The sequence below is a fragment of the Psychrobacter immobilis genome (assembly GCF_904846065.1).
In the GTDB taxonomy this organism is placed as follows: Bacteria; Pseudomonadota; Gammaproteobacteria; order Pseudomonadales; family Moraxellaceae; genus Psychrobacter; species Psychrobacter immobilis_H.
In genome coordinates this window covers 2,998,915-3,046,423 of the sequence record NZ_CAJGZV010000001.1, presented here as the reverse complement: position 1 = coordinate 3,046,423, position 47,509 = coordinate 2,998,915, and the positions used below count along the sequence as shown (strand labels likewise).

The window sequence follows — 47,509 nt, the reverse complement described above, 5'->3', positions numbered from 1 at the left end:
GGGCTGTATCGATTTTATAAAGACTTAACTATATAACGTTATTCCAAAGCTTGATCACAAATGTGTCATCGTCATGGACAATGCCAGATTTCATAAGAACAAACGTATCAAAAAGCTATTAAACCGACACGGTCACCGTATACTCTGGCTACCGCCTTACAGTCCTGATCTAAATCCTATTGAACACAAATGGGCTGAGGTAAAAAAGCTCAGGCAGGGCTGGGGTGAGAATGATCTAAATCATTTATTCAGCAATGTCTGCTGTTACAACTTTAAGTTGGATTGACTATATCTTATTTAAGATCAGATAAAATAAATGACTATTTATTGAGGATATGAGTCTTTATGAATTGTTGATCGGGATTTTCTAAATCATCATTTTAAACCCCTATAACAAATCATAATTTGATCTTTTGATAACAAATAAGGTAAAGATTTTTTTAATTACATTGGGATTTCAGCCATTCGCTTAATTTAATAATATCATCCTGATTATTCTTTAATTCCTTGCAAACGAAGTAAAATTGGTCCCCTGTTAGAAATTCGTGCATTGGAATTCTAACGATATTTTGTTTATAAGCGTCATCCTGCATCATATAATTATTGGTAAGAGTAATGCCCAGATTGTACCTTGCGGCTTCTATCGCTAGTAGTACATGACTAAAATGATTTATCTTTATATCGCTTGGCAATTCAAATCCGCCTGCCTTACACCACCGCAGCCAATCCTCTGCTGTATTCACGCTTGTATCTGCATATCTCACAGACAATATTGGATGCCGCCACAATGCGTCAGGAAGGGGTTTATCTCTTATTTTCTCCCAAAGCTTTTGACCACACACAGGATATAAAGTTTCAGTAAATAAAAACTTACTGATGAAAGCATGTGGAGGAGGATCGACGGTGATATAACAATCGGCCCTTTGCTCATTATAATCAGAGGGATGATTAACCATATCTAAAGTGAGTTCTATTTCTGGATACTGTCTATAGAAGTCTTCTAGTCGAGGAATCAACCAATTCACTGCGACTGAACTGTACAGAGCTAAGCGTATATGCCCAGGTTTTCCATGTTTAATAATCTGACTACTATCTGAAAGTAGACCCAATGCGCCACTCACATCTGTGAAATAACGCTCACCAACCTCTGTCAACGAAAAGGTCCGGCCTTGCCTGTAAAACATTGCTTCCCCAAGATACTCTTCAAGGATGCGTATTTGGTGACTCACGGCACTTTGTGTCACATTGAGGCTTTCTGCTGCTTTTGAAAAGCTGTTAAGCCGTGCAACGGACTCGAAGCACTGTATTGCACGCAGCGGTGGTAAATCCATTATTACCTCAGGTAATACTAAATATGTTTTATATCATTATACATCATACCGTTACTTGAATATACTGCCTGACAGATCGTTAAATCAGCATGAACCCATTGGGGTTTTAACAGTTTCTGAATTCTGAATAGGGCGGGGAGGCTAAGAATGCCAAAGATGAGTGTTGCATTTGCCATGACGCTATTGGTACTAGGAAATATCATTGCGGTCTTCTCAGACGCCTTGATAAAGGCCTTGCCCTCTGAGACGGCGGTATATCAATTTATCCTGTTTCGTCAATGCACAGCGGTTTTAATGCTGTTGCCATTTTGCTTAATTAATAAAAAGAACAAGTTATTCAGTAATATAAAATGGCACTTTGTTCGTAGTCACGTGTGGTTATTGGGTGTGATATTCATGGTACTGTCTCTTCAAGCACTGCCTCTTGCGACTGCGAATGCTATTTTTTATGCCGCCCCTTTATTTGTATTACCACTGGGTTTTTTATTTTATAAAGACAGATTAAATTTTCCGACTATCGCAGCCTCTATATTAGGTTTTGCTGGTATCCTCGTTATTGTACAACCGAAACAGATCAATTTAGGGGCGGTGTTTGCCCTTATAGTGGCGGTAACCATGGCGCTAAACAATCTGTTAGTTCGTAAACTTCCACAACATCATACTGTCTATCAAACGCTACTTTTGACCAATTTATTAGGAATCCCATTCGCGCTTGGTTTGGCTATTTGGGAAGGACAGCCATTTGATTGGCGCTCATTGATTACGGCCGCCAGTTCAAATGTATTTATTTTGATTTATGCGGGTATATGCGTACAGGTGTACCGACACATTGAAGCGTACAAAGTCTCTAGTGCGGAATACTCAGGTTTACTAGGAGCGGTGGTGGTCGGAATCATATGGTTTAACGAAGTACCAAATATGACTTTGTTAATAGGTTCTGCGCTGATTATCCTACCTTTGATATGGCTTGCTACTCTTGAATCTATGAGGTTTAGACAAAAAACTGGGTAGGATAATAGCTTTTAAAACCTAATCAAGCTGATGTGCCATAAATAATAAGAAATAATAAAAGTTATGAATAAGACTAAAATGTTATTTAACGTTTACATCGGTTCATGCTTGACGAAACTGTAGATTACTTGTTAAACACTATAATAAGTCGGTTGCATGATTAAAAACTTCCAAGTTGGTTCTTATGTATCTAATAGTATCGTGTCTATAAAAAAGACAAACTGTTATTTAAAATACCTCAACTATTCAGCTGTTAGCCCTGCTTTAACACCCGATAAACCGTAGCCACCCCAACACCAACCGCCTTAGCAATCTCCTCTTTCGTCATATTGTTTTGACTGGCCAACTCTCTAATACGATTATGTTTCACTGTATTGGCTTTCTTACCTGTGGGCTTATAACCACTATTCGCTAACCCCTGCTTAATACGCTCTCTACGCTTATCGTTATCAAGCTTTGCCATCGTTGCTAACAAGTCGATCAGCATATGGTTAATCACTGCTAGGATCTCACCTGTCATGCCCTTACTTACCGTATGTGTGGTTGGTAGATCGGCCACCACCAATCGCAAGCCCTTGTCTTTGATGCGCTGCTTTAGAATTGCAAAATCATCTTGAGATAGCCTGCTTAATCTGTCCACGCTTTCAACCAGCAGAATATCGCCTTGATCAGCGTCCTTTAATAGCTTAGCTAATACTGGCCTATCGAGCTTTGTACCACTGAAATGCTCAACGTACTCAACATGGTTATCGTTATAGCTTTGGCTAAAGCTAATCAAGTCAGACAAGGCTCTCTTAGCGTCTTGATCCTTAGTGCTGGCTCTCACATAAATACGAACGGTCATAACGCCACCTATATTATTTAGACTTAATAACCAATGTTCATTGATAATAATAAGATATTACTATCATTTAAAATTAATAACAAGCCTAATGATAGATATATTATCGTTTAGAGGTTTTATTTTTTAGGTATAGTCTATTGATAGGTTATTGAGCCAGTGAGTCTTTACTAACAGGTTTGTACATTCAAGCCTTTAAACTTTATAATGTTCAATGAAATCACGAGGTAAAATGTATTGTGATCACAGGCCAATAAGAAATTACCTCATGAGAAAAGTATATAGTCCAATTAAGGTTATTGAATGAAACAATATCTAGATTTATGTCAACGTATAGTTGATGAAGGCGTATGGGTCGAAAACGAACGGACTGGAAAGCGTTGCTTAACTGTTATTAATGCTGATTTAGAATACAACGTAGGCGCTAATGAGTTTCCTTTAGTGACTACTCGAAAAAGCTATTGGAAAACGGCTATCGCAGAGTTATTGGGGTATCTACGTGGTTATGATAGCGCAGCTCAGTTTCGAGCTATTGGATGCAATACATGGAGTGCCAATGCCAATGAAAATGAAGCTTGGTTAGCTAATCCTTATCGTAAAGGTGAGGATGATATGGGCCGAGTATATGGTGTACAGGGACGCAGGTGGCGTAATTCAGTAGGAGAGGAGTTTGACCAGCTTCGTAAGATTTATGATAACTTGCGGAATGGTATTGATGATCGAGGTGAAATCCTAACTTTCTATAATCCAGGTGAGTTTCATATGGGATGTTTGCGTCCTTGTATGCATACCCATACATTTTCATTGTTAGGAGAAAAGCTTTATTTAACTTCATCCCAGCGTTCCTGTGATGTGCCATTAGGTCAAAATTTCAATCAAGTCCAGGTTTTTGCTTTGTTAGCTTTAATGGCTCAAATTACGGGGCATGAGGCTGGAAAAGCTTATCATAAGATTGTAAACGCACATATTTATGAAGACCAATTAGAGTTAATGCGCGATGTGCAATTAAAACGCGAACCGTATCCAGCACCTAAGCTTCACATCAACCCTGAAATTAAGTCGCTCGAAGATATTGAAACATGGGTAACATTGGACGATTTTGAAATTGAGGGATACCAGTATCATAAATCTATTGCGTATCCATTCTCAGTTTGATGTAAATATAAGGTGAAAGTTGAGAAAAATGATAGATTTTTTGTTAGGTATAAAGCATTAATATATGTGACTTGTTTTATGCGGTATATGCTTATTAGCTAAGCTCTCGTTAGCTTTTAAGTAAAGGGAATAAGTTTATACTTTTTATAGCACAGGTGGTTTTCGACAGACTAGTGCATAAGCTGTTTCGATCTAGCATCTTCTAAAGCTAACATTTTTCTCAATTTCTCAATTTCTTGTCTAGCTTCTGATAAGGATCTCTTATCTGTGTCAGATAGTGTTTTATAATAATCTCGTGATTCTCTCATGTTTTGCAACCGTTTATCTGAATGTTGAGCGACCCTTTTTATATCTTGATATTCATTAAACCAGTAGATAACCTCATTTTGTGCTCGACTGAGCTTTGCTTCAATCGCATTTTTTACATCGGTAGTATTCGCTCGTATTTTTTCTTTACGCGATTTCTCTTCAGCTTTTCGAGTATCTTTGATCTGATTTAGCTTTTGGACAGGCCAAACTCGGTTTGAGATAGTATTTCGATGAATACCAGTCATCTTCGAAAGTTGCGCTGTAGTGGGTTTTAATTTTTTGTCATTTTCAATATCTATCAAGGCATTATTTAGAATAGAAGTAACTGCTTCAAAGCTGCTACTATTTTTCTGGCCATAATCTCTATTACTCATAATTCGACCTCTTCACCAAGATTTTCCAAGACCATTTTGGCTTCGTTCATTGCTGCTAGAATTTGCTCACGATTGTGCGAATATTCTGGTTTATTGAGGTTGGATTTATTTAAGGTATAAACCTCACGCCATTTAGGGGCATGTTTAATAGTTACAACGGCTTGTTTGCATCGAGCTGGGTAACAACGTAGGGAACCAATACATGGTAGGCTTGAGTCATATTCTTCTGCTCTACCACCATAGCAAAGCCCCTGTCCCATATGGACAATGGCAACACCTTGATCTACCATTGCCTCATACACTTCCTCTTCCGTATAGCCTTCAGCCATATATCCACTAAACGTCTTGATCAGACCTTTTTTATGCTCATTCGCTTTCCCACCATAATATGTACCATTTGGATTATGGGCTGTTTTAATAGCATCTAATTCAGCTGCTCGGCGCAATGATTTCGTATCACCTTTTCGGTTCCCGTCTTTTGACAGCATCTCACCTATATCACCGTAGCCTAACGTAACTGACGAGGTGGCGCCAGCAGATGTGTACTTAGAGATACTCTCTACAAAATGTTTCAATTGAAACGATATAAGAGGCAACCCAACCTCAGCCTTAAACAATTGATATGTTAATGTGTGTCTTAGCATATACGGGTTAAATTTTAATTCATTCTCAATACTTTTACCTAGTAGTTGGCCTATAAAACTATTCATTTGATGTGTAATGCCGTTACTAGCCATTGCCTTAGGGGAACTACCTGGTTTAACAGTATCTACATTAGAAACTAAGTAAGGTGAAACTTTAATTTTTGAAATATATGATGCTGCTAATATTGCATCTTTAACAATCGGTATAGCTACCCATCTGTCGTCAAACAAGCCTGTACTAATTTCATCTTTATGTTTCTTGACGGTACTTTCAATAAGCCAAACGCCATCATCTTGAACTAAGCACGAACAATCTTGAACTCTTATTTCTGATAGTTCAGATGGTCTCATACCTGTATACTGACCTACTAAATATGTGCATGCATACGATACGAGGTTAAAGTATTCTCTAAGATCATCTAACTTGTAACCACGTTTTTTCAATTCTTTACGTAAAGTCAGTCCACCCATAACCTTAGAATCTTTATTGAGCATCCAATCATAAGGTTCGACTATATTTGTAACGAAACTCGGAGAATAACCTTTGGTTCCTAATCTAATAGCAATATAGGCATTTAAAATTTCGTGGGTTACTCTTTCTTTATTTGCCCACGATGCATGGTTGCTTGTATCAAATCTTTCTAAAGAGTTAGGATCTGATATCTTTGCTGAAGCTCCTATAGCACTTAAAAAGTCAACTATAATAAAAGAAGCCATTTTCGAGAGAGATTCAAATACTAGATCTGGCAGTACTTGTTCTTTTTTCGAACTATTAGTATTAGCGAGTTTTTTCCATTTCAGGCTATTTAACTCTACATAAGCGATAGGTTTTTCAAATACATACTGAACCGAAGCTGGACTGCGTAGATATTTGAAAAATTTATCTAGCTCTATATCTTTTACACGATCATAGTTTTCAGCGGCTTTGGAATACAGTTCGGGTGTTATATCGGAGAGTGTTCTGATTTTTTCCTGAACAAACTCATAGCCTAGCTCATGAGATGCTTGTTTAAATATTTCATTAATAAATGCTAAACCTCTTTCGAAAATTGCAATCAACGAGTTCGCTTTTAATGATTTTTTTATTCGGGTTTTCCCTTCTTTTCCCTGAGGTTTGAAAATCGAATTGTTTAGCAAGGCCAACTCGAATATAACTTTCATTTCTGTTAAAACGAATATTGGGATCTCTGTATGCTTTGAAAAATTAATGCGGAGCTTTGCACCTTGGACATTTTGTGCAGCATTAGGATAGTCGTTATTAAAATTCCAACACATGTCAGAAAACTTTGATAATTTCGATACAGGTTTGTCCATAAGGTACGTCACATACTCTATGTCATCTGTGTAATTATTTTGAAGGTGTTTCTTCTTTTGAACTGTAGCGTGGTCTAGAGCATCTAAAACATATAAACGATGTTCTGCAAAATCTGTTAATACATTCAGCTTTTTTTCATAGTCCATTAGATTACTCCATCAACTAGTGTGGTCGTTTCAATGTATTCTGCTAAACGCCGCCCATTTTCTAACTCTTCTAAGGAAAAATTAGATAGTTCTGGCTCTGTGATGCCTTTTATCAGCTCTAAATTCTCTGAAATGACATGCCCATAGGGTGTGTCCATGACACGGGAATGCTCTGTCAAAAGCGTATAGTCACGCTTCATTGCAAAGATTTCAGGGAGGTTTTTAGCTGTAATAATGACATTGTCACAGCTCAAGCACTTGTTATATTGTGAGCATGGAGTACCAGGTATGTAGGATGAAAGATTTTTTACAAAATCCGGCGGGTCAAAAATATTTCTGCACTCAGCTAATGGAGTATGAAAGCTCGTTACTAACTCATCATTGTTTTTGGACTTTATATCTTCTGGCAACTTCTCAACTTGTTTATCCAGAGTCGCTTGATGTATCTCTTTTAATTCATCATTTATCTTCATTCTACTCATGGAGTTAAAATCTAGAGAATCTATATAGCCAAGAGTCGTTTGGAGTGAGGAGTGGCCCAACATGAGCTGAATTTCACGTACAGTTACGCCATTTCTAAGCATCTCACTAACAAAGGTTGGTCTGAACCGACTTATTGTAAGAGTTAAGGGGTTTCCTGCATCATTTTTTAAATTATATTTCTCAACAAACCTAGACAAACTAGCTCCCAATGCTTTTGCATTTTTTTCTTTATTTCCTAATATTGGAGATACTCTGCCGTGCTTTTTTGTACTATCCGACTGATAGATGAACAATCTATCTTTAAAAGCATCATCTTTAATATCTTGTCGAAAACTACCAGTTAATTGGTCCAGTTCTTCAAAAATAACTTTTATTGACTCAGCTTGAGATGATGTAAGCCATGTCAGTTCTGCATTAAAAAGATCAAGGTGGTACTCTTTGTGACCATCAGATCGCTCTTTCCAATATCTAAGGCAAGGTCGTGATGTTGCTGGGTGGGAGTCTACGTAATCATTCATATTAAGAGAAAGTAAAGGGTCTGCATTTAAACCAGTGATTTGAGCAAGCCTTAAAATGTAAGGCGTTAGTGTATCCATATTTATCATTGGGGTAACGCCCCATTCATTGTATGTCTCTATTAAACCCGTACCTGAATTCTTAATAATTCTTAAGAAAGACTTCTCGATAGGTGAATTAGCTGTATTATGATGAATTGGTTTACACATTAAGGCATTTTCAAAGAGCCATCGCGCATTCTCTAGTGTCGAGAGACCTCTTATGATCGAACATTTCTTGTCCAAAGGATTCCTACCTACACCCGTCTTCTTGTAAGGTGTAAGGGCTGTTCTGGATTCACTCAATCCTTTTTCGATAGCATCTAATATTTGGAGCCGCTCGTTCATAGTAAATGGCTTTTTAACGTCTGTTTCTCTGCTTACAGAAAACCCCTCTATATCAAAAAAACTGTATTCCATATCGGGCACTTGTTCTAGTCTTTGTAATGCGTTGCGTGCAGCACTTAGATTCGTATTTGCGTAATGGCTTGAGGTTTCTTTTTTTATTATTTTTTGCTGCAAATATTTCCGATATCTAGGCAAGAGATGCGCGTCAAAAGTTACCTTGATTCTCAACGGTCCAGGTCCGTAATAATTAGTCAAGAATTCTATAAGCTGACTACAGGCATTTCTATAGTTTTCCTTACCTGAATCTGAAGTTACAGTCACACTTTGAGCAGCAAAAAGCTGCTCTACCTGAATGAAAGGTTCTAATTCTGAAGGAACGAGAAAATCTTCAGCAGCATTTAATTTTCTTGCTGCAAGTCTATTAAAACGGTCTATCTGACTTTCACTGGAACTTTTTCTATTGATATTCGCTTCGCTTGTTCTTTCAGCAACGCTTTTATAATTAGCATCAATAATTCCAAGTTTCTCTAGGTCTTGATGAATGAATTCCCAAGCATCTTTAACAACATTAAATTTCAAGGATCCTTTTTTTATAGGTAGTTGTTCTGAAGACATTTTTCCTATCGAAATCTTATTGCCGAAAATAGGTAAAGTGTGCTTTTCCTCTACAGATAGTTGTCTGTACCAATTCAATAGTTTCCTCGTGTTTTCGATGCCAGCCGCTTCGTAGCTTTCACTTGGTATTACTAGAATACCTTCTTCAATCATTTTTTCAATTAAAGGAGTCGTAATACCCCTATGTGTTTGTGCAACAGAGTATGAGACACCTACAGCACTTTGAATATGATTAACAGCTACACTGAAGCCTAAAGCATTATCAGCTTTACTAATTGGTATTTCCCATAGTGCTTCTGTATCTCCAACTGTTTTCGATACCCATTCTATAACAGCTGCTTTGGCGTCTTTAATAGGTTGCTTTTCTTCAACTTTCTTAAAGTCTGCACCTGAAATCCCTGGCTCAGAAAAACTCTCATAAACCTTATCAATGGTTATTCCATCGTTTTTCATTTGATGTCCTTAATGCCAATTCTTAATTGCGTCTGTTCAGACAAGCGCCTCATCTTCTCGGCTCTAGTTAGTAAGTCACCGTTCTCGTCACACATGCTGTTATAGATATCTTGGGGAATGCTTGTATATATCTGTGTAGTATGGAGATGGTTATGTCCTAAGTTTTTCTGCACAATAACAAGCCGATCTAAGTAATCGGCACCTAAATCATTTGACTGCAATATTGCATAAGCATTACCGTGCCTTAACTTGTGAGGAGAGATGCTTCGATCAAGGCAACCTTTCTTTATTGCACGTTCACTTATACGTTCAAGCAATTTGTTGATCGCACTAGGCGTATAGGGAGTACCTTTAGCATTAAAAAATGCTGGGGTTTCAGACGGGTCTACATATTTACGGGCGTGTTTTTTATACAGAGGAGATGCGTGATATTTCTGCACACGTTTGATAGTTGCTAAGCTCAGCAGAGTCCAGCGTGGCTTAATTTGATTACCACGGCCCTTACTTCCTTTGACTTTTAAAGGCGCATAATCAGCATGGATAGGCTGATCATTATCGCAGGAAATAAACTTTTCAGAATTGAAATTGTTAATATCTTTAAAGTCTTGAAGAGTAACTCTAGGTAGTTCTGAACGACGTAAGCCAGAGTCGTATAGAAACTGGAGTAAAGCTCTTTCTCGTTCTGAATCAGTAAACTTAATCAATATAAAAAGGTCATCAAGTGTGCAAGAACTAATGGGTGTTCGCTTTGGTGGTTTTGATAGCAAGCCATCGCTATATGGATTATCTTGTCTAAGCTTATCACGGTCTTCTGTAGGGCTACAAAGATATTCAATGAAAGCATGTATTGTCTCATCTCGACTTCTAACAGTAGATGAGCTCTTATCATCTTCACGAATTAAAAATGTCAGGTATTCTTGAATTACGTATTTTGGAACTGTAATAAATACTTCATCAGATTCACTGTCATCATAATCTGGACGACTACGAATATAACTTAAGAAGTAGCTTAGGTTTCTACCATAAGTAACTGCTGACTTATAAGAAATTATTTGATGTTTGGATTGATACGATAAATACTCAGAAATAATAGGAAGGATCTTGCCATCATCGTCAAATACTCCAACACCATTCACTTTTATAGTTTTGTTCGATGTTAAGTTTGGAATCTCATTAAGTAAACAAGACTGTGATAAATCTAGCTCTACATCAGAACAAACTTTAATATCCATAATACCCACTATCTCAATACATAGACTGAATTATGTATTGCATTATATACGATCCAGTACTCCATACTGTGCATTATTGTTATGGGGGTATAATAGGAATAAATCTGCTGAACGCTGATAGAGCTGGCATGACAGTTTATTATCCGCCACAAAGAACTGAAATAGCGTATGACAAGGCGGCAGCGCAACTTGATCTGCTTCACCGGGATTCCAACCAGACACAATCAAACGTCTTGAATTGGGATTGGTTTTTATTTGTTCAATGACTTGGGTGATTTGATCGACACCATCGTTATTGTAGCTCCCATCTTCACGCTGGCTTGCGCCATAATTGCGCCACTGATGACCATAGACAGGGCCTAAATCACCAGCAGGGCGATTAAAGCGTGCCGTCTGTTCAGCCGTTGACCACTCATTCCAAATACGTACGCCATTGGCTTGTAGATAATCAACATGCGTACTGCCACTTAAAAACCAAAATAGCTCATAGACGATAGATTTAAAGTGGACTTTTTTGGTGGTTAATAATGGAAAACCGTCGTCTAAATTAAAACGGAGCTGCGCGCCAAAGTGGCTCAGCGTACCAGTGCCAGTACGATCGCCTTTTTCAGTGCCTTCAGTGAGGACAAGATGCAGCAAATCTAGATAGGCTTGCTCATTTTTACACTGCTTGTTGTTACTAATAATGGAGTTACTCATGGTCATAAAATTGCTCTTCTACGCTATTAAAACGCATAGTTGTATTGTTTTTTAACAGGCTACTTGATGTGAATTAGTGCTTAATAAGCCGACTGCTTACCCCAGTCATAGATACCGCGTTTGTAAGCGTATACCAGCATGATGAAACCAATAATAATCATGGGAGCGCTGAGTATCTGCCCTTTGGTCATCCAGCCTAGTAATACAAATCCTTGGTCCGCATCGGGTTGGCGGAAAAACTCAATGATGAAGCGGCTGATGCCATAGCCCAATAAAAATACTGCCGATGCTGCCATACGTGGGCGCGGTTTTGATGAATACCACCATAGGAATAGGAATAATAATAACCCTTCGGCAAGTGCCTCATACAGCTGTGAGGGGTGGCGAGGTAGCAAATACTGCCCATTTACTTCAAGCATCAACTCTTGCAGCTCAGGGTTGGTTTGCAATTGCTGCATATCAGTAGCAGCCGCTTGCGGGAAGTAGGTAAGCCAGTTGTAGCCACCGTTAGAGACGCGGCCCCATAGCTCGCCATTGATATAATTGCCAATACGACCAAATAACAAGCCCGTTGGCACGCAAGGAACGATAAAGTCCAGTACTTGAAACGGAGTCTTTTTATACTTACGGGCAAAATATAACATGCCCAGTAAGACACCAATCATGCCGCCATGGAAAGACATACCACCTTCCCAGACTTTGAAAAGGTAAGCGGGGTTTTGTAAAAATTCACCGAATTGATAAAACAATACATAGCCGACACGACCGCCCAAAATGACGCCAAGTGCGCCAAAAAATACCAAGTCGGACACCATGTCAGTGTTCCAATTGTCACGTTTGGTACTGCGATACCAAGCCAGACCAAAGGCGGCGGCAAATGCTAATAAATACATTAGGCCATACCAGTGCACTTCTACTGGACCCAAAGACAGCGCTACAGGATCGTACTGAGGATGTATCATCATAAGGGCATCATAAATTTGGTAATAGAATGCTGCTCATAATAGCAAAAATAGCCAGTGAGGCATACCAAATTACGGTGAGGCTCATCTCATGGTAACAACTTATCTGCTACGGGTAACATCTAGAAAGAAAGCCAGAAAACCGCTAAGATATAAAAAAGTTGCTGAATATAAATGCCATCATAAATATTGCATCATTATATTTAATGAAGCGTTAGATACTGCGCGCTTGCGCTAATGCACCGTATTAATGGATTAACCGTATTTTTAAGGAATGATTATGCAAGCTAAGTTATCAAAAGTAGCAATATTACCTAAATTTTTACCCTCTAAAAAACAGTTGACGCCACTGGGTTTATTTAGCTTAGCGGCTTTAGCTTTGACTCCTGCTCAGGCAGCGAACAGTAGTATTGAGCAAGTGACCATTTATCAGGGCTTAGCTAGCGTGACTCGTGCGTTACCAATCAATGGTAGCGGTGAGCAGACACTGGTTTTTTCTTGTTTGTCCCCTTATATCGATAAAGACAGTGTGAGCGTACAAGCAGCAAAAGGCATCAATATTGGTGAAGTCAGTATCGAGACTTTAAGCGATGAGCAAGCAGCGCAGTGTCAGTATCAAGGTGAGGCGAGAGTGCAGACACAGCAAGATAATTTGGCAGTTATCAATGCTGAGTTAGAAGCGGCACGCTTAGCTAAAGCTTACTTGCAGAATTTAACCAAGGTCACGCAAATCAGTACAGATGGCACGCTTGCCAATAATGCGCGCGATCTGGAAACCCAAGCGGTCAGTATCAATAAACGCATACTAGAAATTCAGCAGCGCCAAGCCCGTGCACAAGATGCGCTCAACCAACTAATGGCGGGCAGCGCGACTTCCACTCAAAATAGTGTGACTCAAGTGAGTGTACGTACTGCCAGTCGAGTACCAAGCAGTGTGAAACTGCACTATCAAGTACGCGGCGCGGGTTGGGAGCCAACGTATCAAGCAAGGCTGAATACTGAAACCAAGCAATTAAATATCATTGCCTCTGCAGTTATTGCTCAGCAGACAGGAGAAAACTGGCTCAATGTCCCTTTGATGCTAAGCTCTGTCAATCCCAATCAAAACACGACCAGCCAATTGCCACGAGTTGAGCGTTTTTCTTTATATGAAGAAGATAGAGAAAACCAGACTATATCTGTACCACCTATGGCGGAAAATATGCCTGTTGTGGTAACTGCAAGAGACAGCTATGGCGGTGCCTCGACACCTAACATGGCGCCGCTGCCAAGCTTTACCGTTAGCAGTCAGAATAAAAACGGCATTACCGAATACCGTTTGCCGCAGCGTATTAGTATTCCAAGCGATGGCAGGCGCGTACGGACAGTCATTGATGAGCAGTCGGGCAGTAGCAAGCTATGGATTCGTAGTACGCCGAGCGTGGAGGCAGCTGGCTATTGGTATGCATCCGCACCGTTCTTGACACCAGCTTGGGTAGATGGTTCGCTACAATTATACCGTGATGATAATTATGTCGGGCAGGCGCGCTATAATTATCAAGCGCTCAAAGAGCAAGGTATCGGTTTTGGTATTGACCCTAATACCATCGTAAAGCAGATAGCTGATGAAGATAAGCAGGGTGATAAAGGCGCGTTTAATCGCACGCAAACCTTGACTAAAACACAAGCTTATCAATTTACCAATCAGCACAACCGATCTATGCATTTACAAGTATTGGGCAGTGAGCCAGTTAGTCGCGACGATAGTCTTAAAGTAACCGTCACTCATACACCGCCAGTGACTGAGCGTGACTGGAATGACAATAAAGGCATGGTTGCGTGGGAGTTTGATTTACCAAGCAAACAATCGAAAGTCATCCAGTCGACCTCTCAGATTAGTTATCCTGCTAGCAAAAACTTATCAGTAAACTAATTTGTCAGTGAACTAAGTTTAAACTTAAATCAAGCTTGGCTGTTCGCTAAGCAATGACATGTTATTAAGTATATTTTTAGTAAAATTAGGAGTCTTATGTGTATTGTCGCCATTGCTTGGCAACTCTTTGATGAGCTGCCTTTGGTGTTATTGTCCAATCGCGATGAATTTTTGCAGCGTCCGACAGAGCTGCTACATCAATGGGAAGATAAGCCTATTTTTGCAGGACGCGATGTACAAAGTGGCGGTACTTGGCTGGGTATTCATCAACAGCCCCATCAAGCCAATCATCAGGACGGTCATCAAGCGCCTCAAGAGTATTATCAGCAAAACGGACGTTGGGCTGCGGTATTGAATTTTCGCGATGGCGTGCAGGCAAGCTCTGATGAGTGCTCACGCGGGGCGCTAGTCACGGATTTCTTAACCAGTGATATCAGCCCGATGGAGTTTGCACGGCAGATTAGTTTGCAAAACTATGCTGGGTTCAATCTCATTATTGGTGATAGTGAGCAAGCCGTTATTGTCAATAACCGTGGTCATGCTCCTATGCCACTATATGCAGGACTGCATGTCATTTCCAATGGTCAGCCTGAGGACAGCTGGTTTAAAACTGAAAAACTGCGAGGCAGGCTGCGCCAAGAAGTATTGCCACTAATCGCTGAGAATAGTGAACCTGAGTACTGGCAAGAAGCTGCCTTTGCGGTATTGTCTGATAATACGCAAGCGCCAGTGAATAAGCTGCCGGAGACTGGAGTGGCTGTTGAGATTGAGCAGATTCTGTCTTCTATTTATATAGAGCCTGTCACTTTTAATCATACGCAAAATAATTTGCCCACTTATGCCACACGTACCCAAAGCATTTTAACCCTGAAATTTCATTCTCAGTTGGCAGATTCAGCAGTGGATGAGATTGCTAGATTAGTAAGCCGAGAGTGTCAGCATGATAATTATAAAGAATGTCAGCATGATAGTCATAAGTAGCCTATAGGTTTTAATCTATTAGCTTTTTCATCTACTCTTAATGAGGCTCACGTACAATTTTCATGAGAAGTTTGATACTACAGTTTTAATATCGAACAAGAGAAAATCACCAATCCCTTTATTAAAGAATGGATTTCACTTTAAATTACTACGTATATGGCGTAAGATAAATATAGATGTCACTAAAGTTCATACCAGTTGAGTAAATGTTTATAAAACAAGGAGTGTGAAATGAGCATGATGAAGTCACTGATATTTATTGAACCAGGTAAAATCGAAATTGTAGATAAAAAAATCCCTGATGTAGGCCCTAATGATGCCTTGATAAAAATTACGACCACGACCATTTGTGGTACTGACATTCACATCTTTAAAGGTGAGTATGCCGTTGCAAAAGGCTTAACCATTGGTCACGAGCCAGTAGGTATCATTGAAAAGCTAGGTAGCGCAGTCATGGGCTATGAAGAAGGGCAGCGAGTCATTGCTGGCGCCATTTGCCCAACGTTTACCTCCTATGCCAGTCAAGATGGTTTCCCTTCACAAGATGGTGGTTATCTTGATGCAGATGGTAGATGTTCTTGTCACGGTTATAAAGCCACAGGCGGCTGGCGTTTTGGTAATCACATTGATGGCACGCAAGCAGAGTATGTGCTAGTGCCAGATGCGCAGGCCAATCTATGTCCAGTGCCAGATGGACTGACGGATGAGCAAGTGTTGATGTGTCCTGACATTATGTCGACAGGCTTCAAAGGCGCAGAAAACGCCAATATTCAGATTGGTGATGTGGTTGCTATCTTTGCACAAGGACCTATTGGCTTGTGCGCGACTGCTGGTGCAAAAATTAAGGGCGCCTCGATGATTATCGCTGTCGATGGCAATAATGAACGTTTGGCCATGGCAAAGAAACTGGGAGCAGACATTACTCTAAACTTCACAGAAGTTGACGTGGTTGATGAGATCATGAAAATCACTGGTGGTCGTGGGGTGGATAGCAGTATCGAGGCGCTAGGTTTACAGTCTACGTTTGAGCAATGTCTCAAAATATTAAAACCAGGCGGTACACTCTCAAGCTTGGGTGTGTATTCTGAAGATTTAGTCATTCCAATGGCTCATTTCGCTTCTGGTCTTGGCGATCATACGATAAGAACGGCTCTCTGCCCAGGAGGTAAAGAGCGTATGCGCCGATTGATGAATGTCATCGAGTCTGGTCGAGTGGATTTATCAGAGATGGTGACGCATACCTATGCCTTGGATGATATTGTAGAGGCCTATGACTTGTTCATGCATCAGCGTGACGGCGTACTAAAAATTGCTATCAAGCCATAATTATTCCGCAAGATATAATCCCTATATAATAGAAGAGCCTGCATCTAAAGGATACAGGCTCTTCTATTACGTGTTACTTTTAATCAAAATGTCAGTTCATCCTATCAACAAGTGATTGTCTTGTTCAGGAATAATCAGCTCTTGTCTTAGAGGTAGCTCAGGCACTAGCTCTTGCAAGGCACGGCGATAAACGCCTCGTTTAAAATGAATCACTTGTCCAAGTGGATACCAGTAACTGACCCATTGCCAATGATCAAATTCTGGTTTGCCCTCATCAAAGCGGATATGTTGAGTGTTCGTCTCATCTAAGCGTAGCAAAAACCATTTCTGTTTTTGCCCAATACATAAAGGGTGCTGTCCATGCCGCACATAGCGTTTTGGCAGACGATAGCGCAACCAATCTTGCGTCACTGCCAATAAGTCTACATGACGCGGATGCAGGCCGACCTCTTCCCAGAGCTCGCGATACATCGCATCCATCGGCGTCTCCCCACGGTCGATACCGCCTTGTGGGAACTGCCAAGCGTTGTGACCAATACGTTTTGCCCACAGAACCTGCCCTTGTGTATTTGCCAAGATGATGCCGACATTGGCGCGAAAGCCGTCTGCATCTATCATGATTAAACCTTTTTAATTTATTTAAAATAGCTTATTTTGAGCTAGAACCGTGACAGCAATCATAATTATTATAAGGTGATGGTTGTCGATATTAGGTCAAAATAAGATTCATTACCGTTATTAAACCAAGAAACAAGCAAAATGTGTAACAGTATTTTGCTATAAAATGTTTCACGAGCTTAACTGTTTAAAATCAACCAGTTAAGATTAAACTTTTGTAATGTTTCTTGGGGAATCTTACTACAAAGATAGGTTCGAACTATAAGACGATAGGTTTGAATAATAAACAGTAGGCGCTATATGAATGTTAATTCACTGCTAAGAAAATTTTAGTAAAAAGGTTTAATTAAAAATAAGGCTGCAAAAGACAAATAGGTGAGCTATTCATAATGATAATGATTTTGGATGATAAGGGCTCGATAAAATGTGCCATTGGCTTATGCTACACTAGCCAAGTAAAACATATTGCCAGAAAATAAAAATCGGGCAACGAGCTAATTAAAATAAGGAATGGTCAAGATGTCAGAGTCAAAAGCAAGTGTAACGTGGCAAGAAAACAAAGCATTTATGGGTGTGTCACCATCAGGGCATAATGTACAGATCGATGCAGATAAAGAAAAAGGCGCAAGTCCGATGGAGCTGATTCTATTGGGGCTTGGTGGTTGTGCTAGCTACGATGTGGTAGCGATTTTACAAAAATCGCGCCAAGAGGTGACAGACGTGCGTTGTGAGCTGACCGCTCAGCGTGCTGAAACTGTACCAGCTGTCTATACTGACATTCATATGCATTTTGTGGTGACAGGTCAAGATGTCAAAGAAAGCCAAGTAGAGAAGGCAATAAAACTGTCCGCAGAAAAATACTGCTCGGCCAGTAGAATGTTGGTACAAGGTGGGGTGAACGTCACCCATGATTTCGAAGTGATTTCAGGGTAGGGGCAAGTATACTAATGAATGCACTTCTGGAATTAGTCTCTGATACCGCAGCGTCCGCAATTTGGGCGATGGTCGCAGCAAGTTTACTACCGCTTGCCATGGCATTGACAGCGAAAGCTATTGGCGGCTTTAATTTGGCTGACAATGCCCATCCACGTGATTTTTTACAAGGTACGACGGGCGCGGCCGCACGTGCTAACGCGGCCCAGCAAAACAGCTATGAGACGTTGCCAATATTTTTGGCAGCAGTACTGACGGCAATGCTGTTTTTCGTACCACAATCGATTATCAATATACTGGCGTGGTTGTACGTACTGATTCGTATCGGTTTTTGCGTGGCTTATATTACTAATTTGGCGACGTTTCGCTCCATACTTTGGGTGTTATCGATTGCCTGTTGTTTGATGTTATTCTATTTAGCGATTAGAGTGAGTATTTAATCTTATTCGTTAGACAGATTGGCTTTAAGATAATTCTGTTTTAAAACAGATTGGCTTTAAGATAAAAGCAGCTATTATTGGCGCACACTGGCTTGCAGTGCACTAATGATAGCTGCTTTATTTTTTTCTCTTTTAATACTGTCCCATAAAACTTTTGCTTCGCTATAGCCTTTGATGAGCATTGCTAACCACTGCTTGTAACGACCAACCAAGATAACTTCAGTTTTAGCCTGACCTTCCAAAAATCTTATCTGATGGGTGACCATTGCTTCCCATGACAACGTTGCCGCACTTAGCATGGCATCATCTGAACCGCAATCCACACGAGCAACCAAATCTGGACGAGTAACCGCGCCGCGACCTAACATCAAATGTTCTGTACCAGCTTGAGTCATACAGTTTTGCGCGTGCTCTGTATTCCATATCTCGCCATTGGCAATGACTGGAATATCTAGCCCATTAAAACTTTGAATCTTGTTCCAATAGGCTGGCGGCTTATAGCCTTGAGTTTTGGTCCGCGCATGAATGGTCAGCCAATCAGTACCACTGTCGCTAATCGCAGCTTTAATATCATCCATGCGGCTGGTATCGGTATAACCTAAACGAATTTTGGCTGATACTGGAATATGAACGGGAACAGCTTGCCGCACCGCGCTGATAATCTGATACATGGTTTCGGGCTCATCCAACAATACGGAACCACCACGGTGGCTATTGACAGTCTTGGCAGGGCAACCAAAGTTGATATCAATCGCCGGTGCACCAAGCGCGGCAGCATAAGCAGCATTTTCTGCCATGAGTTGCGCTTCACTACCGAGCAACTGGACATGAATAGGCGTGCCAGAGGCAGTTTTAGCATCATGACGCAGTTCTGGAACGTATTTATAAAATACATGCGCAGGCAATACGTGCTGAGTCACACGGATAAATTCGCTAACCGACCAATCATAAGGGCGACCCAAGTCCGATGCAATTTGCGTGAGAATTTGTCGCATTAATGGATCAGTCAAGCCTTCCATTGGAGCGAGCAGGCGGACGGGATTGGCGAATAACTGACGGATGGTATTTTGACGTATTTGAAGTTGCTGATTAGTATTCATGCTTGTTGTTCACTGCTAAAAGGGTGCTATTAAAGGATTGCCATAAAGACAGGTAGGCTAGAGGTTTAGAGTGGCAAATACAGAGAGTGACTAACTGAGAAAAATTAAGTATTACCAAAAATCACTTTTTTACCTGTCTGCAAACCAGATATCAAGTCTTTAATATTATGGATGTCCAAATTGCTCTGGGCACGTGTGCAAGCGACGTAGAGCAAACGCAACTCTTCAGGGCTGATCTTGACTGCATTGGTGGTCACATCATAATAGAAATCATCGTCCAGCTGTACCTTTCCCCATTCGAGCCCTTTCGCTTTGTGGGCAGTGGAGATAACATAGTCAGCATTTTCGATACTGGTGAGACTATTGACCGCTTGGCTCAGGACATTGGTGCCATGATCATCGACGAGTTTCACCAGTGTTTTTAGATCACTGCCTTCATTGGTTTCAGAATACTCTTGCACATCGCCCCAATTATAAAAATATGCCAGTTCGGGTACGCCATACGCCGATTTACCATTCTTTAAATTTTCAGCTGCCTGACAAAATTTAAGCATACGATCAGTATCGGCTTGTAGCGCTACCCTATGACCTAATTTTAAACCAGTTAATAATTGCGACATTGCGGCGGCATTAGTGCGGCAAAGGATGGCATCTTTTTTACTATGTACCATACCCTTATCAGTAGAAGACTGCTTATTAGGATTGCCTTTTAACGGGACGTCTTCTTGCAATGCTTTGAGCAAAGTATTGGCAATCTCAGCAATCGGTTCGCCAAAACGAAACGACTGGGTCAATAAGGTTTGTGGTAAGGGTAGTTTTTTCATCGCATTGACTGCGCCGCGCCATTCATAAATCTGCTGATGAGCATCACCCACATAAATGACCTGCCGTGGCTGCTGGGTCAAAATTCCCATCATCAAGGGATCGGCATCTTGGGCTTCATCAAACAAAATAAAATCAGCGGGAATACTAGGCTTCGATAATGCCCACAATTTAAGATAAATATCATGCCCGATACCAGCAGGATGGCGTGCATCAATTGACTGTAACCAGCGCTGCTCAACAGCAGGGTAGAGCATTTCACGCAGCTGCTCTGCGTCAGAATCATCGAGCCAGCTGGGAAACAATATATGTCTAGGTGCAGGATAACTGGCATGCGTACTACAAAAATTGCTGACGGCATCACTGACAAAACGCGATAGTCGGGCTGGAGTGAGGGTAATGTATTTGTTTATACCATCCATTTGCCGACGTACTTGCACGGGCTGCAAACCCAAATCATCACCCAGACGTTTGGGTGAAAAACGCGGTAACGACAGCTTAGCAGTGATATCACGGGCGACATGCCGATAAGCAAGCGAATGAAAGGTGCGACATTCCACATGCGGTGGAAACTTTGAGCGAGCATCATTAGCAATGGTTTTGTTAAAGGCTAAGTATAAGCCGCGTCCACGTAAACGCTCTCCAATCAGTTTTAAGGTCGTCGTCTTACCAGCACCCGCATAAGCCACCACTTTAAATGACTTGTGATCCATCGCCATGTTGAGCGCGCTCAGCTGCTCATCAGTGGGATCGCTCATATAAGCTGGCATAGATGCGGACATAAAAAATTACCTAAAAGAGTAAAACGGATCAAAAATGACGGGGGTAAAAAAAGCCACTGCATAGACAATGGCTGACTCATCATGTGCACTTGCAAAATGCTTGCAAGCGCATATGACAATAATACAAAAACTCATAGAAAATAAAGGTAGAAATAAGCAGGTTATAGTAACAGATTAGCGCGTTGGCTGTTTTTGGAATAAGTATCTGACAAGTGATGTTATTCTTTATTTAACCCTGTATCGCTTGCTAAAGTAGGACTGTGCTCTTCTTTAATTAATACTTTCGCTAAAAATACTCCTAGCTCAAACAACAACCACATCGGAATGGCGAGCATCAACATCGACACCCCATCAGGCGGTGTCACGACCGCAGCAACGGCGAAACAGCCGACAATAATATAACGGCGTTTATCTTCTAAGCTCTGAATGGAGACGACGCCCGTCAATATCAATAGCAAGGTGACGACTGGAATCTCAAAGGTTAAACCAAATACCATAAAGAGTTTGAGTGCAAAACTTAAATAACTGTCGATGTCGGTCATCGGCAAGACGTTCTGCGGCGCGAACATAATAAAGAATTTGAGAACGCCTTTGAGTACAATAAAATAAGAGAAAGCCACACCCGCATAAAATAAAAATATAGAGGACATTAAAACGGGAATGGCGATTTTTTTCTCTTTTTTATATAAACCGGGTGCGACAAACGACCAGATTTGATACAAAATGTAGGGCATTGCAAAAAATGCAGCGACAAAAACAGTCAGGCGTATCGGTGCCATAAAGTTGGAAGTGATATCCGTCGCGATCATCGTTGCGTTGGCAGGCAACTGGGCAACCAATGGGTTGGACAAAAAATCATAAAGCTCGCGTGAAAATCCGACCAAGGCCAAGAATATTACCAGTACGGCAACACATATCTTAATCAAATGACTACGCAGCTCAATCAAATGCTCGGTAATCGGCATATCGCCAAGTGAGCTTAAGATATCGCCAGAGTCCTCAGTATTGCTGTCGATATTACCATCAATGGTAGCTGTTGAGGTCTCGATATCTGAATCCGCGACTTTTTCTTGACGGCTTTTTTTACGTTTAAATAAGCCCACTAATGACTCTCCTGCTCATTAACAGAAGCCTGTTTAGGTAAAAGACTGTCTATATGGCTATTTAGTAAGATATCGGCTTTATAATTTGGTAAGTAGGGCGGTTGCGGCAAACGACGCGCTTTATCATAAGCTCCAAGACGAAACCACATATTTTCCCACGGTCTAGTTGTGATGGTTTGAGACACTGGATTGGCGTTATCACTGCAGTGAGTTTTTAGACTATCATTATCGCCTTGTGCCGATGACTGCTCAGGGCTTTCTGGTTTCTCAGCCTGTCTGTTACTGTCATAGGCGTAGTCAAACGCTTTTGGCTGCACTGGTCGATTATCATCATTCTCACTACTGGCTTGACTATTTTGTCTAGGCGTACTGTCATCGCCTGGATCACGCGATGCTTTTAAATGCTGGTTTTGCGAGGATTCAAACTCTTGCATACTGCCGCGCATCTCCGCCATCTCACGCCTCATATCTGCTTCAGTCTGGCGAATTTTGGCCAACTCTTTTTGCATAAGCTGGCGGGTCTCTGCCAAATCAAGCTCAGCTTCGATTTCAGATTGCAGGGTGGATACCGTGCGGCGAATTTTGGCATACCACTGCCCAGCGGTACGCGCTGCCTGTGGCAGTTTTTCTGGGCCCAAAACGATTAGGGCGATAACACCAAAAAGGAGTAGTTCAGAAAAGCCGATATCAAACATAATGTTCCGATGTCATTGTCTAAAAGGTCACTGTCTAGAGGCTATACATTATGCGTGTCATCAACCTTGGTGGTTGTTGGGCGCTCTTCAGTGTGTGCATTGCCATCATGATCGAGCACCACATGCTTTTTAGCATGCTCAGTATTTTCGTCTTTGACCGCTTCTTTGAAGCCTTTGACTGCGCCGCCCAAATCTTTGCCAGCATTTCTAAGCTTTGAGGTGCCAAATACGACCACCACTACCACCAATAAAATCAGCCAATGCGTAATAGAAAAACTACCCATAAAGGTATCCTTGAGTCTTGGTTTTCAGTCTTTGTATGCCTACTTTGGGTGTATCGAATATCGTTATACTCAATAAACAGCCTCGACATACAATGCGAAGTAAAACAGAGCTATATTATAACCTGCACTTGTGACAAAAAGGTGAAATCAACAATAATCAAACAGGGCAATGGTAAAGCTTATAGAAACTATCGCGCCGCCTTTTCATCGATACCTGATAGACCAAAACGTCGACCTAGCTCATTTAATACCGCATCCGACTCAATATCGAACCACGCCAGTCCTACTAATGTATGAAACCAGACATCGGCCACTTCATAGATGAGCTCATGACGAGCGTCATCGTATTGCGCTTTATTGCTATTTTCGTCGCAATTGGCAAAATCTTTGGCGGCAATGATACTTTCAGTACTCTCTTCGCCAACTTTCTCTAGTATTTTATTCAACCCCTTTGCATATAGGCTTGCCACATAAGAGCTGTCAGCATCAGCATGTTTTCGTTCTGCTAATACATCATCGAGTTGCTGAAGCACAGAACCTTTATGCGCGTGTGCTTGACGGTCATCAGCACCAGAGTTCGTCGCAGTATGTTCGGTATCAGACTGGGTGCTGGCAGGTTTAGGGGTGTCATAAATATCAGCAGGGTCTTTTAGTACCTTATCGACTGTGTGCCACTCAGGTGTCGCGCCAGACAGATCCAAACTCTGATAAAAACAAGATTCACGGCCAGTATGGCAGGCAATGCCACCTGCTTGGGTCACACTCAGTACGATCACATCGGCATCACAGTCTAAGCGAATATCATGTACCGTCTGCGTATGACCTGATGATTCGCCTTTGTGCCACAGCTTGCTACGCGAGCGCGAAAAATAAACTGCAGTTTGGGTTTGTGCGGTGAGTGCTAGCGCTTCTGCATTCATCCACGCCATCATCAAAATGCGCCCTGATTGGTAATCTTGTGCAATTGCAGGGATTAAACCATCAGTATTGAAATTTACGGCAGTCAGCCAAGCAGGTAAAGTCATAATGTATCAGTCATCTTATAAGTAGGAAGTAGAAAAGGGTAGTGAGTGGTGCAGCAAATGGATATATGATTTTGATAAATATAGGGTATGAGCGAGACAGTTATTTGGATAAGGCAATGATAAAAGCCATAGTGCTATTTGAGCTGAATGATTGGTAGAGAAAACCTTCAAACATATCAGATATCAGCAAGTATTCTAAATCCTAAATAAATGCGGATACAGTGCTTCTTTTGTCGCATTATCAATGATAGTCACTTTATTGAGATGAAAATCATAATTGACGAAGTGTTGTTTAGCTTTTGCGACCGTCTCACCCGTGTGCATGCGAGTGACTTTCATCACTATATTGCCGCCATTATCATACAACGGCTCAACGCCGACCTCAAACAAAAGCGCTTCACGTACTCGTATACGTGCAGTAATCTCCAACTGTAATGTATCAACGATCAGGCCTTGGTGATCTGCATTGACTTCTTTGATACCTTTGGCATATAAGAATCGCAGCCGCGCCTCAGACAGCAAAGCGGTGAGTGATTCGATAGTGACATATTGATTCATGTCCGTTTCGGTATGACGCACACGCATTACGGCTTCGAAAACAAATAGATCATCATTAAACACCAGCGCCTGTTTTGACACATTGCCTCCTAGGTTAATGGTCGGCAGACATACTCTGCTTCACATAATGTGTGCTGGTCGTATTAATCTGATTACGAGGTTGTTGCCAAACTTAATAGCCATCAAACTTAATAAAAGCTAAGCCCAATCACGGTAATTAAGCGCTTGGTTTTATCGGCACCCAAACCGTCTTATCGCTTAGTATCTACTTAATCACAGCTTAAGCATACATTCAATCTATTTGGTGGATTTTTGGCAAAAATGTCTTCATTTATGCAAAATTTGATCAGATAGGATAGGGCGGTATTGCGCGTGCTTATTTGCCTTTATTACCTAATGGCGTTGCACCGAAACTTTCCTTGGCAAAACAGCGTACTATCTGCTAAAATACGGCCTCCCACCTCGAGGCAAATAGAGGTTTAGTGCTTGTTTTTACAGCCACTATTCGTTAGGTACTATTTGACGACCAGGTTCTATCAAAGACAAAGAGGCAAATCATCATGAAAGTTAAGATGAAAACCAGAAGCGGTGCAGCTAAACGCTTCAAAAAAACAGCAAACGGCTTCAAGCGTAAGCAAGCAAACAAAAGCCATATCTTGACCAAGAAATCAGCTAAGCGTATTCGCCAGTTGCGCGGTCTTAAGATGGTGGACAAGTCTGACGAAGCAGCAGTTCGTCGTATGTGCCCATACATCTAGTAGCCTGTCGTCATATGCATTTAATCAAGCGCTATTTAATGAATAGTTACTGAGTTAAAAGTATTTGACTTTGCAATCTGATAACGATGTCTACTATTCGATGACATCGTAATTCGTTTAATAATGATTAAAAATATCTTGGAGTAATTTATGGCCCGTGTAAAACGTGGTGTACAGGCGAATCGTCGTCACAAAAAAATCCTAAAACGCGCAAAAGGCTACTACGGTGCCCGTTCACGTGTTTACCGCGTAGCGGTACAAGCAGTGACCAAAGCTGGTCAATATGCTTATCGTGACCGTCGCAACAAAAAACGTACCTTCCGTCGTCTTTGGATTGCACGTATCAATGCTGGTGCACGCTTAAACGGCTTAAGCTACAGCCGCTTTATCAATGGCATGAAATTGGCTAACATCACTATCGATCGTCGCGTACTTGCTGACATCGCTATGCATGATGCAGCGACTTTCACAGCGTTGGTTGAAAAAGCAAAAGCGGCATTAGCATAAATATTAACCTTCCTTTAGGGTTGCTGCTTGTTTAGTCAGAATTTACAAGTAGTTATCTATATGGACAGGGATAATATTGATTAATAGTATGATATTAATAAAAGCTACCGCTGGTCGGTGGCTTTTTTTATATCACATTATCTTAATACTTCATGTCACAGCCTTGTTTTAGCACCAACGCTAAATATGCTTTTTTGAGATAGCTTTTATTATCGTCTAAATATTCAAGCCATTCATATCACTGGTATTATTTTTGAATGACTGGGTAAATGGTTTGCAATATTTGGTCAAATCCCTACAATTACCAATCACTATTATTAATAGTCCGTTTAAATCAGGAAGAATGCATCTTATGACTACCCCTGCTGCTACCACCGATTTGTCGGCGCTACCGACCTTGTCCACAGAGCTAAGCGAGCTTAATGAAGCTCAGCTAAATGAGTTGGCCAGTGCCGCTGAAGCCTTGGTTCTACAAGTAACCGATGTGCGTGCGTTGCAAGATTTGCGTGTGCAATTGACCGGTAAAAAGAGCCCATTAACTGGCTGGTCAAAGCAGATGGGTAAACTCAGCAGCGACGATAAAAAAACCTACGGCGGCTGGTTACATCAAGTCCGTAGCCGTATTCAAGATGCGTTAACCGCGCAGCAGCAGCAGCTAGAAGTGGCTGCACTAAATGCCAAGCTTGCAAGCGAAAGCATTGATATCACCTTGCCTGCTCGCGGTGGTCAAAAAGGTCATTTGCATCCTGTGACCATGATTACCCAGCGTATGCAGCAGTATTTTATCCAAGCAGGTTTTAACGTTGCTACTGGTCCTGAAGTCGAAAGCGACTATTATAACTTTGAGGCGCTTAATATTCCGTCGCATCATCCAGCACGCGCGATGCACGATACCTTCTATTTTGATGCGCATTATCTACTGCGTACGCATACCAGCCCCGTGCAGATTCGCACCATGGAAAAGAATGAACCGCCTATTCGCATTATTTGCCCAGGTCGCGTTTATCGCAATGACTCGGATCAAACGCATTCGCCGATGTTCCATCAGCTAGAAGGTTTAATGGTCACTGAGTCGAGCACTTTTGCTGAGCTAAAAGGCTTGATTAGTGAGTTCTTGGAAGCTTTTTTTGCCAAAGAGTTGACTGTACGTTTCCGTCCGTCATTTTTCCCCTTTACCGAGCCGTCAGCTGAAGTTGATATCCTCGATGACAATGGTAAATGGCTTGAGGTTATGGGCTGCGGTATGGTACATCCACAAGTACTGACCAACTGCGGTATTGATGCCGAAAAATATACTGGCTTTGCTTTTGGAATGGGGATTGAGCGCTTCGCGATGTTATATTACGGCATCGATGATTTGCGTTTATTTTTCCAAAATGACGTACGCTTTTTAAAGCAGTTTGGCTAGATTTTATTATTTAATAATACCTCTACCTTTACTCCAAAACCTTTATTATAAAATTCTGATCTGAGATATTTATGAAAATTAGCGAACAGTGGCTACGTCAATGGGTAAACCCCAACAATAGCAGTGAGCAATTGGCCGAACAACTCACGATGGCAGGACTTGAGATTGATGATCGCTTTGCGGTTGCCCGTGCTTTTAGTGGTGTGGTTGTCGGTGAAGTCATCAGCGTCGAGCAGCATCCAGATGCCGATAAACTACGCGTTACGCAGGTTAATATTGGTGCAGCTGAACCGTTACAAATCGTCTGCGGCGCACCCAATGTCACCGTTGGTATGAAAGTACCGGTTGCCACCGTTGGGGCAGTACTCCCAAGCGATGACAAGAAAGGCTTCACAATTAAAAATGGCAACCTACGTGGTGTCGACTCTAACGGTATGCTATGCGGCGCGTCTGAAATTGATTTAGTCGATGACATTGATGGTCTGCTCGAATTGCCAGCAGATGCACCGATTGGCATGGATATCCGTGAGTATTTAGGTTTAGACAATCAAATCCTAGATATTTCTATCACGCCAAATCGCGGTGATTGCTTTAGCGTACGCGGTATTGCGCGCGAAATATCAGTTATCAACGATTTGCCAATGCAGCTGCCTGAGATTCCTACCAATGTGGTAGTTACTGATAAGGGTGCTAATACTGCTACGCCAGCGGTAACGGTCAGTGCAATTGAAGCGTGCCCGCGCTATTTACTACAATCAATCAGCAATATTGATCGTAGCATCGACACTCCGAAATGGATGCAAGATGCGCTGGTTCAGTCAGGACTACGCTCGCACAACTTTTTGGTTGATGTGACCAACTATGTGTTGATGGAGTTGGGTCAGCCGCTACATGCTTTTGATGCCGATACTATCGAGGGTGATATCGTTGTGCGTTTGGCACAGCCTGAAGAAACGATTACTTTATTGAATGAGCAAACCATTACCTTAACCGGTGATGAATTGCTCATCGCTGATGATAAAGGCGCACTGGCACTTGCCGGAATCATGGGCGGTCAGCGTAGTAGTGTGACTGATAGCACCACCAATATTGTTGTAGAAAGCGCTTTCTTTGGTCAGTTAGCTATTGCCGCACGCGCACGCCGTTTTGGCTTACATACAGATGCCTCACAACGTTTTGAGCGAGGGGTGGACTTTGCGTTACCAGAGCTAGCACTGGCACGTGCTGTTGATTTGATTACTAGCGTTACTGGTGGGCAAGCCGGACAAATAGTAAAAGCAGAAAGTAGCGATCATCTACCAGCTCGCGCATCGATAACGTTGCCAGTTTCTAAAGTTCGTGATGTCATCGGTATTGAGATTGAGCCAACAGTGATGGTTCGTATCTTAACCCAATTAGGGTTTGCAGTAGTGCAGCAAGCCGATAGTCTGATTTGCACGCCACCTTCTTATCGCTTTGATATGAGTATTAAAGAAGACCTCATCGAAGAAATTGCGCGTATCTATGGCTATGACAATATTCCAAGCGTGTTGCCACATTTGCAAGTCAGTATGGATTATGACGATACCGCAGACTTGACCCATGAGATGAAGCTGGCGCTAGTCGATAATGGCTATATGGAAGCCATTAGCTTTAGCTTTAGTGACGCAAAAATAGAAGCTTTACTTGATGATAAAGCCCTAGGAGAAGTGTTGGCACTGGCCAATCCTATCTCTAGTGACTTAGCCGTGATGCGCCGTACTTTGCTATCAAGCTTATTGCCTTGCGTGCAGTACAATCTCAATCGTCAGCAGCCACGCGTTCGTTTCTTTGAAACAGGGCTTAGTTTTGTTGGTCAAAGTATTAGTGAATTAGTACAAACGCCAAGTATTGCGTTAGTAGCAGTTGGCGATGTCTGGGACGAGCAAGCGTATCAAAACCGTGCGTTAGACTTTTACGATCTGAAGCATGATGTTGAACAGTTATTACCCGCTCAAATGGATAGCGCCCGTATTCGCTATGAGCGCAGTGAGCTTGCTTTCTTGCATCCGGGTCAAAGCGCTAAGCTCTATATTGATGATGAATATGTCGGTTGGTTGGGTCAGTTGCATCCTAACACGGCTAATCAGTTAGATTTGCCAGCTACGTGGGTTGCTCAATTATCACTTGCGCCATTACTGACCCTTGCCCGTGAGCAGCATACCATCAGCACCCCAAGCAAATTTCCACAAGTACGCCGTGATATTGCCATTTTAGTAGACAGCGAGATCAGCTTACAGACATTAGAGTCGACGATACGCGCAGCAGCTGGTGAGCTATTGGCTGATCTGTGGTTGTTTGATGTGTACCAAGGCGACAACGTGCCAGCTGGTCAGCGCTCATTAGCTTTTGCGCTAATATGGCAAGACAATGCACAAACGCTATCTGATGACGCCATCAAAACAGCGACTGACAAAGTGGTACAGGCGCTAACGAAGCAACATGCTGCAAAACTGCGTGACAGCTAACATATAACTCTTATCATAGACATGCTCTGTAGCCTCACTCTTAAAGAGGCTATAGGGCATTGCTATTTATAAGAATTATGATTTTATAAAATTTTTATTCATAAAAATAGTTAAGTGGTTATTAATAAAGGATTTTAAAGCAGTCTTTGTTAAAAAGAGGTTAGAAAACCTTTATAATAGCTAGCATTAACCCTCATACCGCTAAACCATGATATTCGACATCACGACATAGCATAGGAGTCGTACTGTGAGCACCTTAACCAAATCTGACATGATTGAGCATTTGATGAGTCATCTTGACCTAACACGCCAAGAAGGCCGCTGTTTGGTAGAGAATTTCTTTGATGAATTGTCAGAGAGTTTAATTGATGGCAAAGAGGTCAAGCTTTCAGGCTTTGGCAACTTCGAGCTTAAAGATAAAAATAGCCGTCCAGGTCGCAACCCTAAGACAGGGGAGCCAGTCGCCGTATCAGCACGCCGCGTGGTGACTTTCAAAACAGGGCAAAAATTCCGTCAACAAGTTGATGAGCGTCTATTTGACGAGTAGCAGTAACTGTCAATCGTATAAAACTGAACATATAAATATATCATGACTTCATGATGGTTGTTAAAGTTGCGCTTTATTATTAATGTGAGATGGTTGATCTACATTTGATCAGAGACATTAAATATCATGTTTAGCTATGAATAACCATGAACGATGGTAAATGACACGCACAAAAAAAGAGAGCTTAGGCTCTCTTTTTTTTACTACAGTATTTCTATCATATAAACGATAAAATTACTGAGCTGGTTCTTCAATAACTACAACTTCGTCAGCTGCGTCTACAGCTGGAGTTTCGCTAGCTACGTCAACGCTAGTAGTAGTACCGTCTACAGGTACTTCAGCATCGATTTCGTCAGTAGCAGTAGCAACTTGAGCATCAGCGATGTCAGTTTCAGCTGCAGCAACAGCAGCGTCAGCATCAGCAGTTACTTCGCCTTCAGCAGCAGCTTCGTTTAGCTCTTCTGATGCATCTTGCACTTCTTCTTGTGCGTCAGATAAATCTTCAGCAGCGTTTTCTTTGTTGCTGTCACAGGCAGTAAGGCCCATAGTTGCAGTCATGATACCAGCTAGAGCAAGTAATTTTAAGTTCATAAGGTTTTCTCCGGGAAAATGAAATGATCAGTAGCAGCAAAAAAGGTTGAAAGCTGAGATTTCTCAGAATTCAACTAGTCTTAGTTACAGCTACTCAGCTTTCACGCATTCTATAGGATTTCTATATAAATAGAAATAGGCTGTACAATTAAGTAACAATAAAATTGTAAATAGTGTTTTACATCACTTATTCGTTATAATTTTTAATACAACGAGCCAAATTAATAGACGTATAATCAATGACATCAACCTATTTTGATGACTTTTTCGATGTCTTGATTTCTACTATGCTTTTTAAGCATCTATTGTATCTATTAGGGGTTTAATAGTCATTAAATGTCTTGATTAGTGCAATATCAAGAGCCTAGTAAAGTAGCGTTTATCAAAAATACTTTGTCACTACTTACGTATCAGAAATCGGATTTGATCAAAAAATAAAGAATTGAGTCAAAATTACACTATATAAAAAATCATCAATACGAGTAGCAATATATATCGTATATTTGAGGAATGAAACAATGAAATGGCAAGGTAGACGCGGCAGTTCCAATGTGCGCACCAGCAGTGGTGGTGGCAAAATGATAGGCGGTGGTATCGGTGGTATTATTATTGCTGGCATTTTATGGCTGGTATTTGGGGTAAATCCAATGACCGCTTTACAGACGGGTCAAGTAGTAGCAGGGGGTGGCAATAGCAGTGTCTCTACCGAACCTGCGACAAGTAACGATCGAGATACGCAGTTTGTCAAAGTAGTATTGGCTGATACTGAAGAAGTTTGGCATCAGATATTTAAAGAAGCAGGCAGCACCTATCAGGAGCCATCATTGATTCTCTTCAATGGTCAAGTTAGCTCAGCCTGCGGCAGTGCTAGCTCCGCGACGGGCCCGTTTTATTGCCCAGGCGATCAGACTGTCTATTTAGACAAATCTTTCTTTGTAGAAATGCGCCAAAATCTCGGTATAACGGGTGATAAGCAAGGCTCTGGCGACCAAGATAATCAAGGTAAAGCGGGTGATTTTGCACAAGCTTATGTTATTGCGCATGAAGTTGGTCACCACGTACAGACGTTGTTAGGCATCAGTCAGCAAGTTAATGAAGCCAGCCGTCAAGTCACTCGTGCACAAGCCAATAAGCTATCAGTACTACAAGAACTGCAGGCTGATTGTTTTGCTGGGGTTTGGGCACAACGTAACCAAGAGCGTGTACAGTTTTTGGAGGCAGGTGATATCGATGAGGCCATCAATGCCGCTGGTCAAATCGGTGATGATCGTTTAGCGCGCGCTAGCGGTGGAGCAGTCGTACCTGATAATTTCACTCATGGCACCAGTCAGCAGCGTGTTCAGTGGTTCACTCGTGGTTTGGAAAGTGGCAACGTGCAGTCTTGTGACACTTTTAGCGGGGCATTATAGTCAGTATCGCTATGATATTTTAGCGTAGTAATTATCGCCTAAAAAAGGCGATCTAACAAAAAGCCTGCAATATCGATTGCAGGCTTTTTGTATTTTAGAGCGTTTTAGACATATTCAATTTAGACATATTCAATGAATTTAAAATACACACAGTTGAAATGATTAAAAACGGTCTTGATAGCACCAAATAATTATCTAGCGATTATCTGCTGTTGTTAAGAATATAAGCACCAGCACCGCCTACTGCAGCACCACCAAGTGCGCCACGAGCGATGTCTTTGCTATCGCCGCCACTTCTAATAAGTGCACCAGCAGCAGCGCCGGCAGCAGCACCTTTAGCGGTATTGCTCAAGCCACTATTGTATCCATTAGTTGCACAGCCACCCATGATAAGGGCAGAGCTAGTAAGGGCAGTCATTGCGATAGTTTTAGCAAATTTCATAGTATCACCTGTTAGGTTATCAAGTTAGTTTATCAAAATCAAAATACGATATTTTTATTACCACTAATTTTAATACCGATAGTAAACTGTATTAAAATATTTGGGCAAGTATCTTAGAATAATCTATTGTGCTACCGCAAGACATACAAAGGTCTGCATTAGTAAGGATTACATCAAGGATGTTAAATATCTCGAAAATTATACTGCTATCAAGTGATAGCAGAGTATATCTATACTGGCTCCTATACTAACCCATATAATAATTTCTAGGCGTAGTAAAAGCGCTAAGCTTTGCAAATAGCCTGTAAAGGATGTTTCTCCACTGTATCGTTGGTAGGGGTTTTGCTTAGGGTTATTGTATTTATATTGATAGTAAGCTAACTGTTTTTAAAAATAGTACTTCTGGCGTTTAATAGTAAGGTATTAAGGTCTGCTCTCATTTTCATTGCCGTTCTTAAATTCAGGACATGCCTGAATATATAAAAAATGAATACAAAAAGAAAAGACCGCACGAATGCGGTCTTTTCTGCTTAAGTTACTTATCTATTGAGTATGGCAAAGCAGTACGGATCTATCATTAGTTCTGTGATTTACGTTTCATCTGCTCAAAGAATTCGTCATTGGTTTTCGCTTCTTTTAAGCGATCCAACAAGAACTCAGTGGCTTGTACGCCATCCATCGGCTGTAATAGCTTACGCAATATCCAAACTTTGCGCAGTTTATCTTCATCAAGCAGACGCTCTTCGCGGCGTGTACCAGATTTTTTGATATTAATCGCAGGGAAGACACGTTTTTCAGCCAGATCGCGCTCAAGCGTAATCTCTTGGTTACCTGTACCTTTGAATTCCTCAAAGATAACGCTGTCCATTTTACTGCCCGTATCGATAAGCGCACTAGCAATAATGGTCAAGCTGCCGCCTTCTTCAACGTTACGCGCCGCACCAAAGAAGCGTTTTGGGCGCTCTAACGCATTGGCGTCTAGACCACCTGTTAACACTTTACCTGACGACGGAATAACTGTGTTGTAAGCACGCGCCAAACGAGTAATTGAATCCAGTAAAATAACCACGTCTTGTTTGTGCTCGACCAAACGTTTGGCTTTTTCGATAACCATTTCAGCGACTTGTACATGACGCTGTGGCGGCTCATCAAAGGTAGAGGCAACCACTTCACCGCGTACCGTACGTACCATTTCGGTGACTTCTTCTGGACGCTCGTCAATCAATAGGACGATTAAGTAGCATTCAGGGTTATTACGAGTGATCGACTGCGCAATGGTCTGTAGCAGCATCGTTTTACCCGCTTTTGGCGGTGCGACGATGATAGAGCGTTGACCTTTACCAATCGGCGCGATTAGGTCGATGATACGACCCGTCAGATCCTCAGTGGTGCCGTTACCAAGCTCGAGTTTCAAATGCTCAGTTGGGAATAGGGGTGTCAGGTTTTCAAAGATAAGCTTATGACGTGAGCGATCTGGCGTATCAAAGTTGATTTCGCCAACTTTCAATAACGCAAAATAACGTTCAGAATCTTTTGGTGGACGAATCGTACCAGCGATACTATCACCCGTCTTCAGACTAAAGCGGCGAATTTGGCTAGGGCTGACATAAATGTCATCAGGACCGGCTAAGTATGAGCCTTCTGATGAGCGCAAAAAGCCAAAACCATCCGGAAGAACCTCAAGTACGCCGTCACCATAAATGGCTTCACCGTTCCGCGCATGGGTTTTTAGGATAGCAAAGATGATGTCTTGTTTACGGCTACGCGCCATATTATCAAGACCCATTTCTTTGGCGATAGCCAATAGCTCAGCGATTGATTTTTTCTTTAATTCAGTAAGATTCATAGATAGGTCATTAGCAATTGATCAGATGAGAGATGCCATTAGCAGCACAAGTCACGACAGTGATTAAAACAACGATAGTATGGTGATAGAGGGTGCGTGCACAGAGCTGGATTTATGTAGTTTAGATATTACGTGTCAGCTTATATACGAATTGCAATCGTTTATGCAAGGTAATAAGAAATAAGGATAAAGAAGTCTACATAAGAGTCTGCGTCAAAAACTCAATATCAGTAATTGTGTTTAGTCATTTCGTTCAGCAATGGTGTTTATAACGACGATTGTGTTTTTGTTGATAAACACGAGGAGAATAGCGATAAGACAGTTAGGAAAACCGTTAGTTTTCTGTTGTCAGCAGACTATACGGTCTTCACAATAGCATTGTCAATAAATTTTGCCAAAAAAGTCGTCTAATTGAGTTTTTTGCATAAAAAACAAGCAAAAAAGCCACTATCTACGTTAGATAATGACTTTTTCGACGGTGTTGCTGTCTCTTTAGAATGCTTATGCAAAACGAGCAAGTCTCGATTTAGAGATGCTTGTCTAACACTTTTGCCAATTCGGCTTTTGGCTGTAGACCCATCACTGAGTCAACTTTTTCGCCATCTTTAAAGACAAATAGTGTTGGGATATTACGGATACCAAAACGGCTGGCCGCTTGTGGGTTGCTATCCACATCAACTTTGACGATTGTAACTTTGCCTTGGTACTCAGTGGCTAGATCTTCTAAAATAGGGGCGATTGCTTTACAAGGACCACACCATGCTGCCCAGAAGTCTACCAACACTGGCACATCTGATTGCAATACGTCTTTGTCAAAGTCGGCATCGGTAGTATGTAAAATAAGGTCTGACATAATTTATCTCTCTTGTTTTATTATTTCTATCGCCATCCATCAACTAATATATTTGTTGCATAATAGAATGATGAGTGACCAAAGAAGCGTTTAGAAGTGGTTAAAATGTGCCATTATATTAACATGTTTGCTCGGGGTTAACAGATGCAGGCTGGTTAAATTGTTTAACAATTACGATTAGCACAATAAATCGACACATAACGACACAGGCATGGTGTTATCTGTCACTTGATAATCCCGTCTGTGTCTTTTGCTCAAAAATAAGCGGTTTATAACACTATATCTATACTCTAATATCTACCACTTAAGACAGCTTTCATATGCAAGCTCATTAATCATTCAAGCCCCTTTATATAAGTGCCCATTTTTATGCCTTTTACTGCTGAAGAAGTCAACGCCCTCAATGCTCAAGAAAACGCCTATCCGCTTGAGTTTTTTCAAGCATTTGCGCAACAGATTACTGTCTACGAAGATGATGATATTTGGGTGGTTGATAAGCCTGTAGGTCTGTTGAGTGTCGATGGCAAAACGCTCAAGGTCAGTTTGCTGGCAAGACTTGAGCGTGCCAATCCCGCAGTCAAGCTGATTCATCGTCTGGATATGGATACCTCAGGGCTGCTCATTTTTGCTAAGAATGCTGCCGCGCAAACCCATATTAGTAAGCAATTCATTGAACGTTTGCCACAAAAAAAATATCAGGCACGCGTCTTTGGAGAGTGGGAGCGTGTCGGCGCAACGGGTGAGATATCCGTACCAGTGCGCTATGAGCCAGAGACGAAACCGCGCCATATTGTCGATCCTAGCTGGTCAAAGCATGCCTTAACTTTATATGAAATCATCAGCCATGAGCAATGCAACGGTCAGACAGTCACGCGCGTAATGCTAAAGCCTGTCACCGGTCGTAGTCATCAGCTGCGCGTCCATATGGTGCATGTTGGTCATGTAATGATTGGCGATCCCATTTATGCAGAAGGTACAGCTTTAGTGATTGCGCCAAGGCTTAATCTCCATGCTCAGCAATTGCGTCTCAAGCATCCTACGCTTGGTGCGTGGATGGATTGGGAAAGCCCAAGCCCTTTTTAAATGAATTTATGTCAAATTTTTTAAACCCATCATGCAAAAACAAGGAACGTATTATGCTTGATATGACGGCAGCCAAACAGGCAGTTAAGAAATGCTTCAAAGCTAAATCGGCACTCTCAGACACACCAGTGGATTATGAAGTACTGATTATCGGTGCAGGAATTGCTGGTATTGGTATGGCGTGCCGATTGCAGCAGCAAAAACACAAAGGACTGTTTGGTTATAAAAATCCAGGTAAGCAGAAACGCAAATCATCAAAGCAACAGCAGAAAAGTGCACAGCGATTTTTGGTGTTAGAAAAACGAGCAGATTTGGGTGGTACATGGGATTTATTTACCTATCCTGGCATCCGCTCTGACTCTGATGCCTTGACTTTTGGCTACAGTTTCAGACCATGGCTAAATCACAGGATTTTGGCAAAGGGCGGTGATATTAAAAACTATATTGCTGATACGGCGCGTGAGTTTGGTATCAGCGAACATATTTGCTATCAACACGAGGTGCAGCAGTTGTCTTGGTCAAGTAGCCATCAACAATGGACGGCGATGGTAAAAAATCATGCCAGCGGTGAGGTGTTTACGGTAACGGCAAAGTTCGTCGTTGGCGCCACGGGTTACTACGATTATGAACAAGGTTATCGTCCTTCTTTTAATAAAGAAGCAGATTTTCAAGGTGAGATCATTCATCCGCAGCATTGGCAAAATGTGGATTATGACGATAAGAAGGTAGTTATTATCGGTAGCGGTGCCACAGCGATGACATTGCTGCCAGCTTTGGTGGATGAAAAAGGTGGGCAATGCGCGCGTCACGTCACTATGCTACAGCGTTCTCCCACGTATGTGGCAAGCGTACCGGGCGATGATTATACGCTTGATTGGCTAGCAGGTAAATTTTCACCATTGTCAAAAGAGCAAGCTTATACGCTGCTGCGTACTCGTAATGTATTGATTCAACAAGGCACTTATCGAGCGGCTATATTGGCACCCAAGCTTATGAAAGCGTTATTAAAACGCGGTGTCAAAACAGAGCTAAAAGGTAGCGGTATCGATGTGGCGCATTTTGTACCGGACTATAATCCTTGGGATCAGCGGATATGTGCGGTGCCAGACAGTGATTTATTCAAAGCATTGCATGGCACACGCGCCAGCGTCGTCACCGATCAAATCAGCCATTTTACCAAGACGGGCATCATGCTCGAATCGGGTAACTCTCTCGATGCTGATATCATCGTCACAGCGACAGGACTAAAGCTACAAATGCTCGGCGGTGCCAAAGTATATATTGACGGGCAGGCGATAGATATTGGTTCGCGCATGACTTATAAAGCGGTTATGATTGAAGAGTTGCCAAATATGGTGGCACTATTTGGCTATACCAATGCCTCATGGACGCTAAAAATCGATTTGGCGTGTCAGTATGTAATGCGGCTGCTGGGTTATATGCATCAGCATCGCTATCAAGTGGTATTGCCACAAGCGCATACTAAAGATGCCAAAGCGCTTACGCAGACAGATACCGTGATGGGCGCGCTATCCTCAGGATATGTCAAGCGCGCTCAACACGAGCTACCCAAGCAAGGTGATATATATCCTTGGCGGGTGACAAACAACTACCTAAGCGACCGCATTATGCTCAAACATCGCAAAATAAAAGATGATTGGTTACGTTTTAGTCGTTAAGGTCGCTTGGTTACAGTCGTTTGCTCAATGTTTTTTAATGGCTATTAATAAAATCAGCAACTTGTTTGCTTAAGATCTGCCACAAGGTTTCTTGCGCGCTTTTGCTGCCCCACGCATTATGCGGGCTAAATATAACGCGCGGATGCTTGGCAATGGTCAATAAAGGGTCGTCAGCGGTGATAGGCTCTTGCTCAAACACATCGCTGGCGTAGCCGATGATTTGCTCATTGTTAATGGCATCAGTCAGCGCTTGGCTATCGACAATACCGCCACGAGCGACATTGACGATGAGCGGCTGTTTGACCATTTTTGCTAAAGTATCTGTATTAATCAGGTGCTGAGTTTTCTCGTTTAATGGGCAATGTAGACTCAGTACATCAGACTGTGCCAGTACGTCGTCAAACGCAGTATAGTCGTCATTGCGCGGTGCGCGTCCTTGCTGCTCCGCCCATAATACTGTCATTCCAAAGGCACGAGCAATATCGGTCACGCGTTTGCCAATAGTGCCAACGCCAATAATACCTAGTGTTTTATCTTCCAAATCTATCAGCGGAATATCCAGTAGGCAAAAATTACCGTTTGCCTGCCATGTGCCATCAGCGACTTTTTGATGATAATAAATACCCGCGCGCATGGCGTTGAGCATGAGCATAAAGGTATGTTCGGGCACACTTTTGACTGCATAACCTGCGACGTTATAAAGCGCCACATGGTGCTCAACACAAGCGTCTTGATCGACGTTGTTCATACCAGTAGCGGTCAGTTGAATGAGCTTGAGCTTGGGCAATTTACTTATCACTTCAGCGCTGATTTGCACTTTATTGGTAATAATGATGTCGGCGTCTTTGCAGCGCTCTATAATAACAGCAGCATCTTTTGGGGTATCATCATAAGTGAGGTAGTCGCTGATGCCTGCTGGAGCTGGCAAGTCGATGCCATCAGAAAAAGTGCCTTTATCTAAAAAAACCGCGCGCATGGTTATTCCTTATTAAATAGTTATTTTAAAATGATTTTAATAATGATCGACTTAATGTAGCACGTTGGTGATTTTAGTCAAAAAGGTCATTAAAAAGTCCAAAGCAAAAAACCTCTACTTCAATATTGAAATAGAGGTTTTGTTGATTGAGACGGTAGTCTTTTGTGCTTATTCGGTTTTATGGACTTATAAAGAGAAACGCTTACGCAATTTGCCAATAAGGCTACGTACGCGACTACTCAAGTCAATACGAACGTCGTTTTCAGGGTCATGCTCGACTTCATAGCGTTTGACCAAATCAGGGCTGGCTTTTAGCTTCGCATGATGCTGAAACGCACGGTTGACGCTAATCTCAAGCAGGCTGGCGCGCATCGGTTTCGGCAAGCAGCGATAAACCTGACCTTTATTAATCAAATCAATCAGCAAGCCAGCGTCTTGAAATTCAGTCTGTACCAAAACCACCAAATGCGGCGCATCTTGCTTTAAGGTAAAGATAATCGGCGCGATATTCTCACCGCTGACATTGATATCGGTGATACAAACACCGATATCTTCATTCGCCAAATAATCGTACGCTTCTTCTAAACTCTCAGCATGCAGTACTTTATAACTATGAGAAAATTGCTTACGTATTTGCTCAATCAACTCATTGGTTTCATCGATCACCAGCAGCGTTTGCTTATTACCTGAACTGTCGAATTGGTCGGCATCTTCGTCTGGATTATAGGTCAAGGCGATTTCGGTAGCGCGTCCGACCACGGTGATCAGCTCTTCAGATTTACAAGGCTTGGTCAAATAACGATAAATCTCACCATCGTTAATAGAGCCAATAATGGCGTTTAAATCTGCATAGCCCGTTAATAAGATACGCATGGTAGAAGGTGAGACATCTTTTACTTCGCGTAAGATATCCACACCGACTCGCTCAGGCATCCGCTGGTCACTGACCGCCACGTGTACATGGTTGTTCTTGATATAGTCAATATACTCAGTCGGGTCGGTGGTGATAAACACGTCATGGGTCTTACGAAATAGCAGTTTCATAGACCGTAAAATGCGTTGTTCGTCGTCGATAAATGCCAACTTCGGCTTTGACTCAGTGCTGGTTTCAACTGTGGTTAAGTCATTTTCTAATTCATTCATGATGATATCCTTATGATGATGAATAATAGTCGTTAAATATCTAAATATGTTCTACGTAACAGGGCAGCTCATCCAGCGCTTACGCGACTAGGTTTTGCTCTGTTAAGTTATTATTAATCGGCAGTATTAACGTAAATGTGGTGCCAACGCCTTCGGTCGATACGACTTTGATATCGCCATTATGTTGCTCCATAATTTGCTGGCTGATTGCCATACCAAGACCAGTGCCTTCGCCTGCGCCTTTGGTCGTAAAGAACGGCTCAAAGATTTGATTGAGAACTTCTGGACTCATACCTTTACCGTTGTCGATCACATCAATATAAACATGGTGATCATCGGCACGGGTGCGTACTTCGATCTTGCCATCAGGTTTTTCTCCCATGGCTTGCGCGGCATTGTTCAGTAGATTGACCAAGACTTGGTTGATTTGCGACGGTGAGCATTTCACTTCAGGCGTGGGCGCAAAATCAGTCACAATCTCTTGATGCCTAATGGAGTTGCCAGCGATTTTAAGCGAGGCTTCGATACATTCGCGCACATCGATGGTTTTTACTTTTGACTCATCAAGACGGGCAAAGTTGCGTAGGTTTAGTACCATCTCAGTGATTTGCTCGACGCCAAATAACGAATCTTTAATCAGCTCTTTTAATTCAGCTGATAGGTCATCTTCTTGGATCTCATCAGAAGCACGGATAATATCTGCTAGAAGCTTGTCAATTTTGCCATCAGTCGCCGCGTCAGTTTTAACGCTTTTTAATCCTTGTACCAATTCAATCAGCTCTTCGTATTGCTCAGTTAACTGACCAATAATTTCAAGGTTATTTTGCACATAAGACAAGGGTGTATTTACTTCGTGAGCAACGCCTGCCACCATTTGTCCCAACGTTGCCATTTTTTCTGAACGAATCAATTGCAACTGCGAGTTTTTTAGCTCTTTTAGCGTCTCTTGTAGCTCAGCGGTACGTTCTTCGACTTTAATCTCTAGCTGTTGGTTAATGTTGGCAAGCTTACCTTCGTTAGACTGGATTCGGTCTAGTAGGTCATTAATAGAGCCGTTCACCAGTCCAATCTCGTTGCGACCTTCTGCGAATTTAACCTCGCTCAGCTTATTGTACTGCTTATTATTAATTAAGTTTTCCGCTTCAGAGATTTTATCAGTGGTTTCTTTCAAGGGTTTGAATGCTAAGAAGGTCAGCATGAAGTAAATGACGCCAGCCGTAATCAATAGTGCTAATGCAATCCAGTTAACCAAGTTTTCACTGAGATTATCGGCAATGGCGTTAATTTCAGCATCAGGTTGGACAACGATCAGCTTCCAATAAGTCTCAGGAATCTCAAAGACATAGGCTTGACTGCCGTTGTAGTAACTGTCTTTTGTCAACTCAAAGCTCTGTAATAAGCGGCTGTCCATGGCGTTTTGCTTGTTTTCACCATTATTTAGGTAAGCAGCGTAGTTAACAAGATAATAACCTTTTGCCGTACCAGTCTCAGCTTTATCAAGCGTGGTCAGTACCTGCTGAACTTGTGGTGAGACGCTAGCGGCGACTTGTTCGATGATCTCATTACGTTGGACATCTAAGAAATCAAGCACGGGTTGCCAAGCAGGGTCTGAGTTGATGACTTGTTTGATATCAAGCGGCGTACCCGTTTTCTCATCAATATAGCTTAAGCGTTCAGGGTTAGAGGAGGCGATCACCTTGTCACTATTATCCAAGAGTAGAATGTAGCCTGAGCCTGAGCTTTCGCTTAACTTGACGATGTTCTCTTGTAGCTGATTCAGCGTAAAGTTAACCGTACTGGCACCCCAAAACTGATTGTCACGCTCGATTGCCACACCGCAGCTCATCGCAAGCTCGCCTTTGGTTTGGCTGGCGCGCACATGGTTCCAAATACAGCTCTCAGGTTTGAGCAGTTTTAAGACGCTAAACCAATCTTCTTGATAATAAGGATTGGTAGGATTTGGATCGCTTAACACCGCTTGATAATCACCGTTTTGGCGAACCATCAAAAATGGATGGGTCGCGGTATTTGCCCCAAGTGCGCCTTTTTCAGGCCAAATGCCACCACTACCTAACAGGCTATAATCACGCTTATCAAAGGCATTGGCAGTACTGGTTTGTAAAATCGTCTCTTCTGTGGGTAAGGTTTGCGCGCTTTGCTGTAGTAGTAAGGCACTACGCATCACCCGATTGATATCGGCGGAGATACTATTGACCGCGGTATTACCACGCTCAGCCACCAATTTTGCAGATTCAAGGCGGATTTTCTCATAGCCCTCTTTATCAACAACATAAACGACGACCGCCAGTACGACCGCAAAAGCAATAAATAAAATAGTGGTTACTTGGGTACTAACTTGATTGAAAAAGCCAACTTTTTTGGAGGCACTCATGATGGTGATAGTCCTTGGATAATAGTGACCACGAAGAAGAGTGCCAATGCTAGGTATTGGTGGCAATCAATCAGGTGGTAATGCGTAATCTTAATTAAAATGGTCTGTACATGATGGCAAAAAAATTAAAAGTATAACTTTACTCTTATAACTTAACCGACTTAACTATTGATTATTTTATAACTTAAAGGACTATAAAAGGCCATGCTGTGCCCATAAATCCTTAAGGATAATTAATCATGAATACTAGGCGGCAAAAGAGTAGGTGTAGACGTGCGTTTGAATAATTCAGGTAAGAAAGAAGAAATGTTCTATTGCATTTCTTAACAATACAGAATCAATTTTATAATGACAATATTTTTTCTTTACTTGCGAGTCGTTATCTTATTGTTTTATATGACCAACTTATGCTTGGCGTTGATATAATCTTGCAATAATCTGCTCTTGAAAAGTCAACTTAGCGCACTCATCTAGCTGCTAACGTTATATAATGGTCGGCTTTATCTTGCGACCTAGCTAATGAGCTGACGCTGCCGGTATGGCCGGTGACCTCTCAGACTATTAAGTAATGACATCGCGCTAGTGATTCACGCTAGCAACTCTCATTATGAGCTATCTATTTTTTCCTATTATCTGAGTACAAAAGACATCGCCCTATGACTATCTCTATCGCTTCATTGCACAATACTGAATTTGCCGTTGGTCAACGTTATTTATCTGATACGGAGTCCGAGCTGGGCTTGGGTGTGGTCATCGATGTAGATGACCGATGTGTGCACATTCTATTTCCACAAAGTGAAGAGACGCGCGTCTACGCCAAAAACTCCGCGCCATTATCACGCGTGGTGTTTAAAGTCGGCGATAGTATTTCTGATCAAGCGGGTAAGAGCTATACCGTAAACGCGGTCGAAGAAGTGATGGGTGTACTCAAATACAGTGTCGATGAGCATGAACGAGGCATTATGGAAACCCGTCTGGCTGCCAATATCACCTTGGCTAAGCCGCTCGAGCGTCTGCTGGCTGGTCGGATTGAGCGTGGTGATTGGTATGAGCTGCGTCAAGATATCTTGCGTATGCAATCGGCGCTAGCGGGTCATCCGCTTAAAGGTTTGATGGGTGCGCGTGTCGATATCATTGAACATCAGCTTTATATCGCTCATGAAGTTGGCAAACGTATCGCGCCGCGTGTGTTGCTTGCTGACGAAGTTGGTTTGGGCAAAACCATCGAAGCAGGTTTGATTATTCATCAACAGCTGTTGACAGGCAAAGCTGAGCGTGTACTGATTCTTGTACCAGACAGTTTGCAATATCAGTGGATGATTGAGCTGCGTCGTCGTTTTAATCTAAATTTTGCCTTATTTGATTTGGTACGTGCAGCAGCCATTAAAGAACACGATCCTGAGCAAAACGTCTTTGCCACTGAGCAATGTATCATTGCGGGTATGGATTTATTACTCGATCACCCTGATTTGTACGACCAAGCGATGGATGCAGGGTTTGATTTATTGGTGGTTGATGAGGCGCATCACCTGCATTGGGATGAGGCGCAAGGCGGCAATGATAAATATGACTTGATTGCTGATTTTGCTGAAGAAACGCCAGGGGTCATGCTATTGACAGCGACGCCAGAGCAGCTTGGGGCACAAAGTCACTTTGCTCGTTTGCGTTTGCTCGATCCGGATCGCTTTGATGATTTGGATGAGTTTATTGATGGTCAAGAAGCCTTTGCTGAAACGGCTGCTGTCGCTGGTGTATTGATAGAAGATAAGCCATTAAGCGACAGTCAAATTGCCGCTTTAAGCAGCTTGTTAGACATCAGTCTTGATGAGTTGGCAACGATTAATGATGACGAAAAATTGCGTACTTATGCGCTCAACGAGCTATTAGATCGTCATGGTACAGGTCGTATTCTATTCCGTAATACCCGTGAAAGTGTGAAAGGGTTCTATGGTCGTAGCAGCCAGCCGTACCCATTGGCATTACCTGCCGCATGGAAAGACAGCTATCAAACCAATGGTAAATTGCGTGAGCAGCTATGGGGCGAAGAAAACCAACCTGATGGCGGCTGGCTAGAAGATGACCCACGCGTGCCTTGGTTGATTGATATTTTGCGCGGCGAGCTTAAGCACAAAAAAGTGCTGTTGATTGCCCGTAGTGGCGCGACGGTTGAGAGCTTGGAGGCGGTATTACGCTTACATGCTGGTATTAAAACCGCTATCTTTACTGAGCAGATGACCTTACTTGAGCGTGACCAAGCAGCGGCGTTTTTTGCCGATAGCGAAGGCGCTCAGATATTGTTGTGCTCGGAGATTGGTTCGGAAGGTCGTAACTTCCAGTTTGCCAGCCAGCTGATATTGTGGGATTTGCCAGCCAATCCAGATACCTTAGAGCAGCGTATTGGTCGCCTAGATCGTATCGGACAAACGCAGCAAATTATGCTCCATGTGCCTTATGTACAAGGCACAGCACAAGAGCGTCTGTATAAATGGTATCACGACGCGTTGAATATGTTTAATCAAATCTCTCCAACGGCGCAGAGCGTGCAAGAGCAGTATATCCAAGAGCTAAAGCCCATGCTTGAAGGCGCGGATACTGACGAGAACCGTGCGATACTACAAGATATCATCGAAGAAGCGAAACAGACGCGATTGGGGTTAGAGGCACAGCTACAAGCGGGTCGTGATCGCCTATTAGAATACAACTCGTGTCGCCCACGTGTTGCCAAACGTATCGCTGACGCCATGCGCGATTTTGATAGTCATAATCTATTGCCGCAGTTTATTGAGCGCTTTTTTGCCTCAGCCAATATCGATCACAATATCCAGCGCGATGGCTCGTGGGTGATTGCTCCGATTGACAGCACTGAAATTAGTGATTATATCGATGGTCTGCCACTCGGTGACGAAGACGGTATGACGTTGACATTCGAGCGTGAGCAAGCACTACAGCGTGAAGATATCGAATTTATCACTCACGAACATCCATTGATGCGCGCGATTTATGAGTTGGCGAGTACCAGCACCTTTGGTAATACCACGGTGGCGATGCTAAAAAGTTCTGCTGTACCACAAGGTATGGTGCTGCTCGAAGTGAATTTCCGCGTTGAAGCCATTGCGCCAAGGTTACTCAATTTACCCGCGACGCTGACCACGCAAAATATCCGTGTATTTATCAGTGAGCAAGGCAGTGATTTGTCCTCGCGTATCAGTGCGGAGATGATTATGCCGCATATTGAGCGTCTGGATAAAAACCGTGCTCGCCAAGTCATTAAAGTACGCGGTGATGTGATTGAGCAGCGTTATTATGAAGCGGAAGAGATTGCCCGTCAGCAGCTTGCTGAGATTGGCGAACAAGCCAGTGCCCGTTTTAGCCAGCAGTGGTCACGTGAAATCAAACGCCTAAAGCATCTACAAACGATTAATCCTAATGTACGCCCTGCCGAAATTGAGCGCTTGGAGCAGCTAAAAGCCCAAGGTGAGCAAGCACTAGGTAGTCTGTTATTAGTCCCAGACTCCATCCGTGTGTTAGTGGCAGTGAAGCCATAAATGTAAATAATCAAAAGAACGAGATGTTTAATAGCATCTCGTTTTTTTATGATTAATATCGTTTATATTAGGACGCGCCCTAAGGCATGTTAAGCAAAAATATCAACATGATATTGCCAAGTGAGCGTCGCTCTCTAGTCAAAGCCATCGATATTGGGTAAGATGTTTGTCTTTTCGATTTACAGTCCGTTTGCTATAAAAGGGTGAGCGCATCTCGTGTGAAGTATCACATATACCTTTGTACTCGATGGCTTTGTACTTCTTTTAAGCTGAAACAACTATATAATAAATGCTGGTGATAGCGCTGCTATGACCGTGTTTTTTGCGCTAAAATTTTCGTGTTAAATCTCTCTTGTGCATTTTCAGCAAGTGATTTCATATTATTTTACATTCAAATGCAAAGTGTCTTTTGTCTTTCGCTATATGATATTGATATCTTTAGGTGCGTATTTTCAGATGCTTAGCGTTTTTGATAAAAATAAGGAAACCTATCGTCATGTCCGATTATTCGCAATTGATTGATGAGCTGCTAGCTACTGTAGCGCTTATTGAAGTGACCCCCGATGTCTTTGAGGGTAAGAGCCATGACTATGTTGGCAGTCGTATTTTTGGTGGACAAGTGCTCGCCCAAGCCATCATGGCGGCGGCGCATACACTGGATAAAGACAAGCCCTGTCATTCACTGCACGGCTATTTTTTGCGCGGTGGTGATATCACGCAGCCAGTGATTTATCAGGTGCGCCGCTTGCGTGACGGTCGTAGTCTGTCTGCGCGTGAAGTGACGGCGATTCAG

40 protein-coding genes and 1 pseudogene (1 of these 41 cut by a window edge) are annotated in these 47,509 nt (G+C 42.2%); 18 read left to right on the top strand and 23 right to left on the bottom strand.

What is annotated here, in order from left to right:
* The first annotated feature begins 40 nt into the window (after nt 1-40).
* Nucleotides 41-286 carry a transposase gene (locus JMW64_RS12660; protein ID WP_227677380.1) on the top strand — a complete coding sequence of 82 codons (246 nt, stop codon included), beginning with the start codon at nt 41-43 and terminating at the stop codon, nt 284-286.
* Between the two features lie 154 nt (nt 287-440).
* On the opposite strand, the gene JMW64_RS12655 is transcribed toward JMW64_RS12660, so the two are convergent.
* Nucleotides 441-1,331, bottom strand: coding sequence for a LysR substrate-binding domain-containing protein (locus JMW64_RS12655; protein WP_025650898.1), 891 nt, complete (start codon nt 1,329-1,331; stop codon nt 441-443).
* Nucleotides 1,332-1,478: 147 nt separating this feature from the next.
* On the opposite strand from JMW64_RS12655, the gene JMW64_RS12650 reads away from it, so the two are divergent.
* Complete coding sequence (locus JMW64_RS12650; protein ID WP_193007322.1) at nt 1,479-2,342, top strand: DMT family transporter; 864 nt, start codon at nt 1,479-1,481, stop codon at nt 2,340-2,342.
* A gap of 253 nt (nt 2,343-2,595) precedes the next feature.
* Here the strand turns inward: JMW64_RS12650 and JMW64_RS12645 are convergent, their stop codons facing one another.
* Nucleotides 2,596-3,186: a recombinase family protein gene (locus JMW64_RS12645; protein WP_144296423.1), complete on the bottom strand. Its 591-nt coding sequence runs from the start codon at nt 3,184-3,186 to the stop codon at nt 2,596-2,598.
* A gap of 300 nt (nt 3,187-3,486) precedes the next feature.
* Here JMW64_RS12645 and JMW64_RS12640 point away from each other — a divergent pair, with 300 nt between their 5' ends.
* Nucleotides 3,487-4,338: a thymidylate synthase gene (locus tag JMW64_RS12640; protein WP_193007324.1), complete on the top strand. Its 852-nt coding sequence runs from the start codon at nt 3,487-3,489 to the stop codon at nt 4,336-4,338.
* Between the two features lie 170 nt (nt 4,339-4,508).
* Here the strand turns inward: JMW64_RS12640 and JMW64_RS12635 are convergent, their stop codons facing one another.
* The 6 genes and pseudogenes from JMW64_RS12635 to lgt all read right to left on the bottom strand — a co-directional run bounded on the left by JMW64_RS12635 (nt 4,509) and on the right by lgt (nt 12,475).
* Entirely contained in the window at nt 4,509-5,021 is a 513-nt protein-coding gene (locus tag JMW64_RS12635; protein ID WP_193007325.1) for a hypothetical protein, read from the bottom strand.
* A complete protein-coding gene (locus JMW64_RS12630) occupies nt 5,018-7,126 on the bottom strand; it encodes a site-specific integrase (RefSeq protein ID WP_201554966.1) in 2,109 nt (702 codons plus the stop codon). The genes JMW64_RS12635 and JMW64_RS12630 overlap by 4 nt, the downstream gene beginning before the upstream one ends.
* On the bottom strand, nt 7,126-9,579 hold the full coding sequence (locus JMW64_RS12625) for a tyrosine-type recombinase/integrase (protein ID WP_201554964.1): 2,454 nt from the start codon (nt 9,577-9,579) through the stop codon (nt 7,126-7,128). The genes JMW64_RS12630 and JMW64_RS12625 overlap by 1 nt, the downstream gene beginning before the upstream one ends.
* Nucleotides 9,576-10,811: a tyrosine-type recombinase/integrase gene (locus JMW64_RS12620; RefSeq protein ID WP_193837066.1), complete on the bottom strand. Its 1,236-nt coding sequence runs from the start codon at nt 10,809-10,811 to the stop codon at nt 9,576-9,578. Before JMW64_RS12620 ends, JMW64_RS12625 begins: the two co-directional genes overlap by 4 nt.
* A 54-nt stretch (nt 10,812-10,865) precedes the next feature.
* Nucleotides 10,866-11,516, bottom strand: a pseudogene (gene thyA, locus JMW64_RS12615) (thymidylate synthase); the annotation flags it as partial.
* Between the two features lie 74 nt (nt 11,517-11,590).
* Complete coding sequence (gene lgt, locus JMW64_RS12610) at nt 11,591-12,475, bottom strand: prolipoprotein diacylglyceryl transferase (protein ID WP_087813630.1); 885 nt, start codon at nt 12,473-12,475, stop codon at nt 11,591-11,593.
* 277 nt (nt 12,476-12,752) lie between these two features.
* Between lgt and JMW64_RS12605 the strand changes: the two genes are divergently transcribed.
* The 3 genes from JMW64_RS12605 (at nt 12,753) to JMW64_RS12595 (ending at nt 16,691) form a co-directional block, all read left to right on the top strand.
* Nucleotides 12,753-14,384 (top strand): DUF4139 domain-containing protein, encoded by a 1,632-nt coding sequence (locus JMW64_RS12605; protein WP_227694221.1) that lies wholly within the window; start codon nt 12,753-12,755, stop codon nt 14,382-14,384.
* A 96-nt stretch (nt 14,385-14,480) separates the two neighbouring features.
* A complete protein-coding gene (locus JMW64_RS12600) occupies nt 14,481-15,365 on the top strand; it encodes an NRDE family protein (protein ID WP_201554961.1) in 885 nt (294 codons plus the stop codon).
* Nucleotides 15,366-15,596: 231 nt separating this feature from the next.
* Entirely contained in the window at nt 15,597-16,691 is a 1,095-nt protein-coding gene (locus JMW64_RS12595; RefSeq protein WP_201554960.1) for an NAD(P)-dependent alcohol dehydrogenase, read from the top strand.
* A gap of 96 nt (nt 16,692-16,787) precedes the next feature.
* On the opposite strand, the gene JMW64_RS12590 is transcribed toward JMW64_RS12595, so the two are convergent.
* Nucleotides 16,788-17,309: an RNA pyrophosphohydrolase gene (locus tag JMW64_RS12590; protein WP_045452438.1), complete on the bottom strand. Its 522-nt coding sequence runs from the start codon at nt 17,307-17,309 to the stop codon at nt 16,788-16,790.
* A 519-nt stretch (nt 17,310-17,828) separates the two neighbouring features.
* Between JMW64_RS12590 and JMW64_RS12585 the strand changes: the two genes are divergently transcribed.
* Together JMW64_RS12585 and JMW64_RS12580 are read left to right on the top strand one after the other, a co-directional pair.
* Entirely contained in the window at nt 17,829-18,242 is a 414-nt protein-coding gene (locus JMW64_RS12585; protein WP_201554959.1) for an OsmC family protein, read from the top strand.
* A 14-nt stretch (nt 18,243-18,256) separates the two neighbouring features.
* Nucleotides 18,257-18,682: an MAPEG family protein gene (locus JMW64_RS12580; protein ID WP_198332641.1), complete on the top strand. Its 426-nt coding sequence runs from the start codon at nt 18,257-18,259 to the stop codon at nt 18,680-18,682.
* Nucleotides 18,683-18,756: 74 nt separating this feature from the next.
* Here the strand turns inward: JMW64_RS12580 and JMW64_RS12575 are convergent, their stop codons facing one another.
* From JMW64_RS12575 to JMW64_RS12545, 7 genes are all read right to left on the bottom strand, one after another.
* Nucleotides 18,757-19,782 carry a tRNA dihydrouridine synthase gene (locus JMW64_RS12575; protein WP_201554958.1) on the bottom strand — a complete coding sequence of 342 codons (1,026 nt, stop codon included), beginning with the start codon at nt 19,780-19,782 and terminating at the stop codon, nt 18,757-18,759.
* Between the two features lie 104 nt (nt 19,783-19,886).
* Nucleotides 19,887-21,386 (bottom strand): UvrD-helicase domain-containing protein, encoded by a 1,500-nt coding sequence (locus JMW64_RS12570; RefSeq protein ID WP_055125342.1) that lies wholly within the window; start codon nt 21,384-21,386, stop codon nt 19,887-19,889.
* A 218-nt stretch (nt 21,387-21,604) separates the two neighbouring features.
* Complete coding sequence (gene tatC / locus JMW64_RS12565; protein ID WP_201554957.1) at nt 21,605-22,489, bottom strand: twin-arginine translocase subunit TatC; 885 nt, start codon at nt 22,487-22,489, stop codon at nt 21,605-21,607.
* Complete coding sequence (tatB, locus tag JMW64_RS12560; protein ID WP_201554956.1) at nt 22,489-23,184, bottom strand: Sec-independent protein translocase protein TatB; 696 nt, start codon at nt 23,182-23,184, stop codon at nt 22,489-22,491. The genes tatC and tatB overlap by 1 nt, the downstream gene beginning before the upstream one ends.
* Before the next feature lie 41 nt (nt 23,185-23,225).
* On the bottom strand, nt 23,226-23,468 hold the full coding sequence (gene tatA / locus JMW64_RS12555) for a Sec-independent protein translocase subunit TatA (RefSeq protein ID WP_045445916.1): 243 nt from the start codon (nt 23,466-23,468) through the stop codon (nt 23,226-23,228).
* A gap of 188 nt (nt 23,469-23,656) precedes the next feature.
* A complete protein-coding gene (gene hisI, locus JMW64_RS12550; RefSeq protein WP_201554955.1) occupies nt 23,657-24,493 on the bottom strand; it encodes a phosphoribosyl-AMP cyclohydrolase in 837 nt (278 codons plus the stop codon).
* Between the two features lie 195 nt (nt 24,494-24,688).
* Nucleotides 24,689-25,132 carry a thioesterase family protein gene (locus JMW64_RS12545; RefSeq protein WP_194364985.1) on the bottom strand — a complete coding sequence of 148 codons (444 nt, stop codon included), beginning with the start codon at nt 25,130-25,132 and terminating at the stop codon, nt 24,689-24,691.
* Between the two features lie 479 nt (nt 25,133-25,611).
* Here JMW64_RS12545 and rpmI point away from each other — a divergent pair, with 479 nt between their 5' ends.
* From rpmI to JMW64_RS12520, 5 genes are all read left to right on the top strand, one after another.
* The gene (gene rpmI, locus JMW64_RS12540; protein WP_010197866.1) at nt 25,612-25,809 is read left to right on the top strand and encodes a 50S ribosomal protein L35; all 198 of its coding nucleotides are present in this window, start codon (nt 25,612-25,614) and stop codon (nt 25,807-25,809) included.
* A gap of 150 nt (nt 25,810-25,959) precedes the next feature.
* Nucleotides 25,960-26,316 (top strand): 50S ribosomal protein L20, encoded by a 357-nt coding sequence (rplT, locus tag JMW64_RS12535; RefSeq protein ID WP_201554953.1) that lies wholly within the window; start codon nt 25,960-25,962, stop codon nt 26,314-26,316.
* Between the two features lie 352 nt (nt 26,317-26,668).
* Nucleotides 26,669-27,724, top strand: a complete 1,056-nt coding sequence (gene pheS / locus JMW64_RS12530) for a phenylalanine--tRNA ligase subunit alpha (RefSeq protein ID WP_193007336.1) — start codon at nt 26,669-26,671, stop codon at nt 27,722-27,724.
* A 71-nt stretch (nt 27,725-27,795) separates the two neighbouring features.
* On the top strand, nt 27,796-30,210 hold the full coding sequence (gene pheT / locus JMW64_RS12525) for a phenylalanine--tRNA ligase subunit beta (protein WP_201554951.1): 2,415 nt from the start codon (nt 27,796-27,798) through the stop codon (nt 30,208-30,210).
* A gap of 247 nt (nt 30,211-30,457) precedes the next feature.
* Nucleotides 30,458-30,757, top strand: a complete 300-nt coding sequence (locus tag JMW64_RS12520; protein WP_045445928.1) for an integration host factor subunit alpha — start codon at nt 30,458-30,460, stop codon at nt 30,755-30,757.
* Between the two features lie 234 nt (nt 30,758-30,991).
* Here JMW64_RS12520 and JMW64_RS12515 read toward each other — a convergent pair whose 3' ends face one another.
* Nucleotides 30,992-31,348, bottom strand: coding sequence for a hypothetical protein (locus tag JMW64_RS12515; protein ID WP_045445929.1), 357 nt, complete (start codon nt 31,346-31,348; stop codon nt 30,992-30,994).
* Between the two features lie 518 nt (nt 31,349-31,866).
* Here JMW64_RS12515 and ypfJ point away from each other — a divergent pair.
* Nucleotides 31,867-32,757: a KPN_02809 family neutral zinc metallopeptidase gene (gene ypfJ, locus JMW64_RS12510; RefSeq protein WP_201554949.1), complete on the top strand. Its 891-nt coding sequence runs from the start codon at nt 31,867-31,869 to the stop codon at nt 32,755-32,757.
* 202 nt (nt 32,758-32,959) lie between these two features.
* Here ypfJ and JMW64_RS12505 read toward each other — a convergent pair whose 3' ends face one another.
* From JMW64_RS12505 to trxA, 3 genes are all read right to left on the bottom strand, one after another.
* The gene (locus tag JMW64_RS12505; protein ID WP_055125335.1) at nt 32,960-33,199 is read right to left on the bottom strand and encodes a hypothetical protein; all 240 of its coding nucleotides are present in this window, start codon (nt 33,197-33,199) and stop codon (nt 32,960-32,962) included.
* Nucleotides 33,200-33,776: 577 nt separating this feature from the next.
* Entirely contained in the window at nt 33,777-35,045 is a 1,269-nt protein-coding gene (rho, locus tag JMW64_RS12500; RefSeq protein ID WP_055125334.1) for a transcription termination factor Rho, read from the bottom strand.
* A 526-nt stretch (nt 35,046-35,571) separates the two neighbouring features.
* Nucleotides 35,572-35,898: a thioredoxin gene (gene trxA / locus JMW64_RS12495; protein WP_201502828.1), complete on the bottom strand. Its 327-nt coding sequence runs from the start codon at nt 35,896-35,898 to the stop codon at nt 35,572-35,574.
* Nucleotides 35,899-36,267: 369 nt separating this feature from the next.
* Here trxA and JMW64_RS12490 point away from each other — a divergent pair, with 369 nt between their 5' ends.
* Nucleotides 36,268-36,981, top strand: a complete 714-nt coding sequence (locus tag JMW64_RS12490; RefSeq protein ID WP_201554947.1) for an RluA family pseudouridine synthase — start codon at nt 36,268-36,270, stop codon at nt 36,979-36,981.
* A 53-nt stretch (nt 36,982-37,034) separates the two neighbouring features.
* Nucleotides 37,035-38,660 (top strand): flavin-containing monooxygenase, encoded by a 1,626-nt coding sequence (locus JMW64_RS12485; protein ID WP_201554945.1) that lies wholly within the window; start codon nt 37,035-37,037, stop codon nt 38,658-38,660.
* 34 nt (nt 38,661-38,694) lie between these two features.
* Here the strand turns inward: JMW64_RS12485 and JMW64_RS12480 are convergent, their stop codons facing one another.
* The 3 genes from JMW64_RS12480 to JMW64_RS12470 all read right to left on the bottom strand — a co-directional run bounded on the left by JMW64_RS12480 (nt 38,695) and on the right by JMW64_RS12470 (nt 43,171).
* Nucleotides 38,695-39,636: a D-2-hydroxyacid dehydrogenase gene (locus JMW64_RS12480; protein WP_201554943.1), complete on the bottom strand. Its 942-nt coding sequence runs from the start codon at nt 39,634-39,636 to the stop codon at nt 38,695-38,697.
* A 186-nt stretch (nt 39,637-39,822) separates the two neighbouring features.
* A complete protein-coding gene (locus JMW64_RS12475) occupies nt 39,823-40,779 on the bottom strand; it encodes a response regulator (RefSeq protein WP_201554940.1) in 957 nt (318 codons plus the stop codon).
* A gap of 79 nt (nt 40,780-40,858) precedes the next feature.
* Nucleotides 40,859-43,171, bottom strand: coding sequence for a sensor histidine kinase (locus JMW64_RS12470; RefSeq protein WP_201554938.1), 2,313 nt, complete (start codon nt 43,169-43,171; stop codon nt 40,859-40,861).
* Between the two features lie 656 nt (nt 43,172-43,827).
* Here JMW64_RS12470 and rapA point away from each other — a divergent pair.
* Nucleotides 43,828-46,716, top strand: coding sequence for an RNA polymerase-associated protein RapA (rapA, locus tag JMW64_RS12465; RefSeq protein ID WP_201554936.1), 2,889 nt, complete (start codon nt 43,828-43,830; stop codon nt 46,714-46,716).
* A 496-nt stretch (nt 46,717-47,212) separates the two neighbouring features.
* Nucleotides 47,213-47,509 carry the start of an acyl-CoA thioesterase gene (locus JMW64_RS12460; protein ID WP_045452453.1) on the top strand. The gene runs 606 nt beyond the window's last position, so only the first 297 of its 903 coding nucleotides appear in the window; it begins with the start codon at nt 47,213-47,215; the stop codon falls past the right edge of the window.

Bases quoted from the DNA above. Each gene is read 5' to 3' on its own strand.
- JMW64_RS12655 (WP_025650898.1), bottom strand. From the start codon at position 1,331: ATGGATTTACCACCGCTGCGTGCAATACAGTGCTTCGAGTCCGTTGCA.
- JMW64_RS12650 (WP_193007322.1), top strand. From the start codon at position 1,479: ATGCCAAAGATGAGTGTTGCATTTGCCATGACGCTATTGGTACTAGGA.
- JMW64_RS12645 (WP_144296423.1), bottom strand. From the start codon at position 3,186: ATGACCGTTCGTATTTATGTGAGAGCCAGCACTAAGGATCAAGACGCT.
- JMW64_RS12640 (WP_193007324.1), top strand. From the start codon at position 3,487: ATGAAACAATATCTAGATTTATGTCAACGTATAGTTGATGAAGGCGTA.
- JMW64_RS12635 (WP_193007325.1), bottom strand. From the start codon at position 5,021: ATGAGTAATAGAGATTATGGCCAGAAAAATAGTAGCAGCTTTGAAGCA.
- JMW64_RS12630 (WP_201554966.1), bottom strand. From the start codon at position 7,126: ATGGACTATGAAAAAAAGCTGAATGTATTAACAGATTTTGCAGAACAT.
- JMW64_RS12625 (WP_201554964.1), bottom strand. From the start codon at position 9,579: ATGAAAAACGATGGAATAACCATTGATAAGGTTTATGAGAGTTTTTCT.
- JMW64_RS12620 (WP_193837066.1), bottom strand. From the start codon at position 10,811: ATGGATATTAAAGTTTGTTCTGATGTAGAGCTAGATTTATCACAGTCT.
- lgt (WP_087813630.1), bottom strand. From the start codon at position 12,475: ATGATGATACATCCTCAGTACGATCCTGTAGCGCTGTCTTTGGGTCCA.
- JMW64_RS12605 (WP_227694221.1), top strand. From the start codon at position 12,753: ATGCAAGCTAAGTTATCAAAAGTAGCAATATTACCTAAATTTTTACCC.
- JMW64_RS12600 (WP_201554961.1), top strand. From the start codon at position 14,481: ATGTGTATTGTCGCCATTGCTTGGCAACTCTTTGATGAGCTGCCTTTG.
- JMW64_RS12595 (WP_201554960.1), top strand. From the start codon at position 15,597: ATGAGCATGATGAAGTCACTGATATTTATTGAACCAGGTAAAATCGAA.
- JMW64_RS12590 (WP_045452438.1), bottom strand. From the start codon at position 17,309: ATGATAGATGCAGACGGCTTTCGCGCCAATGTCGGCATCATCTTGGCA.
- JMW64_RS12585 (WP_201554959.1), top strand. From the start codon at position 17,829: ATGTCAGAGTCAAAAGCAAGTGTAACGTGGCAAGAAAACAAAGCATTT.
- JMW64_RS12580 (WP_198332641.1), top strand. From the start codon at position 18,257: ATGAATGCACTTCTGGAATTAGTCTCTGATACCGCAGCGTCCGCAATT.
- JMW64_RS12575 (WP_201554958.1), bottom strand. From the start codon at position 19,782: ATGAATACTAATCAGCAACTTCAAATACGTCAAAATACCATCCGTCAG.
- JMW64_RS12570 (WP_055125342.1), bottom strand. From the start codon at position 21,386: ATGTCCGCATCTATGCCAGCTTATATGAGCGATCCCACTGATGAGCAG.
- tatB (WP_201554956.1), bottom strand. From the start codon at position 23,184: ATGTTTGATATCGGCTTTTCTGAACTACTCCTTTTTGGTGTTATCGCC.
- tatA (WP_045445916.1), bottom strand. From the start codon at position 23,468: ATGGGTAGTTTTTCTATTACGCATTGGCTGATTTTATTGGTGGTAGTG.
- hisI (WP_201554955.1), bottom strand. From the start codon at position 24,493: ATGACTTTACCTGCTTGGCTGACTGCCGTAAATTTCAATACTGATGGT.
- rpmI (WP_010197866.1), top strand. From the start codon at position 25,612: ATGAAAGTTAAGATGAAAACCAGAAGCGGTGCAGCTAAACGCTTCAAA.
- rplT (WP_201554953.1), top strand. From the start codon at position 25,960: ATGGCCCGTGTAAAACGTGGTGTACAGGCGAATCGTCGTCACAAAAAA.
- pheS (WP_193007336.1), top strand. From the start codon at position 26,669: ATGACTACCCCTGCTGCTACCACCGATTTGTCGGCGCTACCGACCTTG.
- pheT (WP_201554951.1), top strand. From the start codon at position 27,796: ATGAAAATTAGCGAACAGTGGCTACGTCAATGGGTAAACCCCAACAAT.
- JMW64_RS12515 (WP_045445929.1), bottom strand. From the start codon at position 31,348: ATGAACTTAAAATTACTTGCTCTAGCTGGTATCATGACTGCAACTATG.
- ypfJ (WP_201554949.1), top strand. From the start codon at position 31,867: ATGAAATGGCAAGGTAGACGCGGCAGTTCCAATGTGCGCACCAGCAGT.
- JMW64_RS12505 (WP_055125335.1), bottom strand. From the start codon at position 33,199: ATGAAATTTGCTAAAACTATCGCAATGACTGCCCTTACTAGCTCTGCC.
- rho (WP_055125334.1), bottom strand. From the start codon at position 35,045: ATGAATCTTACTGAATTAAAGAAAAAATCAATCGCTGAGCTATTGGCT.
- trxA (WP_201502828.1), bottom strand. From the start codon at position 35,898: ATGTCAGACCTTATTTTACATACTACCGATGCCGACTTTGACAAAGAC.
- JMW64_RS12490 (WP_201554947.1), top strand. From the start codon at position 36,268: ATGCCTTTTACTGCTGAAGAAGTCAACGCCCTCAATGCTCAAGAAAAC.
- JMW64_RS12485 (WP_201554945.1), top strand. From the start codon at position 37,035: ATGCTTGATATGACGGCAGCCAAACAGGCAGTTAAGAAATGCTTCAAA.
- JMW64_RS12480 (WP_201554943.1), bottom strand. From the start codon at position 39,636: ATGCGCGCGGTTTTTTTAGATAAAGGCACTTTTTCTGATGGCATCGAC.
- JMW64_RS12475 (WP_201554940.1), bottom strand. From the start codon at position 40,779: ATGAATGAATTAGAAAATGACTTAACCACAGTTGAAACCAGCACTGAG.
- JMW64_RS12470 (WP_201554938.1), bottom strand. From the start codon at position 43,171: ATGAGTGCCTCCAAAAAAGTTGGCTTTTTCAATCAAGTTAGTACCCAA.
- rapA (WP_201554936.1), top strand. From the start codon at position 43,828: ATGACTATCTCTATCGCTTCATTGCACAATACTGAATTTGCCGTTGGT.